This is a genomic window from Okeania sp. SIO2B3 (assembly GCF_010672525.1).
Classification (GTDB): domain Bacteria; phylum Cyanobacteriota; class Cyanobacteriia; order Cyanobacteriales; family Microcoleaceae; genus Okeania.
In genome coordinates, this window is record NZ_JAAHGH010000063.1 from 1 (window position 1) to 42,825 (window position 42,825).

At 36.5% G+C, this 42,825-nt stretch carries 36 protein-coding genes and 1 pseudogene; 18 read left to right on the plus strand and 19 right to left on the minus strand.

Going from position 1 to position 42,825, the window contains the following annotated elements:
* Nucleotides 1-684 precede the first annotated feature (684 nt).
* From F6K15_RS26650 to F6K15_RS26660, 3 genes are all read left to right on the plus strand, one after another.
* Nucleotides 685-813 (plus strand): hypothetical protein, encoded by a 129-nt coding sequence (locus F6K15_RS26650; protein ID WP_293066653.1) that lies wholly within the window; start codon nucleotides 685-687, stop codon nucleotides 811-813.
* 651 nt (nucleotides 814-1,464) lie between these two features.
* Complete coding sequence (locus tag F6K15_RS26655) at nucleotides 1,465-3,471, plus strand: ATP-binding protein (protein ID WP_293066655.1); 2,007 nt, start codon at nucleotides 1,465-1,467, stop codon at nucleotides 3,469-3,471.
* Nucleotides 3,472-3,690: 219 nt separating this feature from the next.
* Complete coding sequence (locus tag F6K15_RS26660) at nucleotides 3,691-4,395, plus strand: CADD family putative folate metabolism protein (RefSeq protein WP_293066658.1); 705 nt, start codon at nucleotides 3,691-3,693, stop codon at nucleotides 4,393-4,395.
* Between the two features lie 113 nt (nucleotides 4,396-4,508).
* Here the strand turns inward: F6K15_RS26660 and F6K15_RS26665 are convergent.
* Nucleotides 4,509-4,623, minus strand: a pseudogene (locus F6K15_RS26665) (IS1 family transposase); the annotation flags it as partial.
* 419 nt (nucleotides 4,624-5,042) lie between these two features.
* Here F6K15_RS26665 and F6K15_RS26670 point away from each other — a divergent pair.
* Both F6K15_RS26670 and F6K15_RS26675 read left to right on the plus strand, forming a co-directional pair.
* A complete protein-coding gene (locus F6K15_RS26670) occupies nucleotides 5,043-5,846 on the plus strand; it encodes an EamA family transporter (protein WP_293066661.1) in 804 nt (267 codons plus the stop codon).
* A 247-nt stretch (nucleotides 5,847-6,093) separates the two neighbouring features.
* Nucleotides 6,094-6,801, plus strand: coding sequence for a hypothetical protein (locus tag F6K15_RS26675; RefSeq protein WP_293066664.1), 708 nt, complete (start codon nucleotides 6,094-6,096; stop codon nucleotides 6,799-6,801).
* Between the two features lie 743 nt (nucleotides 6,802-7,544).
* Here the strand turns inward: F6K15_RS26675 and F6K15_RS26680 are convergent.
* The 3 genes from F6K15_RS26680 to F6K15_RS26690 all read right to left on the minus strand — a co-directional run bounded on the left by F6K15_RS26680 (nucleotide 7,545) and on the right by F6K15_RS26690 (nucleotide 9,776).
* Complete coding sequence (locus F6K15_RS26680; RefSeq protein ID WP_293066667.1) at nucleotides 7,545-8,705, minus strand: radical SAM protein; 1,161 nt, start codon at nucleotides 8,703-8,705, stop codon at nucleotides 7,545-7,547.
* A gap of 325 nt (nucleotides 8,706-9,030) precedes the next feature.
* The gene (locus tag F6K15_RS26685) at nucleotides 9,031-9,468 is read right to left on the minus strand and encodes a transposase family protein (RefSeq protein ID WP_293066669.1); all 438 of its coding nucleotides are present in this window, start codon (nucleotides 9,466-9,468) and stop codon (nucleotides 9,031-9,033) included.
* A gap of 155 nt (nucleotides 9,469-9,623) precedes the next feature.
* Nucleotides 9,624-9,776, minus strand: coding sequence for a hypothetical protein (locus tag F6K15_RS26690; protein WP_293066671.1), 153 nt, complete (start codon nucleotides 9,774-9,776; stop codon nucleotides 9,624-9,626).
* 73 nt (nucleotides 9,777-9,849) lie between these two features.
* On the opposite strand from F6K15_RS26690, the gene F6K15_RS26695 reads away from it, so the two are divergent.
* The 3 genes from F6K15_RS26695 to F6K15_RS26705 all read left to right on the plus strand — a co-directional run bounded on the left by F6K15_RS26695 (nucleotide 9,850) and on the right by F6K15_RS26705 (nucleotide 13,982).
* A complete protein-coding gene (locus F6K15_RS26695; RefSeq protein ID WP_293066674.1) occupies nucleotides 9,850-10,065 on the plus strand; it encodes a hypothetical protein in 216 nt (71 codons plus the stop codon).
* Nucleotides 10,066-11,455: 1,390 nt separating this feature from the next.
* Nucleotides 11,456-13,441: a serine/threonine-protein kinase gene (locus tag F6K15_RS26700; RefSeq protein WP_293066675.1), complete on the plus strand. Its 1,986-nt coding sequence runs from the start codon at nucleotides 11,456-11,458 to the stop codon at nucleotides 13,439-13,441.
* Between the two features lie 196 nt (nucleotides 13,442-13,637).
* A complete protein-coding gene (locus tag F6K15_RS26705) occupies nucleotides 13,638-13,982 on the plus strand; it encodes a helix-turn-helix domain-containing protein (protein WP_293066678.1) in 345 nt (114 codons plus the stop codon).
* A gap of 529 nt (nucleotides 13,983-14,511) precedes the next feature.
* Here the strand turns inward: F6K15_RS26705 and F6K15_RS26710 are convergent.
* Nucleotides 14,512-14,730: a hypothetical protein gene (locus tag F6K15_RS26710; protein WP_293066681.1), complete on the minus strand. Its 219-nt coding sequence runs from the start codon at nucleotides 14,728-14,730 to the stop codon at nucleotides 14,512-14,514.
* Between the two features lie 35 nt (nucleotides 14,731-14,765).
* Between F6K15_RS26710 and F6K15_RS26715 the strand changes: the two genes are divergently transcribed.
* Nucleotides 14,766-14,900: a hypothetical protein gene (locus tag F6K15_RS26715; protein WP_293066684.1), complete on the plus strand. Its 135-nt coding sequence runs from the start codon at nucleotides 14,766-14,768 to the stop codon at nucleotides 14,898-14,900.
* A 650-nt stretch (nucleotides 14,901-15,550) separates the two neighbouring features.
* Here the strand turns inward: F6K15_RS26715 and F6K15_RS26720 are convergent.
* Nucleotides 15,551-15,811, minus strand: a complete 261-nt coding sequence (locus F6K15_RS26720; RefSeq protein WP_293066687.1) for a hypothetical protein — start codon at nucleotides 15,809-15,811, stop codon at nucleotides 15,551-15,553.
* A gap of 716 nt (nucleotides 15,812-16,527) precedes the next feature.
* On the opposite strand from F6K15_RS26720, the gene F6K15_RS26725 reads away from it, so the two are divergent.
* The 5 genes from F6K15_RS26725 (at nucleotide 16,528) to F6K15_RS26745 (ending at nucleotide 20,996) form a co-directional block, all read left to right on the plus strand.
* The gene (locus tag F6K15_RS26725) at nucleotides 16,528-17,940 is read left to right on the plus strand and encodes a NupC/NupG family nucleoside CNT transporter (protein ID WP_293066690.1); all 1,413 of its coding nucleotides are present in this window, start codon (nucleotides 16,528-16,530) and stop codon (nucleotides 17,938-17,940) included.
* Nucleotides 17,941-18,381: 441 nt separating this feature from the next.
* Nucleotides 18,382-18,975, plus strand: a complete 594-nt coding sequence (locus F6K15_RS26730) for a hypothetical protein (RefSeq protein ID WP_293066693.1) — start codon at nucleotides 18,382-18,384, stop codon at nucleotides 18,973-18,975.
* Between the two features lie 215 nt (nucleotides 18,976-19,190).
* Nucleotides 19,191-19,802: a DUF3318 domain-containing protein gene (locus F6K15_RS26735; protein WP_293066696.1), complete on the plus strand. Its 612-nt coding sequence runs from the start codon at nucleotides 19,191-19,193 to the stop codon at nucleotides 19,800-19,802.
* A 109-nt stretch (nucleotides 19,803-19,911) separates the two neighbouring features.
* The gene (locus F6K15_RS26740) at nucleotides 19,912-20,622 is read left to right on the plus strand and encodes a transposase (RefSeq protein ID WP_293066698.1); all 711 of its coding nucleotides are present in this window, start codon (nucleotides 19,912-19,914) and stop codon (nucleotides 20,620-20,622) included.
* Between the two features lie 188 nt (nucleotides 20,623-20,810).
* Nucleotides 20,811-20,996 (plus strand): zinc ribbon domain-containing protein, encoded by a 186-nt coding sequence (locus tag F6K15_RS26745; protein ID WP_293066750.1) that lies wholly within the window; start codon nucleotides 20,811-20,813, stop codon nucleotides 20,994-20,996.
* A 435-nt stretch (nucleotides 20,997-21,431) separates the two neighbouring features.
* Here F6K15_RS26745 and F6K15_RS26750 read toward each other — a convergent pair whose 3' ends face one another.
* The 8 genes from F6K15_RS26750 to F6K15_RS26785 all read right to left on the minus strand — a co-directional run bounded on the left by F6K15_RS26750 (nucleotide 21,432) and on the right by F6K15_RS26785 (nucleotide 26,972).
* A complete protein-coding gene (locus F6K15_RS26750; protein WP_293066701.1) occupies nucleotides 21,432-21,665 on the minus strand; it encodes a hypothetical protein in 234 nt (77 codons plus the stop codon).
* A gap of 154 nt (nucleotides 21,666-21,819) precedes the next feature.
* The gene (locus tag F6K15_RS26755; protein WP_293066704.1) at nucleotides 21,820-22,386 is read right to left on the minus strand and encodes a hypothetical protein; all 567 of its coding nucleotides are present in this window, start codon (nucleotides 22,384-22,386) and stop codon (nucleotides 21,820-21,822) included.
* A 79-nt stretch (nucleotides 22,387-22,465) separates the two neighbouring features.
* Entirely contained in the window at nucleotides 22,466-23,005 is a 540-nt protein-coding gene (locus F6K15_RS26760; RefSeq protein ID WP_293066707.1) for a hypothetical protein, read from the minus strand.
* A 55-nt stretch (nucleotides 23,006-23,060) separates the two neighbouring features.
* Nucleotides 23,061-23,474 carry a hypothetical protein gene (locus F6K15_RS26765; protein ID WP_293066710.1) on the minus strand — a complete coding sequence of 138 codons (414 nt, stop codon included), beginning with the start codon at nucleotides 23,472-23,474 and terminating at the stop codon, nucleotides 23,061-23,063.
* A 26-nt stretch (nucleotides 23,475-23,500) separates the two neighbouring features.
* Nucleotides 23,501-24,904, minus strand: a complete 1,404-nt coding sequence (locus F6K15_RS26770; RefSeq protein WP_293066713.1) for a Mov34/MPN/PAD-1 family protein — start codon at nucleotides 24,902-24,904, stop codon at nucleotides 23,501-23,503.
* A 130-nt stretch (nucleotides 24,905-25,034) separates the two neighbouring features.
* On the minus strand, nucleotides 25,035-25,529 hold the full coding sequence (locus F6K15_RS26775; RefSeq protein ID WP_293066716.1) for a ubiquitin-conjugating enzyme E2: 495 nt from the start codon (nucleotides 25,527-25,529) through the stop codon (nucleotides 25,035-25,037).
* A gap of 2 nt (nucleotides 25,530-25,531) precedes the next feature.
* Nucleotides 25,532-25,786, minus strand: a complete 255-nt coding sequence (locus F6K15_RS26780) for a hypothetical protein (protein ID WP_293066719.1) — start codon at nucleotides 25,784-25,786, stop codon at nucleotides 25,532-25,534.
* 25 nt (nucleotides 25,787-25,811) lie between these two features.
* Entirely contained in the window at nucleotides 25,812-26,972 is a 1,161-nt protein-coding gene (locus tag F6K15_RS26785) for a ThiF family adenylyltransferase (protein WP_293066722.1), read from the minus strand.
* A gap of 496 nt (nucleotides 26,973-27,468) precedes the next feature.
* On the opposite strand from F6K15_RS26785, the gene F6K15_RS26790 reads away from it, so the two are divergent.
* A complete protein-coding gene (locus F6K15_RS26790) occupies nucleotides 27,469-28,896 on the plus strand; it encodes an ATP-binding protein (RefSeq protein WP_293066725.1) in 1,428 nt (475 codons plus the stop codon).
* A gap of 667 nt (nucleotides 28,897-29,563) precedes the next feature.
* Here the strand turns inward: F6K15_RS26790 and F6K15_RS26800 are convergent.
* Nucleotides 29,564-32,557: a glycosyltransferase family 39 protein gene (locus F6K15_RS26800; RefSeq protein WP_293066728.1), complete on the minus strand. Its 2,994-nt coding sequence runs from the start codon at nucleotides 32,555-32,557 to the stop codon at nucleotides 29,564-29,566.
* A gap of 22 nt (nucleotides 32,558-32,579) precedes the next feature.
* Between F6K15_RS26800 and cofH the strand changes: the two genes are divergently transcribed.
* Nucleotides 32,580-33,755: a 7,8-didemethyl-8-hydroxy-5-deazariboflavin synthase subunit CofH gene (cofH, locus tag F6K15_RS26805; protein WP_293066730.1), complete on the plus strand. Its 1,176-nt coding sequence runs from the start codon at nucleotides 32,580-32,582 to the stop codon at nucleotides 33,753-33,755.
* A gap of 641 nt (nucleotides 33,756-34,396) precedes the next feature.
* Complete coding sequence (locus tag F6K15_RS26810; RefSeq protein ID WP_293066732.1) at nucleotides 34,397-34,534, plus strand: hypothetical protein; 138 nt, start codon at nucleotides 34,397-34,399, stop codon at nucleotides 34,532-34,534.
* A gap of 456 nt (nucleotides 34,535-34,990) precedes the next feature.
* Here the strand turns inward: F6K15_RS26810 and groL are convergent, their stop codons facing one another.
* From groL to hisZ, 4 genes are all read right to left on the minus strand, one after another.
* Complete coding sequence (gene groL, locus F6K15_RS26815; protein ID WP_293066735.1) at nucleotides 34,991-36,673, minus strand: chaperonin GroEL; 1,683 nt, start codon at nucleotides 36,671-36,673, stop codon at nucleotides 34,991-34,993.
* A 704-nt stretch (nucleotides 36,674-37,377) separates the two neighbouring features.
* Complete coding sequence (locus tag F6K15_RS26820; RefSeq protein WP_293066738.1) at nucleotides 37,378-37,602, minus strand: ferredoxin family protein; 225 nt, start codon at nucleotides 37,600-37,602, stop codon at nucleotides 37,378-37,380.
* Between the two features lie 118 nt (nucleotides 37,603-37,720).
* Nucleotides 37,721-38,737, minus strand: a complete 1,017-nt coding sequence (gene hisG, locus F6K15_RS26825) for an ATP phosphoribosyltransferase (protein ID WP_293066741.1) — start codon at nucleotides 38,735-38,737, stop codon at nucleotides 37,721-37,723.
* A 352-nt stretch (nucleotides 38,738-39,089) separates the two neighbouring features.
* Entirely contained in the window at nucleotides 39,090-40,622 is a 1,533-nt protein-coding gene (hisZ, locus tag F6K15_RS26830) for an ATP phosphoribosyltransferase regulatory subunit (RefSeq protein ID WP_293066744.1), read from the minus strand.
* A gap of 1,094 nt (nucleotides 40,623-41,716) precedes the next feature.
* On the opposite strand from hisZ, the gene F6K15_RS26835 reads away from it, so the two are divergent.
* On the plus strand, nucleotides 41,717-42,676 hold the full coding sequence (locus F6K15_RS26835; protein WP_293066747.1) for a Rieske 2Fe-2S domain-containing protein: 960 nt from the start codon (nucleotides 41,717-41,719) through the stop codon (nucleotides 42,674-42,676).
* Nucleotides 42,677-42,825 lie beyond the last annotated feature (149 nt).

Here is a 42,825-nt window from a genome sequence, read left to right on the forward strand (position 1 = left end):
ATTGTGGGATTGGGATGACTCAAGCATCCAGAACCTGGATTGATTTTGGCCACTCGTGTCGGCCAACACACTGACCAGTTGATTACAGAATTAATTGCCAACGCCAGGAAGGGAAAACCAACTGACTAGCAGTGGCATACTGATGATTGGGGTGGGTTAGAGCGAATTCTCCCAGAAGAAGTAAACACATTATTGGCAAAGACCAGACACAGCAGTTAGAGCTTTGCTAGATTGTCAGACAGCAGATAGGTAGGTGGCATCGCACCCCAGAATAAATTTGGTAAGGTCTGGGCACAGACAGAGAGCACAGTGAGGTTAGCGTTCGCTCCGCGTGGCGTTACTCTGTATCGCTCCTTGGAGTTGGAAGGACCTAATTACTTATCCCACACTTTGCGCTATGCACTACCGAGTATTTTTCAACCTTTTTCTCTTATAGTTTCCCTCTACCTCTTGATTCGTGACTCCTGGCAAAATACTCCTGGCAAAAAAAACTGAATCACCGACAAAGATATGATCGGGAGTTCTATATGTATTCTTTGGGGATATGCTGTTTTTGGGTTGAATAAAAAGTCATGTGCAGGGGCGAGTAGATCCCAATGATTACATACTATCACGATTTTTTTGAGGATGCAAGAGGAAATACCTTGCCGTTTTTTTTGGAGCTTCACAGGATGATAATTTGATTTGGTTGTGAATATAGCGATCGCTTCTATGATGAGTAAATATTATGGATGTGTTGATGGGGTGAAAATTTTTCCTGTAACCACTTCTTTTTGGAGTGCTGCACAGGATGATAAATTTTCTCTGCTTTGATGGTGTGAGTATCCGTTCTATTATGTATTCTGTGGCGATATACTGTTTTTTGGTTGAATAAAAAGTCATGCTTAGGGGCGAGTAGATACCAATGATTACATACTATCACGATTTTTTTGAGGATGCAAGAGGAAATACCTTGCCGTTTTTTTTGGAGCTTCACAGGATGATAATTTGATTTGGTTGTGAATAATAGCGTTGGCAGAGCAAGTGCGGTAGCTACATCGCTTCTACATGAGTAAATATATGGCGTTGCATAGAGTGCGGGATGAATTTTAGGCTCTCGAACACAGGAAGTATAAAAAACACGCCCATGGGATTTACCTTCTGCCAAAAGTTTCATCCCTTAATTGAGCAACGCCTAAAATTCAGGCAACTCAAAATTTTCCGTTCTTCAATCTTCCTTTGATTGTCAAATTATCAGAACTTACGCATAAGGTAGGAAAAATTAGGATTTGAGATGGCTTTCCTGTGGATCGCTTCGGACAGAAATATTTTGTAATGCGTAAGTTCTATCCCTCTTTCTTCTTACTTTTGACTTCTGCTACATGATATTATTAGAAATCCTGATATTTAGCCCAAAATATTTCTTTTGAGTATCAAAACAAGATATAATAATTTATACTATCAAAACTTTGCTTATAAGTACCTATGATCGAGCTACATTTTCAATCCCAACTGCAAAAAAGAAAAAATCCATTTGGAAGTAGTCGAGTCGATCATCCTTTTCAGACACATAGCGATGCAGATAATGTTTTTAGCCAAGAATTTCATAGAATACAATCTACTCTCAAAGATATTAAACAAGATATTAATCATCAAAGTAAAGGGGTTGTTGTAGTAGGAGAACCAGGGTTTGGCAAAACTCACCTGATGATGCGGCTAGCAAATAGCAGATTAAAAACTAACCGACTCTTATTTATCCGTCAACCTAATAATCCTGATGCTATTATTTATCATATTTATAGTCGTATACTTGAATCGCTCATTAGATGTATACCAAAAATCAACTATACTCAACTAGAATATTTGATTGCTAATAGTTGTGCCAAAATTTTTCAAGAAATTATTATAGACAATCCAGATTTGTACCCAAAAAAAGAAAGTAAAAAAGACCAGGCAATTATAGAGTTAGTCAAAAATGGAAATCTGAAATTACTCTCTTTTTTATCATCAGATACTCAAGCAAAACGAGAGTTTTGGGAACATATAGAAAATCGAGCTTATATGTGGTGGAGTACAAATTATTCAACGGCAGGATACGCACCAGAAATATTCAAAGGAATTATCAAGTTTTGTGGATATAGAGCTATAGATTATCGTCGCATCATTCGAGAATGGTTGGCAATGAATGATGTACCTCAAAAATTATTAGATAAAGTTAAAATAGCATCTTGGAATAAAAGTATAGATCGAGAAGAAGTATCTCTAGAAGTGTTAAAAGTATTAGGTTATTTATCACTTTTAGATGAACCTTTAATTATTGTCTTTGACCAGTTAGAAGGTTTAGGCAGGGAATACAATCAGAATCTTTTACACAGTTTTGGAGAAGCAATTAAAGAAATTTTTACTCATATTCCTAATAGCTTGATTATCCTAAATTTATTCCCCGACCGATGGGAGCAGTTTCAAAAAGAGTTTGATGATTCTATTGTAGATAGAATTTCTCAGTGTCAAGTATTCTTACATAAACCATCTGAAGAACAACTAATAGCAATTCTAAATGAAAAATCTAAGTCTATTAATCTATCGATAGAACAAATTTTTACGCCACAAGAAATTCAGAGGATATTAAGTAAAAATTCTATCCGCTCAATTATTAATTCTGCTGCAGATTTCTATAATTATAAAATTCATAATATTCCCCTGCCCGATTATCTAAAAATTGATACCAATAGTCAAATAACACTACAGAATAATTCCAATTTACCAAATTTAGCCTCAGATATTAAACAAATTAAAGAACTTGTTCTGAAGATAGCTGAAAAACTGAATATTGAATCGAATCTAGAAGTAAAAATTGAGCAAAATAGTGAAACATATATTTATCAGGAGACTCAAGCGGATGTCAATAAAATTATCGGAGATTACCTGAATCAAAAATATCAGCAAATAGAAGAAGAATATAGTGAGTCTCAAATTATTACAAGTAGTGATGACCGGGGAAAATTGGAAAAAATTTTTGAATCGTTGAAAATAATTCAATCATCTCTCAAGTTAGACTTTCTCACATTAGATAGACCGAAAAAAATTCCAGATCACCTGGTGATTCAAACAGAAACTCAAGGTTACGTTATCGGTTTTTTATATGATGGAGGTAACGCCTTTTTTTCTAGGATGACTAACTGGAATCAATTAGCAGCAAAAAATTCTCACCTCAAGTTTTATCTATATAGAGATGCTAGAGGATATCAAGTTAGTGGTGAAAAAAGTATGGCAGAATTAGATAAATTTAAAAATTCAGATAATGGCGAATATATTGTTTTAATCAAAGATGAACGGATTACTTTTGAACTTCTCTATCAAATAATTGTAGATATTCAAAATCTTGATTTTGAAGCTAAGTTGGATGAAGCGTTATCAATTATTTTAAAAAAATACTCCCATCATTCATTATTAAAAATAGCAATAGAAGCGATCGGAAATTTTGAAGTCTAGCTTGATTAAAGAAGGTTTTAGATACCCTGAACAAATTGGTAAGTTTTTAATAATTAAACAATCAGAATAATTTCAAATAAATTCTCAACTCCACAAACTTAAACAGCAATCAAGTTTACTGCTAGATTCAGAATTTATTAAAAAAATCTTTGCTTTTCTTGAAAATAAAAAATATGATGATAGTATTCAGATTTGAAACTATTAATTGACTAAATAAGTATGTTGCTTCAAAATACACAAATGACTGCACAAAATTTCCTTGCACAACTTGATGAGATTATTGAAAAACAACATTTACTTAAGCACTCTTTCTACCAAATGTGGAATGAAGGAAAACTTTCTCTAGAAATGTTGCAAGAGTATGCTCAAGAATATTATCTACAAGTCCATTATTTTCCCACTTATGTTAGTGCTACTCATGCAGCTTGTGATGATTTAGAAACTCGTAAAATGCTCTTAGAAAATCTCATGGAAGAGGAAATGGGAGCAGCAAATCATCCCGAATTATGGTTACGTTTTGCGGAAGGTTTGGGTGTAAAACGAGAAGCAGTTAAAAATAGGCAACATTTAGGAAAAACCAAGGAATCTGTCAGTATTCTCAAAGAGTTATCCCGCAGTAAAAATCCGGCCAAAGGTTTAGCAGCTCTTTATGCTTATGAGTCTCAAATTCCCGAAGTTGCTACTACTAAAATTGCTGGTTTGAAAGAATTTTATGGCATTAATTCTGAAGCAGCTTTGGCATTTTTTCAAGTACATGAAAAAGCTGATGAAATTCACAGCCAAGTTACACGAGAAGCTTTAGTAAAGATGTGTGAAACTGATGTTCAAAAACAGGAAGCATTATCAGCAGCAGCTAAGGCAGTAGATGCTTTAAATTTATTGCTTGATGGTGTTTATGAAGAATATTGTCAAGCTGTGAATTAATTATTAGTTAACATCTTGAATGATTAGTTGAATTAAGTAGGGACTAGGGGTTTTGTATATCTTCTAGTCTCTAGAAGAAGGAAGAAGGAAGAAGGAAAAACGGTGTTGGTGAATCAAGTAGGAAGAGGTATATCACCGAACTGGAGATAATGAATTAAAAGTCTGAGAGAATGCTTGAGCATATCTTAGAAATTTGGAGTAGCATAAAGTTCGACGATGGAGTCTTGCATACTTCAACAATTAATAATTAATAATTAATAATTAATAATTACCTCTCCTAGAAAACGGATAGGATTGACTAATCATGAAAATTTTTATTTATTATCCCCTTAAAAGGGGAGGCTTTAAACCACAATTTTTCGATAATACCTTACAGCGGTTTTCATTTCGGTAGACCACAGTAGTAGCTCGTCATGACTAAAATTGTGGGTAAACACAGACCGATAATATTGAATTTACTGCCTTCTTAGCAATTGCTTTACCCACATTCTAAAGCTAGAAACGCTAGTAGGGACGTTCCATGGAACGTCCCTACTGTGTTTTAATTGGACGTGAGGTCATTAATATGAAAAGCGCTGTAATTACTCTAAAATTACGACTGTATTTTTCTGCTTTCTATTTACTAACACCATTTTTTTTGTTTGAGCATGGCAAATTTAATCTTACTATTTCTGTTAAGTATTACTCAGGTTTTAGGAGATATTTGGTTAAGTAAAGCCATGAAACAATTTGGGAAAGTTAATGTAGTTAATCCCGAAAATTGGATACCGTTAATAGGTTATTTACTGACAAATTTTTGGATTTGGTTAGGGGTAATTTTTCTGATGATTTCTCTGGGATTGTACCTGACTGTTATTTCTAAATTTGACCTGAGTTATGTACTCTCAATGCACTCTTCAACTTATTTGTTAAATGCTTTATTTGCTTGGTTGATTTTAGGCGAAACAATTTCAAATCTGCGGTGGATAGGAACTTTGATTATAACTATTGGTGTATTGATTGTGGGTTTAAGTAAACCTCTTTATGAAGATAGACAAAACCATAATTTTCACATCCTATTAATGGCATTATCTTTTAGTTTTTATCGGTCTAACACTTGGTTAGCGATCGCGATAATTGCTTTGGCAGATTCAACAGGAGATTTATGTCTTGCCAGAGGAATGAAGGAAATTGGAGAAGTGAATTTACAATCAATGAAAAATATCGTTAAACAAGTAGGTAAAATCATCATAAATCCTTTAATTATTGGTGGAGTTTTTTGTCAAACAATTGCTTTTTTATCATTAATTTCAGTCTTAAGTTGGGCAGATGTTAGTTTTGTCCGACCTGCCACAGCCTTGACTTATGTTTGTAGTATTTTAGGAGCGAAAATTTGGCTAAAAGAAAAGGTTTCTCAAGGTAGATTTATCGGCATTATTTTTATTGTTATTGGTCTGATAGTTAATAGATAAGGAAGAAGGAAGAAGGAAGAAATTATATTACCTAAAATTAATAATTAATAATTAATAATTAAATAATTCGCACCTTGAAGCCTCCCCTTGATCGGGAAAAAAAGCGGTCGAGGGATGGCGTTCGCGTAGCGTCCCGGAGGGAACGGTCCCCTCGCCATATCCAATCGACCAAGACAGCGGTCGATCTTCTCCTGCTATCTCTAGTGATGGTAGGTTTGTCGCATTTTCTTCTGTTGCTGATAATTTGGTGTCAGGAGATACCAATGGAGCGTGGGATGTATTCGTCCATGACCGACAAACAGGTGTCACTAGCTTGGTTTCTGTCAACTCCGCAGGAGAACTGGGAAATGATTCCTCCGATGACCCCTCTATTTCTGCAGATGGACGCTTCATCGCCTTTTCTTCTACTGCCGATAATTTGGTGTCAGGAGATACGAACGAGGTACAGGATATATTTGTATACGATCAACAAACAGGTGTCACTAGCTTGGTTTTTGTCAATTCCTCAGGAGAACAGGGAAACAGAGATTCTCAAATTCCTATAATTTCTGCTGATGGAAGTGAAATTTTGTTTAACTCTTTTGCCGACAACCTAGTGCCAGGAGATACTAATGAAAAGCAAAATATTTTTATACGGGAGCTAGAAACAGGTATTACCACCCAATTTAATCCAGACTCTTCAGGAAATCAGGTTAATAGGAACTCCAGGATTTACTCTATGTCTAGCAATGGAAGATTTATCACTTTTTCCTCTTCTGTTGTAGATAACCTAGTACCTGGGGAGGAAAACTGTCAGATGTATATTCACGATCGCGAAACTGGAACCAACTCTTGCATTACAGCAGAATCACACCATGGAAATTATATTGGTCGTAATACAATTTCCAACGATGGACGTTTTATAGCTTTTGAATCTGTTTCCATTCCTATTGAACACATCACATTTTCTCCCTAAATCATTAACTTATGATACTTTGAAACAGCACTGACCAGGAGGGGAGGGGTTAGGGGTGGGTTAACTCCTAAGAAATATCCTAGCTATTTGTAGCAAAAATTTATCAATTTGGTATTAATTATTAATTGTTGAAGGGGCAGGGACACAATCGACTTGTGGCGACCTATCCGCAGTTCGAGTCATAACCTTTAAGTTGTCAGTGGGGTATTCTATTTTCCCTGATATATTGACTCTTTCTTCCTTAATAAAATCCTTACATTCTGCAATATTTCCACTACAGTAGAAGTTACTTTCGCTTAATTTATCAAGACATATTGCTTTTGCCTCTAAAACTTCTTTTTTTGAGATTTAATCAGCAAGCCCTAATTAGTGATAAAAAAATTTTTGTTTGTAGTTTTGCTCTAGCCCATGAAATATCTATCTTCTTGCTCAAGCCCAACTACGAGAGCTTCTAACTTATAACTATTCAACCGGACATGATACAACAGGACTTACGCACAGAACCTACCTGTAGGGGCAATTCATGTTTGCGGAGCATTCCTGAGGAAATTGCGCCTACAAAAAACATTTATAGATGCTTTGCGTAATATCATGTCCGGTTGAATAATTAGACTTTGGTGGAAGGAAGGCAGGAGGCAGGAGGCAGGAGGCAGGAGGTTTTCTCAAGAGTGTCACCTTAATTTTATACACGCTCCGATGCTACCGGACATGATATAAGTCCCGATTACCCCGTTTCCTACTAATTAAAACCGCATAATCCAAGGCAACTCTTCCATCACTGCCCGCAAAGAATCAACATTACCTTTCCTTGTTAAAGCTTTTGCCGTATTTAACAACTTACCTTTCTTGATTGACTGATAAGCATCCTGCATCGACACTGCAATATTTTGCATTAGACTCGAATCTCGATAACAATTAATCATACATTTCGTACAACCATCCCTTACCAACTTTGAACTATCAAACTCATAAATAGAACACATTGGTTCATGCCAAAAATGACAACGCCATAAGTTTAAATCCCAGTCCAGAAAAAAGAAGCGATAACCCGCCAGACAAGGATAATGCTGTTCCTCATCCTGTACAAATCTCTGCATTTCCTCCAGAGAAAGGGTGGGGTTAACTACACGAAATTTCTTTTTCAGTTGCTTCACCTTTTCGTAAGCTTGCCAGAGACTTTCATTGGTGTGAGTTACCAGACCAGCATCAGAAAATCCCAGAAAATTAGAATCAAGCTTAGTTAATGGGTAAGAAAAAACCACTGACTCAAACCCAAGAGATGTCAGAAAATCAGGTAGTGCATCATAATCAACTAAATGACTCATCGTCACAGAAGCAGTCGAATACATCCCAATATATTTCAGGACTTGGTTAGCTTCTTTGATTTTATTGCATACACCAGGCAACCCACGATTTTTCTCGTGAATTTCTTCAGTGGCAGCATCAACTGATATAATTAAACTAGACAAACCTGCATCAGCCAATTCGTGAATTTTGCTCGGCGTTAACAACCCACCGTTTGTCACCACCATCGGTTTTATTCCTAATCCTGCGGCATGGTCAACAAATGTGATGAGATTAGGATTAAGAGTAGGCTCCCCACCTGTAAAAACTAGATATCTAATACCTTCTCGAAACAGGATATTAATGGAGTCTAATCCCTCATCAAGGCCGACAAACTGTGTTTGTTCTTTAGGAAAAGTATCCCGTGCAAAGTTGCAGAAACCACAATTAGCGTTACAAACATTGTTAATAGCAAATTGACAAAATCCTGGCCCCCCTGCCTGAAAAACTAGCTGTAAGGTATCTAGGATGCTAGTTGTAGTTGACATACCGCGATTTTTTTGTTTGGTGGTGAGTTTTGTACTGCTGTTCTCAGATGTTTTGTGGATGTTTGTTTTCATAGTTATTAGTAGTTACTTTACTTTTTAAGGGTGGGAAAATGGGTAGAGGTTTAGTAACCAAGATCCTACAGGAGTCATACTAACTTAAAAATGGCTGGATTTGCACCATGAGCGATCATCCTGTAAACTCAACTAGGAATTTACTATTATTTTCAAGTTGAGCTGGAAATAAATCTATGACCAAAGAATAAGAACGCGATCGCCTATTAATGTCTTGGAACGATACTCATCCAGAATAAGTGTATCCATCAGTTATTTGAAGAACAAGCAGAAAAGAGTTGTTGGGAAATAACTTAGGTTAGTGAAAAATGAAAACTCAAACTGATCAATTTTGGTTAGTGGTCTTATTATTTATGCTGCCATCAGGTACAAGTTCCAGCCATCCAGTCGCTGTTAACATTAATTTGTCATCAAAATCATCCTTGTGATTACGGTAAATATGATTGACAGCTCCATAGCATTTGACTCCCGCGAAGGCGTTTTCACATAACACCCTAGATTGACTCAATGTCCGATTTTCGGTCTTTTGCTGTTGATTTAATTGTCTCCCCTTTGGTTTTTTATGGGGTATGCGGATATTTTTATACTGGTGTTGAATACCTTGAAAGCCACTATCTACTTCAATTGGTATCTTCACGGGTATACTTCCTATCAACTTTTCTTCGTCATGGAATTTCTTGTCATGTAACTTTCCTTCTCTTGCCAGGCTCAAGAATGGCAATCTACAACAAGTACCCATCGGCGAACCAGGAGAATTGCACATTTCCAATTGCCCTTATGTTGAGCAAAGTTTTCTAGGATTGCAGATTTCTCTGCTGGAGTAAAAGCTACACCTCTAGCTTTTTTCTGGTAATTAGGGTTTGCTGATTAAATATAAAAGCATTGACATATAAAGATTTTAGCAGTCGCCTTTTCTAACTATCGCCTGACAGTAGTCTCTAAATAGACTTGAGTACTTTCTTTCCACTTAGGTAGTCCATAGTCATAGAATTTGTCCCATAACTCTAGTAAAGAAATCTGAGATTTGGCCTCTTCAATCTTTTGATAACGTAGCTCCTCCACAGGAAGCATTTGTAGCAGTTTCTTTTGCTGTGGCCTGTAACGCTCTAACGTAAAGTCAAATTGGCCTCAAGCAATATCAGTATTGATAGCCTCAACCTTAACTTCAGTGATCGCCCTATATTTAGGGTTTGCGCTCAAAAGTATGAGTGGTAAGAGTAGGAGTCAGGAGCCAGAATCGGTGAATCCAGGAGGAATGGGAATTTATAGAAGAGGTAGTTGGAAGAATCGTCCCAAAATTGTTCTGCCATCATCTACCCAAAGTACCCTCATTTTTGAACCGGAACTACCTAAAAGCTAGAACTTTTTGATACCTAAAAATCTTCAAACCTTTATGTGTAAGGACTTTGAGATTTAATCAGCAAGCCCTATTTAGGTAAGTCAGGTAGTCCTAAATAAAGGGTCTTGTCTTTACCAAACAATTTTCTGGGAAAACGCACAGGTAAACGGCCTTCACAAGAATCTAGTCGGGCAATACCCCTAGGAAGAAAATGGGCCTTATTTAGACTCATAAAATACCTCAACTCTTCCATAAAAGCTAAGGCAGAAGTGTACAAAAAATTGTACTAAAGTACATCAGTTTAAGAAAGCTTTAATATCATGTCCGGTAGCATCGTTTGTGTATAAAATTAAGGTGACAATGGGAGAAAACCTCCTGCCTTCTGCCTCCAGCTCCCGCTGCCTTCCTTCCACCAAAGTCTAATTATTCAACCGGACATGATATAACTACTGGAAACACCAAATAGCAATAAAGTCAGCAAGTTAGGGTAGAGCCTTCCAAGCTAATCATGGGGGTTCGATTTTCCCTACCCGCTTATCGGGTAAAACAACGAATTATCCACTTTTTAGACTGATCTTAAACAGCAAATGGATAACAAATGGACAAAAAACTATACAAAAGTGAGTACGAAATGAGTATGAAGCTGGACAATCAAAAACTGTCGATAATTTAGCCACAAGAAAACTCTTGAATTCTCTCAAATATTCAAGTTTGTCCAAATATTTAAGTAGAAAATATCAGCGTTCCCAGATTAATGAGTACTTTTCCCCTAAATATTGCTTGAGTCTACATATTTCCGAGAGTGAAAACTCAATTATGTCTTTTGTGCCCCAAATACCCTTCAATTTCTCCTTGGAAATAGCAACTATTTTGATGAAAATCTTGCCACAATCTAGGTCAACAAAGTCTCCCTTCAACAATTAATAATTAATAATTAATAATTAATAATTACCTCTCCTTGAAAAGAAGAGGATTGACTAATCATGAAAAATTTTTTCTTCTCTTGGTCGATTGGATATGGCGAGGAGACCGTTCCCTCCGGGACGCTACGCGTTAACGTAGTTGTGCGTTAGCAAACGCCATCCCATCCTAACTGACTGCTCCGCAAACGACCGCTTTTTTCCCCTTACAAGGGGAGGCGCATACCCACAATTTATCGGTAAAATCCTTTTCCATTTCGGCATGTCTGGATGAGTTTGTAGCCAATTTTCTCAAGTATCCGATTGATATATTGGACATTTTCTATTCGGCCTCTTTAGTTAGTTTCAATGCATTTTTATTGAAGATGTTATCACTGCCACAAACAAACTCAACATCTCTGCTAACAGGAATGTAATTATTCTTGTTACACTCAGTCCAAGGGAAGAATTAATATAGAGATAGTTGCCGAATCTTTTTAATACTTAATAATATGAGCTACTGTTTAAATCCTCAATGCCCAAATCCACAAAATCCTGAAGAAACATTATATTGTCTAGCTTGTGGGTCAAAGTTGTTGCTCAGAGAAAGGTATCGCCCAATTAAACCTATTGGTAGGGGTGGCTTTGGTAGAACTTTTTATGCTGTAGATGAGGATAAACCTTCTCACCCTCCTTGTGTAATTAAACAATTTTTACCTCAAAATACTGGTGACCCAAAAAAAGCTGCCGAGTTATTTCAACAAGAAGCAGTTAGATTAGATGAACTTGGTCAACATCCACAAATTCCAGAATTATTAGCTCACTTTGAACAGGATAATTATCAATATTTAGTACAGGAATTTATTGATGGTTCTAATCTTGCTCAAGAGTTAACAAAAACAGGTCCATTTAAGGATAATCAAATTAAGCAAATATTGAATGAATTATTACCAGTTTTACAGTTTATTCACGAACATAAAGTAATTCATCGGGACATTAAACCAGAAAATATTATTCGTCGTAATTTTCCACCACAAACTACAGGATGGATGACTAATACAAATCGATTAGTATTAGTTGATTTTGGTGCGGCTAAAGTTATTACTGGAACTTCTTTAATGCAACCTGGAACAATTATTGGCAGTCCGGAATATGTGGCTCCAGAACAAGTAAGAGGTCATGCCATTTTTGCTAGTGATATCTATAGTTTGGGAGTTACTTGTATTCATTTATTAACTCAAGTATCTCCTTTCGATCTATTTGATGTAATGAAAGATAAATGGGTGTGGCGAGATTATTTGAATCAGTCTATTAATAGTATGTTAGGGAGAATTCTTGATAAAATGCTGGCAACTAACCCCAAAATGCGTTATCAGTCTGCTGCTGAGGTCATGAAAGAATTAAACCCAGAGCAGAAGTTCCCTACTCTCCCTAATATTTCTCCACCTACACCATCCCCAACTAGAAGACCAATACCATCTCCTACTCCCACTAGAGCGCCAATACCTACATACACACCAATTCGACAAACAACTAATTCCATAACTGCACCGCCTCATGTTATCCAACCAACAATTATTCCTCAACCGCAAAAGTCAACTTGGAAATGTTTATCGACCCTGACCGGACATTTTGACTCGGTAAATTCAGTAGCATTTAGTCCGAATGAAGAAATTTTAGCTAGTGGGAGTCGGGATAAGACTATTGAAATTTGGGATATGAATAAAGGCAGACGTTGGTATACTCTTACTGGTCATGGCGACTCAGTACAAACTGTGGCATTTAGTGAGAATGGAGAAATGTTAGCGAGTGGAAGTCGGGATAAAACTATTGAAATTTGGGATATGAATAAAGGAAAACGCTGGTTTACTCTCATCGGTCATTCTGACTGGGTGGATGTAGTGGCATTTAGTCCAGATGGTCAGGCATTGGCAAGTGGCGGTAGGGATAAGGCAATTGAAATTTGGAATTTGCAGAAGGCAAAGCGGTGGTTTACTTTGGTTGGTCATGAAGACCGGGTTTATAGTGTTGCTTTCAATAGAGATGGTCGGATATTGGCAAGCGGGAGTCGCGATCGAACAATTAAAATGTGGGACTTTGAGAATGCGAAAGAACTATTTACAATTAAGGGTCATTCTGACTGGGTGCGATCGCTTGTTTTCAGTCCAGATGGTGGCACATTAGCGAGTGGTAGTAGGGATGGTACGATTAAGTTATGGCAGGTTTATGGAGGGGAACTTATTTCGACACCTATACACAATTTGAAATATGGTATGAGTGATGTTTTGTCTGTTGCGTTTAGTCCAAATGGAAAAATTGTTGCGGGTGGGTATCGCAATGGGATTATTAATTTATGGGATGTTGTCACCGGAGAATTGTTGGAAACTCTTGAGGGTCATTCAAGTGATGTATTTTCGGTGATGTTTAGTCGGAATGGTAGGAGTTTAGCTAGTGGGAGTAATGATAAGACGATTAAAATATGGCAGGTTCCTGGGTAATATCATGTCCGGTTGAACAGTTATAAATAAATAACGACGGACTCCTGATGACTCCGTCCTCAGGAGTCAGGAGGAAAGAGGGAAGGAAGAAGAAGAACTGGAGTTGAAGGAGAAAGTTTTTGATCACGCTATTATCCGGACATGATATAATATCAAATCTGGTTGCATTGGTGTAATTAGATTCATCGGGTGGGGAGTGTGGGGAGATATAGAAAGATGTGGCAATGGCGCTTATGATGGAACTATACTAAACCCAATGGGCTTAGAAAGTACAGGCAAAAAATCAAAGAAGATTCGGATTTACCTCAGCCGTGAACAAAGGCAATTACTCAGGCAATGGATAGGTGTGGCTAGGTCTACCTACAACCGCACCGTTGAATATCTTCAGCAACCTGAGACCAAAGCTAATTGGAAAGCAGTCAAAGGTGGAATTTTGAATAATACCATTTCTCAAAAACTTTTCTACATTTTCTTGAGTGGGGGAGTGTGGGAGTGGGGGAGTGGGGGAGTTTTAAGCATAAGAATAATTAACATTAACTGAGCTACTAATTAGCAAAAATTGATTTTTTCTGTATTAAATATTTAGGGTTTGCGCTTCACTAGTCTTTTAGTAGGGGTAGGAGACAGGAGACAGGGGAAATGTGTCGGGAGCGAGGAGGTAGGAGTAACAATTGTCCCTCAATTTTTCTGTCCGAAGGTTTGCCTTTTACTCACATCTTGCACCTGACAAGACAAAGTTCCAAACCCTGTTCATAAAACCAAGGATTTAGTAACTTTAATTTTTTGATCAGGCAAAGGAGTAAAATCTGAGTTCTGAGCAAAACTAAGGCAATTTCTGCTCAATCATACCAATCTAAATCATCATGGCCAACCATGATGTAAATAAATCCAATCAGCTAATAAATAAGAAACGAAAGAAAGAATTAACCAACGATCAACACCTAATCAAGTTTTTTGTCCAAAACGATGAAGACTAAATTGATGTTTGGCCGTTTTCCAGAAACCTTCAATCTGCCATCGACGTTTTCCCCAACGGACGATAGTTTTTCCCTTCATAGGTTTAGTTGAAATCACAAATCGCTTGACTCTTTTTCCCGGAACGTTTTAGCCAAACCCATGATCAAAATACAGGAAAATCTCAGCCCTATTCGATCAACTTGTTGTCTGTAAGTTTTTAGTTGAGATACCTTACCTCCATCAGTTAATTTTCTGTTATTAGAGATGCCAAGAATTCCATGATGATTAAAGGAATCGTCACGGAGTTTTTCACTCTCATTTAATTGTCCCAAAAGCTGTATCTCCTAAAACATCAATTTGGAAAGATTTGGTCAAAATAGAAGGCAATGTATTCAGTAATTTTAAAGCCAACACAGAAGGTGATGGAGTATCTTTGCCTAAACGCACTTTTGGGGAATATAAGAATGCTCAAACCTTTACTTGTCAATGGTTTGATAATTAATAAGCAAGCCCTATTTAATAACTGAAGTGTTACTTAAGTATAGCATTAACAGGACTTACGCAAAGACACTATATATAGTATATGCTAAATATAGCGTCCGCTTAAAAATACAGAGCGTACGCCTCAAGACAAGTACCATTGTTAAAACCAGGGTAAAAAATTACCTAATTTATTGACAATTAGCAACATCTACAATGGGTGAAAATAAACTATATTAGCCTGTCTTTATATGAGTTATGATGATTTTGTTATTCAGGCGATCGCTCTGTATTTTTAAGCGTTAGCGGAGCTTTGCGTCAGCAATCGCTATATTTGCCAGACACTATATATAGTGTCTTTGTGTAAGTCCTGATTTCTTCTACATGGTCTATTTTGCTCTTTTTATCACTTTCTGGGTTATAGATACGATAATTTATTATCCAAAATCTAACTAGATTGAGGATTAAAATATAAGCAGTTAACTATCCCTATTCCACGCACTACTCTATGTTCATTACCGTTATACTGACACCGGACAAGTTCAATATGCATGGGAATATTTTTTATTAATAATTGTGTCATCAAAAATTCAATAACCATCTTCAGCAGTCACAATTTCTTCCCTGACATTTTGCCATAAAATTAGTGTCTTTGCGTAAGTCCTGAATCATTCATTCGTCCTCATCTTGATCGCTACCAGCATACTTAGAAGGAGGGCGATCGCTACTCCAGGCCCACCAACTACAGCCACACTCACAATGATAAAATTCTTGCCACTTGCGACGACTATTTTCTCCATAGACAGGGGAACGTCGATTAATCCAAACTGCCTGTGCGTCTATTGTACCTGCCCCACACTTAGGACAGCAGAACTGAAACACATGAATTGAGGATTCTGTCCATTGAGGAGGAGTTGGGCTAAATGCTTCCATGATTTATGATTAATATCATATAAATTTACTTATGTCAATATTATAACTGTAAAGTTAAAAGGCGTTTCCTGACGGAATGCTCCGCAAACAGAAATTTAGCACTCAGCATTGCTGGTTAGATTTATACTGAAACCGAAAGAAAAGCAATTTATAAGGATATTTTAACCCCTCTTAAATTATCTGGCGTACAAGCCGAGTATTTCAGCCCAAGCTAATCACTAAAAGCTGTTAGCCCAGAGTTAGTTAAACTGAAAAGAAAAACTTATTTAGGATATAGCATTGACATTAAATTAAACATTAGCAAAGAATAGGAAAAAATACAGTATATTCCTCCCATAATAAGTACAGAGATTAACAATTAAATGTTTCCAGTTCGGGGATATTGCACACCAGAGGTGTACCTTACTAAAGTAGAATATTCTGTAATTAAGAGATTTTTTTGTAGTCAAAAAATTACAATCTAGTTTCACATTTTAAAACAGTTTTTATCAAAATAATTGGGTCGCGCAACCCCGCCGGGAAGTGGCGAAATGTTTTTGGGGGGTTGCTCAAAATCCCCGACTTCCCCTCCACTGTCGGGGTCCGCGGGTGGGTTAACTTCTGACTTCTGACTTCTAACTTCGTTAAAATTGGTTGTGGTTTGATTCCCAATCCACTTTTTCCTTTTTCTTCCTTCTTCCTTCTTCCTTCTTACTTCTTACTTCAACCCTAATCAAATGAATCTGTTATTAAACTTTATATCTTTAATTGGAATTGTAATTCTGTGCTTTATTGCATGGTTAGGTTCAGAAAATCGCCTAATTATTCCTTGGAAAGTTATATTTTGGGGAATAGGATTACAACTATTTATTGGTTTGCTCATATTTGTATTACCAACCCGCGACCTCATTGCACAAATCAATAATCTCTTAAATACAGTACTAGATGCTTCTGAAGCAGGGGCCAGATTTTTATTTGGTGGCTCTGATTCGGCAATTGTCCCAGACCCTAATCGCATTGTGGGACCAGGCCCCGCAGCCAGATGGATAGTTAGAACCGTCGGTACTCCTTATGTAGAAATTCCAGGCGATCGCCTCACTCCGGATAATCTTAATTTGGGCTTTATTTTTGCCTTTCGTTCTCTCCCACAAATTATCTTTTTTTCTGGGTTAATTAGTCTATTATATCGACTAAATATTATTCAGCCTATCGTTAAATTGTTTGCTAAAATTTTCCAAAAAACAATGAACATTAGTGGAGCAGAATCTTTATCTGGAGCTGCCAATATCTTCGTAGGAATAGAATCAGCAATTGCCGTCAAGCCATATCTAAAGGATATGACACGCAGCGAACTTTGTACTATTTTATCTTGTTGTTTCGGTTCGATCGCCTCTTCAATATTAGGCATATATGCAATTATTCTCAGACCAACATTTCCTGGTATTACTGGGCATTTAGTCTCAGCATCAATAATGACTATTCCTGCTTGTTTTGTACTATCGAAAATCTTGATACCAGAAACCGAGAAACCGAAAACTTTAGGTCATATTCCATCTGAGAAAAAAAAAGAAAATGACCAATTACCAAACCCAATGGATAGTTTAATGAATGGAGGGATAGATGGAGTAAAAATGGCAGTAGGAATTGTGGCAGTAATTATTGTAATTTTAGGATTACTTGCATTAGTTAATGCCATATTTAATGGTTTAGCAAATCTACCAAGTCCTCTAGGAAATATCTTCCAAATAATTACTGTACAAAATATCTTAGGAGCGATATTTTTACCCCTAACTTTTCTCACTGGAGTATCTCTAGAATGGAACGAACTTTGGCAAGTTTCAATATTAATTGGACGTAGATTATTTGAAACAAGTATCCCTCCTTATTTTACTTTGGCACAACTAAAAGCGGCCGGAGAAATTAGCGGTCGTGGCTTACTAATAGTTAGTTATGTTCTTTGTGGTTTTACCCACATAGCATCCTATGGAATTTTTGTCGGTGGAATATCAAATCTCATACCATCGAGGCGATCAGAACTTTCTGCTCTTGGTTGGAAAGCTCTATGGGTTGGTACTCTTGCTACTTTAATGACAGGTTGTGTCGCCGGATTATTTGATTTCGGAGACCCTACTATTTTAGGTCTTAGCTAGTAGGTTTTAGGTTGTAGGTTAGTAGTTAAATATTCTGAGGAATTTAACTAATAATTTACAGAAAAAAATTAATTTGGAAGTTTAAAATAGTCATTCCAAATCATTTGTCAAAAATCTAAGGATATATAAAAAATATGAAACTTTTACTCCTGTTCCTTAAATTCAAAGGTAAGTATTTCCTGCGGAATGCGGAGCTAACAGCCGTCAGCTATTAGCTATCAGCTATTAATTTTGGGAGAGGTAAAAGCAACCTTTGAAATTGAAAAAGAATAAAAAGTTACTGCAAAAGTCTCTAGACAAAATCTTATAAGTAATTATTCATTACTAATTGCTGTTTGCGTAGCATTCCGTAGGAATAGCTGACTGCTGATAGCTGAATGCTTACATTCAAAGATATTTTTACAACTGATAACTGATAACTGAAATAGGATGGCTATATATATGAAAAAACGGCGCTTAATTAGCATAGGATTATTAACAGCTCTAACTTTATTGATTTTCAACTATATTATCGGAAATTGGCATCAAATATCCTTATTTAAACCTGCCCAAGCTGAAGATATTACCAATTCATTAATCACTTTGAGTTCTAGCTCATATAAAGATAGTCAATTTGAGATTGGAATTATAGAAGGTTATCAACAAAAAATCATTGCTGGCGTACCAGTATTTGAATCCCCAGAAGGAAATTTAGCTTATACTGTGGTAGTCAAACCTCAAGTTAATTTACAACAATTAGATAATCAAACTTTAGCGATAATTGCCATAAATGAATTTGCTAGAGGCGAAAGTTTTCAACCACAAGAATTTCAAATAATTAAACCAGGAGAAATTACTTTACCTTGGAGTGCTAGTTTAACAATAAATAATAAGACACAACCGATAAATGGAATAATTTTAGCCCGTCAGATCGATAGAAATGTATTTTTATTATTAATTAGTGCCACAGAAGCAAAAGCAGAAAAAATCACACAAGTTTTGCAAGTTTTATCCAATAGTTTAAAAGCAGTAGGGACGGGTTCCGCATTAAATTAATTACTCAACATTAAATTGAGATAAACTCGCCCCAGTCTCTAAAAGTAATTTAATCCCAATTAAAAAAAATAATGCTACAACTCAAGAAAACTAGAAAATTCTGCTTAAAAGTAAATTATCCAATCCTGTAGAATACAGATTTTTATTATTTTTTTCCCTTTTTTATTTACTCCTTCTTATTTCTTACCTCCTTCTTTTTGCTTAATTTAAAAATTATGAATCCAGAACTTTCCGAAACTACCCGCTTATTAGATATTATGCCTGCTTCTGGGCGAATGATGACAAAAATAGTTGGTAAAAATCAACAACCTACCATTATTGAAACAACCTTTCCTTTACCTTGGAAAAACGACCGGGTAATATATCTAAATTTTGACTTATGGATGAATTTACCCAAAGGACAACGGGATTTAATAATGTTACGAACTGTCAATTGGTTATGTGAAATTCAATGGTTTAAGCCTAATTTGAATCAAGGTATTTTTGCAGTTGGTTTAATAGGAGTAATTTCCCAATTGAGCGAAGCAGATGTAGTGGGAATATTAGTTGCTGGTGGTTTAAGTACAATTGGTTTAATCAAAATTTGGCAAAATAATCATAGTACACAAACAGAATTAGCAGCAGATGAAATGGCAATTAGAGTGGCAACCAGACGGGGTTATCAACAAGCTGAAGCAGCAAATTATTTATTACAAGGAATTGAAAATGTAGCCAAAATTGAAGGGCGTAATAATTTCAACTTTACCGAGTTAGTTAGGTGTCAAAATTTAAGAGCGATCGCTGGTTTATCTCCTGTAGCAGTTCCAGAAAAAGTGAAGAAAGAATAATTGTAGTGGGAGCATCTTGCTCCCAGGGGAATAGAGCATTGACTTAATCAAAGAATAACGATATAATAAGTTAAAAAGCATACTATTAGGCAGGCCATGCTCAATCTCTATGAAATCCATCAGAACCAAACTCAAATTAAATAATAAGCAAAAAACTTTAATGGCTCAACACGCTGGCTATTCGAGGTGGTGTTATAACTGGGGTTTAAGTTTATGGAATGTTGCTGCTCGAGATGGTTTAAGGCCAAACTCCCGTAAGCTAAGAGAGGTTTTTACTAATCATACCAAACCACTTTATCCTTGGATGAAAAAACTTTCATCTAGAGTTTACCAATATGCTTTTATTAACTTAGGTGAAGCATTTAAGAGGTTCTTCCAAGGATTGGGTAAACGCCCACGGTTTAAGAAGAAAGGTAAATCTGATTCGTTCACAATAGATAATTGTGGAAAACCCATAGAATTAAATGGATGGAATCATAAAATACCTTTTATTGGTTGGGTTAAGACTTATGAGCCAATTGAAGCAACTACTCAAAAAATAACCATTAGTAGACAAGCGGGGGATTGGTACTTAAGTTTGAGCTATGAATTTAGTACAACTCCCACACCAAAAACTATTGATGTTGTAGGTGTTGATTTAGGTGTGAAAACGCTAGCAACACTAAGTACTGGTCAAGTTTTCCCAAGCATTAAACCTTACCGTACAGCTCAAGATCAACTAGCAAAATTGCAACGGCAACTGAGCAGGAAAGTAAAACATTCAAATAATTGGCACAAAGCTGTAATCAAGCTAGCGATCGCAGCACAGACGAGTAGCTAACATCCGCAAAGATGCACTTGATAAATTGACAACATACGCAAGCCTTGAACCACGGCACTGTTGTCGTTGAAGATTTGAACGTTAGCGTATGGGTAGCCAACCACAAGCTAGCTAAATCAATTAGCAGATAGTGATTTTATGAGTTTCGTAGACAGCTAGAATATAAAACTCAGTGGTACGGTTGTGAGCTGGTAGTAGTTGACAGATTTTTCCCATCTTCTAAGACTTGCAGTAGGTGCGGTCATGTTCAAGATATGCCATTGCATCTGAGAACTTATGATTGCAAGAAGTGTGGGATATCTATAGACCGGGATCTGAATGCCAGTATAAATTTGAGAAATGCGGTCGGCTTGACCGTGAATGCCTGTGGATGAGTAGCCGCCGACGGTCTCACAAGAAGCAGGAAGTAAACATTAAAATGTCACGCTATGTGACGTTTTATATCAGTTTTATGAAGCAGTTGGTTTAGTTTTGCCTGGATACCGCATTTATACTATAGCCCTAGATCGACAAGATGGTATTCTTTAGCTTTATCTCGCCATTCTCAAAACTGCTGTATTATTGGTTTTGTCAACAAGAGAGTTTGCTGAAAAAGTATGAGTGGTTAGGGTAGGAGGTAGGAGGAATAATTGTCCCCTAATCTTTCTATGGTTGTCTGCCCAAAATCATAACTTTTTGGCCACTCAAAAAGAGAGAACAGGGAATAAGGGAGAGTATTAATAATTTAGGCGTTGCTGAATACTGGGATGATTGAGGCCGACACGGGGACAGGGGGACAAGACACGGCGATTATAGTTGATCCTCTGTGATCAAATCATCCCGTAATAACGAATGACTCTACCAAAATAGTCTTTGAGAATACCATCTCCAGAAATACCTATATCTGTTTTCACAGCTTTGATAACTCGGAAAGCTAATGTTAAATATCCCACTTTAGAGTTAATAATTCTCCGGTAGTATATAGTACCCTTGTCAGTTATTTTTTTAGTTCTTTCTTCTTCTGTTGCGTTAGCAAGTATGAGCGTATAATTCTCTTCGCACATAAAATCAGGAGCTACAACTACTAAATAGTCAATCTCTTGATTTCTAATGGCTCAAAAACACCAAACATCTTGATTTATAATAGAAATATCCAAAAGTCACAAAAACATTAATTTAAACCATTGTGGTAGGGCGATCGCTGTTGTTCTGATTAATTCACTCTACCCAATTAATGTTTCCTAGCTCTTCTACTGCTTGAACTTCTTCCCATTGAACTTGTGATAGTGGATCTAGTTTGGCCTCAATACCTACCAACATTTCTGGTTTTAACCAGGAAGTACCAGTAGTCATAAACTCTTCTGTATTTGTAACATCTATATTTAAAACACGACATTTATTAACTATTTCCGATTCCGAAGATAAGGGTAAGAATATTGTCGGACATTCTAGGATTTCGGCTATATTTATTAAACCAAGTACATAGCGGTCTATGGGATTTCTAACATCCAAGTCGCCAATTGGTTTAATGTTAATTTCTTCGTTATGGAAATATATGGTTCCTTCAGAAATTGTCTTAAATATTAGTAGATTTGGTATTTCTTGCCTTTCTAAAGAGTTGAGAATTTTTTCAGCAGCTTGTGTCGCCTGGGTAAAATCTCTTTCTGTTAGATAGATTAGCTGATTGTAAAAATACTTAGGTAAAATTACGTCTTTACTACTCCATACAAGGAGATCAGGGTTGCTAATACATAAATCTGGTTCTATGCCGTACAATGCTTTCATGTTTTCTACCTCTTTGTGCGCAATTTAGTAAATTTAACAGAGACTCTAATTTGTTAAAATATATTTCTCTTGTAGATTTTTATTGCTCTATCCGATTTCTGATAATGTTATTCCACTGAAGAGCGAACGGCAAAGTATGTTGTCTAGTATGGGCATCACTCCCACAATCTCTACATTTACAATCCATTTCTCTCCAGCTATCTTCATGGTACGCTAGTCGGCAGCGACGACAAAAATAAACGGTTTCTCCTGGACTGAAAACTTCCTGACTATAAGGATCATTAGATCCTATTACAGTTGTTAATATGTTATTTAGATCGTCAGGAACATTTTGATTGAAAAAGTTTTCATCTGTAACAGTTTCAGGTTCATTAACATTACTATTACTAGAAGTGTTAACATCAACTTCCACCCATCCAATTTGATTTGTTTGTTCAGGATGATTGACATCTGTCCATTGAATTCCGCTTGCCTCCCTTTGGTAAGAGTGCCTATTTGAATATGAAGTTGATGTTTGGGAGTTTCTGTTTGGTGGTGATGGAGGAAGTCTAGACCTACGGTAAAAAAATGCCCCGATAGAAGCAATTACTCCTAACCCTATTAAAATTAACCATTCCATATTAAGTCTTGCTTGATTTTCAGCTATCTACATACTTGTTATAATCTATATTTCATCATTTCAGGTCATCCCATTGAATTAAATCATTTGTCTTGTTTCTTGTTATTTGTATTGGAGTTGGCAATATGTAATCTCGAGTGTTTCTATTATGTCCGCACACCATACATCTACACCCCATTTCCTGCCAACTATCTTCGTGGTATGCGAGTCGGTGGGTGTGACAGAGATAGACTTTTTGTCCTGACCTAAATGTTTCTTGAGTTACAGGATCTTTAATTTCTCCTTGACTCAGAGATTGAAGGATGTTATCTAGATCGTCAGGTACTATCTCAGGGTTCTTGGAAACAGTCTGGGAGGAAGAGGAAGGTTTAGAAGCTCTACCAATAAACAGAAATAAAACAGCTAATACCCAAAACCCCCAATTTGCAAATCCGAGAAGAAAAAAAATAAAAGATAAAAAACATCCCATGATAGAAATTCAATCCTCTAATGTTTTTATTTAAGTATTTTCCTAACTTTTATTCTATTTTCATTACCTTCACTATCCTCGTAGATAAGACGACGTGGAATATTAACTACGTTGCGTACTACTCTTTGAGAAGAAGCATTTTTAGATGAATAACTAGAGGAAATACGAACTAATACTGCTTTGCCATTACTTAGATATCCCAAATTTTCTGTTATTGGTTCGAGTGTTTTAGAAATCATCCTATCTGGAATCTTGTCTGGAATTTTAACAGAATCAATTAGTTGAATTTCCTTATCCTTGAGAATGATTCTATCAATCTCTAAGGTAACATTTTTAGCTATAGAGTTACCCTCTTGCCCAATAACTAACAAAATTATTTCGTCCCCACCACCAATACCAGTTTGTGGCTCTATAATTGGAGAATGTAAAACATTCTGATTAGCTTCTAACGTTCTGTAGGCGACAATAGGTATTTTTATATACTTAGCATTAAACTCATAATTATCTTTAGTAAAAGTGTTAGAATTGCTCAAGTTTCCAACTGCTTCTGGTTGACTAACTGAGGAGTCAGAACCATTTTGATTAGATTGACTGATAGGATTATTCAATGGAATTTGTAACAATAATTTTAAAATAATTCCTACCATCAAAATTAGTAGAGTTACCAAGACTAAAGGTGTAAAATTATTGCGATTTCTTCCACTTCCGATCGTTTGATTTTTCGGCTCAATCTCCTGATTTGTTTCATCCTTACTGGTTTCCTCTTCTTGTGAATACTTAATCCTTGAATCTAGAGCTTTATCTGCTGGATCGGAGAGAATTTTGTGTGTATGTCCACCGCCAAATTCAACTACATTAACGTGTTCTGCTTTTGCACCCAGGAAGTAAGCAATTTCACGGCGTACAGGATCGCAAACAATTGAGACACACCAAGGGTGGTGAAAAAATGCTCTTTGTGTATTCATATCTGTACCTGACATGAAAACTCCAAGATTTGGATGAGAGTGATACCAACCTACGATGTTCTCTTGGGGGTGGGTAGTTTTAGCATAATCCATAATTCCTTGCCAAGAAGCAGATGTGAACTCTAGATGTGCCCCTGTTCCAATAGTTGATGGAGCTGCCACTGCCGATCTAATTTCTACATATATCCCATACTGGGGGTCTTCATAAGCATTACCAAAAAGAATGCCACCTTGTTCTACTGTTGTGTTTGAACCCAAATGCGCTTTGAGATGTTTGAGAGCAATTTTTGTGATATATACTTTTTCTTTTTTAGTATTGCTAATATCTCGTTCAGATTTAAAATCTTCGATTGATTTTGGTATGGGTTTGTAAACATCTTCACTCTCAACCCATACAATTTTGTTTTGTTCTGAATTTTGATTGAGTGATGAATTATCGCGATCAACAGGAGGTAAATCTGGCATGGCTATTTCCTCAATAGATTTGGTGTATAAACGAAATGCTGAGTTGATGGGAAATCCTTACTTTCCTATTAGTGATAGCTATCAAGTATAGGATTTCCTGAGTCAAATCAGCTATAGACGGAGTTAGTTATTACTTAATGTCACCCCAGATAATCTGAGACTTAAAGGTTTGAGAGTCAACAGGAAAGAGTGACATATTTTTTGCCGCCCAACTTTCTGCCTTAGAATTAGCTGGACTGTTTAAATTAAGTACATCTTTTGAATACTGAATGATCTTGCCAATTCTGATAACCAGTTGAGGTACTGTTTCTGCCATTGTCCAGTAACTACCCAAACAAACATCTTTGTTTGAGTAAACATTAGGGTGGAAAATAGGAGTCAAAAATTTAACACTAGGTTGTTCTCTTGGATATTGATTGCTAAGGGAAATTTCAACGCGATGGTTACTGCGGAACACAGGTTTTTTTTCCTTTAATTTTTCTATGCCTCGACAACGATAGTCAATCACATATTGATAGGGGGGATTTCCAGTAGCTGAAGTAATTATTATAGAACCGCCAGCATTACCAACAAGCTCTAATAATGCTTGATGCTCATTTCGCAATCGTTTTTCTCTTACACTCATTTTTAACCTGCCTCCAGAATAGGATAAACTTCTACTACATCATCTGGCTCTATTCCCACTGAGCTTAAAGTTGCAGAACTATCTAATTGTTCACCTGTACGTTCCAAGCGTGCTGCATAATCAGCATTTGAAGGTAAATTCCACCTTTGTTGTGCGCTTTGCAAAACCTGTCCCACTGTTAGAGTAGGGGGCAAGCTAATAGCTGCTTTTCGAGTACCGTCGGCCATACGGACAACGAGAGATACAGAATCACTCATATTATTTCCTCCTATGTTTAGTTGTTTAGCAAAATTGAATGGCTATTTTACCTTTGCTAGTATCACACTGTAGAATTTCGTTCTGTGTTAAACACAAATCTGCTAATAAAGTTTGGGCAGATTTGTCCTGAAGAGTAAAATTTCTAATCACTTCAAAATCCCTTTCCTCATTTTCACACTTGGGGCAAGGAAGTTTCGATTCTGGGTATTGTCGCAGAAGTTGATTCACCTGTTCCTCATATCCACAATCATTACATTTCATCTTGCCAATAATTTCATTGCGCAGCCACAAAACTGGTTCAGAAAACCCTGATTTTTCTAGATGTTTCAGAATTTCTACAACTGGTTTATTTGCCTCGTACTTAATACTAATAGTTGGTTCTATCGGCAAATCGTGAGCTGGACAATATTCCTGACGCTGAATTTGAACTTTAAAGGATGTCCAAGGATTTAAACTCAGAAAAATTTTTTCACCAGGATTAAGCATTCCTGCTTTGCCATGTAAATACAACAGTGCTTGGTGAACTTCCATCGCTGCTACAATAGAAGCAATAGGAGCTGTTGTCGGCATTGCCCTATCTGGAATATTGCGTTTCACACCCTGACAGGAATATCGCTGATTACGCCTTTCCCACATTTTGTCACTGATACTACAGTCATAGCAAGCTGCTTCGCTTTTCGGATCGAAAAAACTTACTTCTCCTTGAGCAACACCTATACCACCATTAACCCAGGGAATCCCTGCATAGTAAGCTGCTTGATTAATTGCCCACCGTGCATTAACACTATCAAGGCAACCAATAATAATGTCATGTTCTCTAACATTCCCAATCCCCAGGTCAAATTCTAGGTCTCCCTGAATTGCCTCAATAGAAATATCTGGATTAATTTCCAGCAGTTGCTGACGAGCTGCTTCTACTTTTGGTAAGTCTACATCTGACTCTCGAAATAAGACTGAGCGAGTTAGGTTAGTAATTGACACTGTGTCAAAATCAATGACAGTGATTTTACCAACCCCAACAAGTGCTAAATTTTTAAGAACTTCGTTACCTAAAGCACCACATCCTGCTACCAATACTCTGGCATCTCTGAGTTTTTCCTGATTCCACCAGTCAATTAAGTGGTGACGAGCGTAACGAGTTTCTGGCTCTTCGCTAATATCAAAAAAATCTATAGATTCAAGCATTTAGCATTTTCTCCCTACCCTATAATATGATTGCTACAACCTAGAGTTTTTCTTAAAATAAAAGGTACTGATTAAGCGAACAGGGTGACAGTTGTCTCTCCAATCAACTTTCTGCACTTTCAACTTTCACAAAAAAGCCGAGTTTCCCCTGTGTAGATAACTTTTTGTGCATAATTGCTAAAAACACAGTTTTCCCAGATCCACTTGGCCTAAGTATAATAACTGAGTAACTATTCATAAGTTCCGAATTAGTCTATTTGTTAACGTCCTAATGTAGCTTTTCTCATAAGTATGAGGTACATCTACTGATCCCCGACTATCCCTCTCAAAAAGCTATGCTTTTTGTTGGCTTCCTTTTTAAGGGGGCGGGGGGAATCTAAAACTCTACCTCGTAGATTAAAGAACTGCTATAATCCATCTTTCCTCATAAATTCTGGCTTTGTCAGTAGGAATTGTTGGAAATTTTTCCTTAATTTGTTTGTAGGATTTGTAGGAAATGTACGATTTGTTTGCTATAATTCCTCAAAACCCTAACATTTCCGAATATATGGATATTCAAGAAGTTTTGAGGTTAGCTGAAGAGCTAATTTATGACCATACTGGAGAAAATTTAGACTATCTGCAAAAAACTATATTGCAACGTACTTTAGAAAATCAGACTTACAAAAAAATTGCTGAGGAAACTTACGCTAGCGAAACTCATGTTAGGTATATCGGTGCTAAATTATGGAAAATTTTATCGGAAATACTGGGTGAAAATATTACTAAAGCAAATTTTAGAACAATATTAGAAAATGCAAATATTTACAATTTTGCACCTGTTTTTTGTAGAGATAACGTAACAAGTAATATTAATATCTGTCCGTCAAACCCTCGCGCTTCCCCAACAACAACCAACCCTCCACAAACACCAACTCAAAATATTATCGACCTAGACAAAGCACCAGAAATTATCAACTTTTATGGTCGGATAGACGAACTTTCTACCTTATCAAAATGGATAATGAGCGATCGCCTTCGTGTAATCTCACTTTTAGGAATAAGTGGTATTGGCAAAACGACTCTTTCTCTACAATTAATCAAGCAAATCAAAACTAATTTTAATTACATCATTTATCGCACCCTCCGCTTTTCTCCCACCCTCACCACAACTCTCACTAACCTCCTGGAAATTTTCGCACCAGAAACAGAAACTTCAGACAATATCGAAACTCTTATATCGCAACTACAAAAATACCTAGAAAAATATCGTTGCTGCATCATATTTGATGACGTACAAAAATTATTTGCTCCAGGAAAACTTGCAGGTCAATACAAATCTGGTTATGAAGATTATCGAGATTTTTTTCAACTACTTGTCACAGTCTCCCATCAGAGTTGTTTGCTATTAATAAGTAGAGAAAAAATTCCAGAAATTACCAAATTAGAAACAGAAAATTATCCAGTACGAACCTTAATTTTAGGAAGTTTAGGAGCTGCTGCAAATGAAATATGCCAAAAACGCCAATTAGTAGATCGAGAATCTTGGGAAAAATTGATCAATAATTATCAAGGAAATCCCCGATGGTTAGATATAGTAGCAACAACAATTCAAGAATTATTTGGCGGTCAAGTAGCAGAATTTCTGGAATATCAAACCCTAATTTTACCAGAAGCATTACAAGCAGAATTAGAACAACAATTGCAGCATTTATCTCCTGTGGAAATCAGAATTATGGAGCAAATTGCCAATCAAAGCCAACCTATTTCAATAGGAGAAATAATTAGAAAGTCAGAACTATCTATTCAGGAATCTGTAAACGTAATTCAATCCCTGAAAAAACGGTTATTATTAGATGGGCAGTCAGAGAATAATTTGACCGTATTTACTCTTAATCTTGTTTGGAAGCAATATTTAATCTCATCTCTGGTTGAACAGTTATAAATAAATTACAGAGGAGTCAGGAGTCAGGAGTCAGGAGTCAGGAGGGAAGAAAGAAGAATAAAGAGGAGGAAAAAGAGAAAGTTTTTTTATGACTAAATTATCCGGACATGATATAAAAAATAAATTTGAAAAATTTGAAAGTATCAAGGAATTGTAGGAGCGATTAGATAAAGCAGATGAAGAAGTTTCAACTTGAAATATCATGTTTTTTTCTTAACTCTGTTAATGCAACACGAGCAGGTTTTCCATGACGCGGTTTTATATTTGTTAAATTAGTTAATGGAGAACCACCACAATATGCTCTTTCAAAAATGTTTATTACTATTAATCCTGGTAATGAACTTTATGATGTGCTTAGAATTCTCAAACGCTTAACTCAAATTGCGTTAGAAGGAATTGATTGAAAAAGGCAGAAGGCAGAAGGCAAAAAGGAAAATTCCTTATGGATAAGTCTTCAACACGCCACAGGGTATTCAACCCGTAAAAGAAAAGATAAAGTAAATAAAGCAGGAGTTAGGAGACAAAATTAATTAGTGATGGATTGATAGATTAATAATCTAATCTATATTTATCAAAATAATTGGGTCGCGCCACTCCGCCTTTTAAGGGGAAATATTTTTGGAGAGTTGCTCACTCATCCCCGTTACAAAAATAACTTCTGACTTCGTTAACCACCTGAAAAATAGCAATGATAAAGCTGATATTTATACCCATCTATTAATGGAAATTCACCTTTGTCAACCAGGCATTTTTCTACTGCTATATTAAAATCACTCGCAAAATTTACTAACCATAAATCAAAAGGATATTCCAGTCTATTGATAATTTTGTGAAGTGAATTTACAGTATTTTCTCTATCGGTTTTTTGCTCTACTAAAATAAATTTGATAGGCTCTAAATGTTTTTCCTGACAAATACTCTCTTTTCTACATTTTTGCTGAAATTTTTTTCTCATATTCCAAGCTATTCCCATGAATTCTCCAGTTTCAACATGGGTATAATAAGTCGTAGCAATAACTATTGGTTTGTCAGATTTTTTTTCTATGAGAGAAACAAATAAATCTGGTCGATAATATTTTTGATAGCCTAAATTTGAAACAACAGTTAAGCCACTTAATAAAGCCATTAACCAAATTAAAATTACGGCTTTTTTGCCCGTAGTTGTGCAAATATAAACATTCAAAAATTTACTTTTAACAAACTGCTGATTAAAAATTTGTGCGAGTATTGCTGCTACTAAAATAATTACTGCTGGAAAATAAATAAAGCTGTAACGCGCACCTCTAGTTAGGTCAATACCGAAAATATAAGTAAAACTAAAAAATAATAATGTACTAGCTAATATGACTCCGGCAAAAGTAATGAAAGAAATACTAATATCGGAATTTTTTAAACAATTAATAGTGCCACTAATAAATAGAGGAAATAGCCAGATTAAAAATAAAATCATCACCACAACAGAAATAATTGCTATGGGAAAAATCGGAGATTCTATCGGCAATAAAAATAACATAGTAATCCCTGTAGCCAGGAATTGAAAAATCGGACTGAGCAAACTTTTTAAGTTATCATCGCTAATCGAAATCCATTTTGTTAATTCACTGCTATAACCATTTTTCCAAAAAGGCAGCCAAACTAAACCACCAGCTAAAGTTCCCAAAATTACTATGTAGAAATTAGCAAGTGATTTGATGAGAGTATGGAGAGAAAATTTACTTGATTTTTTTACTTTTAAGCTAGAAAAGTTATCTTTTTCTTTTGAGTTTAATACCCCACCGTATACAGGGTTTTGAAAATTGGTAGAAGTTTGAGTCCCCATCAACTTTTTCCTTCTTTCTTCTTCCTTTTTCTCTCTTCCTTCTTTGGTAAAAGTTTGAGTCTCCATTAATTTTTTTCTTCTTACTTCTCCCCTATTTTCTCTTTCTGATTCAACTTTTTCTTTTGAATTTAATACCCCGCCATCTATAGGGTATTTAAAATTGGTAGAAGTTTGAGTATCCATCAAATTTTTCCTTTTTTCTTCTTCCTGATTCCCTCTTCCTTCTTCTGAGTTTAATACCCCGCCGTCTACACTATTCCCTCTTCCTTCTTCTGGGTTTAATACCCCGCAGTTTACAGGGTTTTGAAAATTGCTAGAAGTTTGAGTATCCATTAAATTTTTCCTTATTCCTTCTTCCTTATTCCCTCTTCCTTCTTTGCTAGAATTTTGAGTATCCATCAAATTTTTCCTTCTTTCTTTTTCCTGACTCCCTCTTCCTTCTTTGCTAGAAGTTTGAGTATCCATCAAATTTTTCCTTCTTTCTTTTTCCTGACTCCCTCTTCCTTCTTTGGTAAAAGTTTGATTTCCCATCAATTTCTTCCTTTCTCCTTCTTCCTTATTCCCTCTTCCTTCTTTGCTAGAAGTTTGAGTATCCATTAAATTTTTCCTTCTTTCTTTTTCCTTATTCCCTTTTCCTTCTTTGGTAAAAGTTTGATTTCCCATCAATTTCTTCCTTTCTCCTTCTTCCTGATTCCCTCTTCCTTCTTTGCTAGAAGTTTGAGTATCCATTAAATTTTTCCTTCTTTCTTTTTCCTTATTCCCTCTTCCTTCTTTGGTAAAAGTTTGAGTATCCATCAAATTTTTCCTTCTTTCTTTTTCCTTATTCCCTCTTCCTTCTTTGGTAAAAGTTTGAGTATCCATCAAATTTTTCCTTCTTTCTTCTTCCTGATTCCCTCTTCCTTCTTTGGTAAAAGTTTGATTCCCCATCAATTTCTTCCTTTCTCCTTCTTCCTGATTCCTTCTTCCTTCTTTGGTAAAAGTTTGATTCCCCATCAATTTCTTCCTTTCTCCTTCTTCCTGATTCCCTCTTCCTTCTTTGCTAGAATTTTGAGTATCCATCAATTTCTTCCTTTTTCCTTCTTGCTTCTTGCTTCTTCCTTCTTCAAAAAAAAATAGAGAAATTAATACCATTGCTTCAGCGCAGAGAGTCAAAATAAAAAAATAGTGGGTGGCAATACCTAAACTATTAACTACAACCCAAATAAATGCTGTGAAAATTGGCAAAGATTGACCTTCCTGAAAATGGCGAATACTAATAATTAAACAACAAAAAGAAGCAATAACAAATAAAATAGCTAAAGTATAATGACGAGCCTCTTGAGCAAGATAAATACCATAAGGAGAAACAGCCATTATTGCAGCAGCAAATTGTCCTACTAACCGAGAATGAAAAGCCAACCTAGCCAAACCATAAATAGCAGGAATAGAAACAACACCAAAAATAACACTCAAAGACCGCGCACCCCATAGAGAAACGAACTCCCCTTCAGCAGAAAAAAACTGCATCCACCAATGAGTCAAGATAAAATAGACAGGTGGGTGGTTACTATAAGTTAATAAATTATCAACTACATTATTAATATCAGTATTGACATTAAACTGTAGGGGTTGGAGTAACATCTCCGGAGCGATCGCTCGATCTAGCGGTACATCCTGGAAACTATTACCCAAACTAAAAACCAAAGTAGAAAATTCATCCGTCCAAGGTGGTTTACCATCTAAATTAGTCAGACGTAAACAAGTAGCTATAGCTATCCAAACTAGCAAAAGTAACCATTGACTGTGTAAACTCCTGCGCCAAAAGTTGACTATTTTCTGAATATCTTGATTAAACTTTCTCACTCTTACTTTTAACCTAATAAATATGACCGCTTTCAACTTGACAAACCAAAACCTAGAGACAATTTTAAATCGCGCTTTAGAAGGTTATGACCTATCTACAGCAGAAACACTATTATTGTTATCCCCAACTTCTCAAGCAAATTTCGGAAAACTTCCCTTAACTCAACTTCCCACAGAAATAACCACTATCCAGAAAACGGCAGACAAACTCCGACAACAACAAGTAGGAGATACTGTTACTTACGTTATCAACCGGAATATAAATTTCACCAATATCTGCGAACAACATTGTAGTTTTTGTGCTTTTCGTCGAGATGAGGGAGACGCGGGTGCTTTTTGGTTAGATATTGGTCAAATTCTGGAAAAAGCTAATGATGCGGTGCAACGAGGAGCAACAGAAATTTGTATGCAGGGAGGATTAAATCTTCAAGCTAAAGTTGCAGGTAAATCTTTATCTTATTATTTGCAAATAGTAAAAGGTATTAAAGATGAGTTTCCTCAATTACATTTACACGCTTTTTCTCCCCAAGAAGTACAGTTTATTGCCAGAGAAGATGGCGTGAGTTATGAATATGTAATTGCTGCTTTGCGGGATGAGGGGGTCGGGTCGATGCCAGGTACTGCTGCGGAAGTTTTGGATGATGCAGTCAGAAGAGTTATTTGCCCAGAAAAAATTGATACAGCGACTTGGTTAGAAATAGTCAGCACAGCACATCGCTTGGGAATGCCAACCACAAGCACAATGTTGTGCGGTCATATTGAAACCCCTCAACAACAAATTTTACATTTGGAGAAATTACGATCGCTCCAACAAACTGCCATTGAAAAAAATTATCCGGCGAGAATAACAGAATTTATTTTATTACCCTTTGTCGGTCAAGAAGCACCTGCACCTTTGCGTCGGAGAGTGGGACGTGACCAACCTGTTTTGCTGAATGTTTTGTTATTAACAGCAGTATCGAGAATATTTTTAGGAAATTGGATTATTAATCATCAACCAAGTTGGGTAAAAATTGGTTTGGATGGAGCAAAAGAGGCGTTGAAGTGGGGGTGTAATGATATTGGCGGTACGTTAATGGAGGAACATATTACAACAATGGCAGGTGCTGTTGGGGGTACTTGTATGGAAGTCGAAAATTTGCAAGAAACTATTAGGAGTTTAGGAAGAAGCGATCGGCAAAGGGATACGGTTTATTGAAGTCATAAGTCAGAAGTTTGAAGTTTGAAGTATTTGTAGCTTGGGTTGAGGTGACGTTCGCTCCGCTTATCCGCAGGATAAACCCAACACATTTGTAAAAGCTATGTATAGGTTTTGTTGGGTTAAGCTATAGCGCAACCCAACCTACAACTCCGCGTTAAAATCCGCGAATTGTTATTTAATCTGCCTGTAAAACATTTAGGCGAAAAGTCATTACCTTTGCCGTACTACACTTCCTTGTGCGTCGGAAACGTAGGGAACTGAAGCTAGATAGTATGTGTTCTCTTGCTTTCCAATAATGTTACGCTCTTGAAGTGCCGAATGTGGGTTAAAAGCGTACCTCACTATCCTAAAAAGTGCTGTAATATACAAAGCCTTATCAGCACAGCAATATTTTATAAAAATGGAAAAATATTACAACTGGTTGGCTTTGTTGCATGAAAGTAGCGTTCTTAACATCCATTCCGCAGCTATATCGCTCTCTTTCTATAGATTGATGTTCTATTCATCTATTGGACAATAGTTATTGAACTACCTATAAAACCTCAAAGCCTTTACAGGTAAAAGTTTCAGCCTTTTTCTGTCAAAAATTGATGTTCTATTCATTTATTGTCCAATAGTTACAGCAGTTTCCACAGATTATGAAGTACATATGCGGAGCAAGTGCGGCAGCTATATACTTTCATGCAACAAAGCCTAACTGGTTTATTGCTGTTGACGCAGATAGTGAAGAGTATTCAATCGACTTATCCCTAGAAGGTTTAGTTCAGAAAATCTGATGTCGCTTTTATCTGAAAAAGACTTTTGCAAGAGGTATAAAATAAGGAAACGGGAAAGGTGAACATAATCTCAATTCATCGATCTCGTTTTAGGCAAAATTAATATAAAGCTTTAGTACAGTGTGGCGGAGCAGATACCATAAACCATACAGTCTTCTGCCTTCTAATACTAAATAGGGTTTGCTGATTAAATCTAAAAGCATTGACATATAAAGACAAGTGCCTTTTTGGGGCCTTTAAAAAGTGCGCCTGTTTCAGTCTAAAACGCTCAAAAAGGAGGATATTTTAGGCCCATAGTTGGGCAGAAAAATCATTCTTACAATTCTTACTCCTACCTCCTCGCTCATTCCCTTTTCTCCCCTCCTGGGAGGGGCCTGTGGGTGGGTTGTCTCCTGTCTCCTGTCTCCTGTCTCCTACCCCTACTAAAGAGCGCAAACCCTAAATAGACAGGCGAAATTACATCATACCCATACCAGGCATACCCATGCCGCCCATGCCACCCATGCCGCCCATGCCGCCCATGCCGCCCATGCCGCCATCCATATCTGGCATCGCAGCTTTCTTCTCAGGTTTCTCAACAACCACAGCTTCAGTAGTTAAGACCATACCAGCGATCGAACCCGCATTTTGCAACGCAGAACGTACTACCATTGCAGGGTCAAGAATACCAGCAGCAATCATATCTTCATATTCACCAGTTATGGCATTAAAACCAACACTGAAATCAGTAGAACGTACTTTCTCTACAACTACCGAACCTTCTTCACCAGAATTATCAGCAATCTGACGCAAAGGTCCTTCTAAAGCACGTTTAACAATATCAGCACCAATCTGCTCTTCCTCACTTAAACTACCTTTCAACTCATCAACCTTAGTCGCCAAATGAATTAAAGTAGTACCACCACCAGGCACAATACCTTCCTCTACAGCAGCTTTAGTAGCATTCAAAGCATCTTCTATTCTTAACTTGCGGTCCTTAAGTTCAGTTTCTGTTGCTGCACCAACTTTAATCACTGCTACCCCACCAGCTAACTTAGCGATGCGTTCCTGTAACTTCTCCTTGTCATAATCAGAATCACTCTCTTCAAGCTGTCCGCGAATTTGGGCAATGCGCTTTTTCACTTCCTCTGCTGTATCCCCACCAGCAACAATAGTAGTGTTGTCCTTGTTAATAGTGATTTTCCGACCAACTCCCATCATATCTAAATCTGCCATCTCCAGATTCAGACCTATTTCTTCAGAGATAAGTTGACCACCTGTAAGAATAGCAATATCTTGGAGCATAGCTTTACGGCGATCGCCAAAACCAGGAGCTTTCACAGCAGCAACATTCAATACACCCCGTGCTTTATTCACCACCAAAGTAGCTAAAGCTTCCCCTTCAATATCCTCAGCAATAATTAAAAGAGATTGACCAGCACGAGCAACTTTTTCTAGTACAGGTACTAAATCTTGAATAGAGGAAATTTTCTTATCAGTGATGAGAATGCGAGAGTTTTCAAATTCAACTACTAACCGCTCTTGGTCAGTAATAAAGTAGGGAGAAAGATAACCACGGTCAATTTGCATCCCTTCAACAACTTCTAAATCTGTAGAGAGAGACTTAGATTCTTCTACAGTAATCACCCCATCTTTAGTAACTTTATCCATTGCCTCAGCAATCATTCGTCCTACTTCTGCATCACCACCAGCAGAAACCGTAGCTACTTGAGCGATCGCTCCTCCTTCTACTGGTTTAGCAACTGCTTCTATTTCTTTAACTAGCTGATTAATGGTTTTTTCAATCCCTTTACGCACTGCTACTGGGTTTGCTCCAGCAGTTATGTTTTTGAGACCTTCTCTAATCATAGATTGAGCTAAAACTGTAGCGGTAGTTGTGCCGTCTCCAGCAATATCTTTTGTTTTGGATGCCACTTCCTGAATAAGTCTAGCACCTGTATTTTCGAGAGGGTCTTCTAATTCGATATCCTTAGCTACGGTTATTCCATCATTCACAATATGTGGTGCGCCAAATTTTTTCTCTAATAATACATTTCTACCCTTTGGACCCATAGTGATTCGGACTGCATCCGCTAGGGAATTTATTCCTCGCTCTAGAGCGCGTCTGGATTTATCATTAAATTCTACAATTTTGGCCATTAGTTTTTCTCATATTACTTCACTTCCAAATAAAAATTTAGCACTCGGCGAGGTAGAGTGCTAGTTCGTGGAAACCGTACATAGTTGAGAAAATTTAAGAATTATGGCCATGTAGGTGCTATGTGTTATACCATTTCTCAAAAACTTTTCTACATTTTCTTGAGCAGGGGAGTGGGAGTTTCGACTTAGTTAACAATTTGCGCAATTTATCGACATAATACGATAGTTCTCACAGGCAAGTAGTAACGAGGGTGAAATTTGTATCTTCTGCACTAATCCCTGCTATTCGCATTTCTGGCAGTCTATCTATATAGACGTAGACCTATCCTGAAATCCCGCTTCCTACGCTAAAACGGCGTAGTAAGGGTTTGAGGACTTTTTTAGTTATGTTAATTGACAAAGACTTAAATGTAAGTATACAGTGTAGAGATGCGGTTGGCTTGACCGTTAATGCCTGTGGATGAGTAACCGCCCCCCGGCCTCACAAGAAGCAGGAAGTAAACAGCCTCCTATCGGAGGAGCTACGCTATCAATTTGTCACGTTATGTGACGCTTTGTATCAGTTTTATGAAGCAGTGCGGACATGATATTAGTAATTATTTTTGTCACGGTACAGTCAGTGGGAGCAAAATGCTCCCGTACCAAGAATTTTTTTGTTCCTACCTGTCATTAAACGAGCAGTACCAAACCTTCTTCAAAAGTTACTAAGGTGTCTTCTGTAATTCTGGTCTTTCTTCGGCTACAATTGCTCCTTCTACAGGACAAACACTTAGGCAAATTCCGCAGTCAATACAGGTATCAAAATCTATCCAATACCAATCAGTTCCCTTAGTATTTTTACTTGGTCCTTCGTGAATACAAGCAACGGGACAAGCTCCAACACATTTAGCAACACCTTCGCAAATATCAGTAACAATTGTATGTGGCATTTTAATTATGTTATCAATTCAAAACTAAAAATTTGTAGGGGATATTTCCCTGTTGTCAGAGGAGAGTTAAGTCGATATTTTTTTCTAAAAAATATACACTTTCTCCACCAATAACAGGTTAATTTAACTTTTCCAAAAATGCTTCATAAGTTTGAGATTTGGAGCCAAAAATATAATTAGGAGAAGAAACTGTAATATCTGTACCACCTACTTTTCTGAGATGATTAATTGCTGATAATAACATTTCTTGTTTCACTACAATTGTCACGGCATACCAGTCATTTTTTCCCCCAGAATATACTTTAGCAATAGTCGGTCCTTGTAAACCGGTAATGCCACTTAATCCACTTTTATTCATTAACAAATCACCTATTTCATCGGCCGACTTTCCATGCACATTTGCAGTTATCGACACATATTTTTTTGACTCCATCTGAGCTTCAATTAACTCTAAAAAGACTTTAGTTGTTTCCAACTTAGCTTCACTTTCTTGTAACAAACGTTTATTACCAATTAAACAAGCTTGAGACTTAAGAAGTGTGCCTCCTTCAATTCGTTTTAAACGATTTTCTCTCAGAGTTGTGCCAGTGCTGGTTACATCAGCAATCATATCAGCATATCCCATACTTGGTGCTGCTTCCATTGCACCTTGTACTGCTACTAAGGAAAAATGTACAATTAACTTTTCATACAACCATTTTCGAGTCAGGTTATTATACTTTGTAGCAATTCTGAGATTTTTGCCTTTCTCTTTAAATAATAGAGTTAGTTCTGCTAAATCTTCTATGGAAGAAACATCTACCCAACTCTCAGGAACAGCTAAAACAACTTCACATTTACCATAACCTAATTTATCCCAAATAACTATTACATCATCATCGGATTGACTGTCTTCAGAAACTACGTCATAACCTGTAATTCCTAAGTCAACACTTCCTTCTTCTACTTTTGTAAAGATATCTGCTGCTCTTTGAAATAATACTTTTACTTGTGGCAAGGCAGGAATAGAGCCGAAATATTGTCTTTCACTAGGTCTAGATACAGTTAGACCACAAGCTGATAATAAGTTCATGGCTCCTTTTTCTAATGCACCTTTACTCGGTAAGGCTATTTTTAAAATTTGCTCAGTGGTCATTTGATTTAAGGGTATTAATTTTTCATTCAGCAATTAACAATTAATAATTAATAATTATCTCTTCCTTTTAGGGAGAGAATTGATGCTTAAGGAAAAAAATTTCTTTTTTTCCCTTGAAAGGAGAGGCTTTAAGAAAGTATCTGTCAAATAAATCTTATCTTAAGAGATGCTCAAAAGTATACGTTTTACTGGGTTACGATGAATCACAAAGCTAACTATTAACTTGAACCATGTAATCTGCGCAACCCACCCTACACGCTTGATTTAATATTTTATTTACAGATACCCTTTAAACCTAAATTATTTATTTAATTATTAATTATTAATTATTAATTATTAATTATTTGGTAATTCAACTATTTCTAACTTTTTTTACTACTTCATTTAATTCCAAATTTTGCTTTTCGCCAGATTCCAGGTTCTGCAAAAGCACTTTACTATCTTGTGGTTCTACAGAGTTTAAAATAATTAAAAATGGAATATTATGCTGAATTGCATACTCAATATTATTTTCAATATTTCTCCCAATAATATCAGTTTCTATTCGCAAACCTAGCTTTCTTAATTTTTCGGCAATTGTGACAGTATAAACATAATCATCTGAACTCATACCAACTACCAAAGCTTCGACAAATTGATAATTATTAATATTTAAATGAGATTTTTCAGCTAATACTTGTCTGAGTTCTTCCATTACATAAGAAAAACCAGTTGCAGGAGTTTCTTGTTGACCTCCTAAACTAACAATTAAATCATCATATCTACCACCACCACATAATTTTCTTTCTCCTAAGTTGCTGTCAGAAATTTCAAAGACCATACCTGTATAGTATTGAAGACCCCGACTAATTCCGAGGTCAATATTAATATGATTTTTGTCTACATTAAAAGCATCCAAACTTTTAAGAATATCTTGTAATTGTGTTAAGCCATAATCATCAATACTGTAAGCTGAAAGTAATTTTTCTGTTTCTTTTAAAATAGCATTCGGCTCTCCTTTTAGTTGACTCAATTCCGTCATAAAATCTAACGCTTGATTGAGCTGTTTAGTTTGGTTTTGATGTTTAATCTTCACTAACAAACGGTCAACTATTTCTTCAGGTTCGCGAGTACTTGAAAGTTCGATATTCATACTTTCGAGAAACTCAAAAATGGCTGCCCTAGCCTCCTCTTCTTCTAAATCTTGTAGGAGGTCTGTAATTTTTTTTGTCGTAATATTTTTACCTGGTTGTTGTTGAGCAGAAGTATTTTTTTGAAACGCTGGATAAATTTCAGAGAGTAAATTTTCTACTGTTTGTTTACCTTCTTTTCTCAGGGTTTCCATCTGAGTAAGTAGAAAACTACGAAGACGAGTATCTAACTCAAGATGGTCGAGGAATTTGTTGATAACTCCAACATGACCAATAAACATTTGATATTCAGTTAAACCTAAGCCGTCTAAACCTCGACAAGCCATAGAAATAATTTCCGCATCAGCGATCGCCCCTTTTGCCCCAATTAACTCTATTCCCATCTGGGTAAATTGACGATATCTCTCTTTCTGAGGCTTTTCATAGCGAAATACTGGCCCTGTATAATACAGTCTTACTGGCAGAGGTATTTCTTGGAAATTGTCCAGATAAGCGCGGACCACTGAAGCAGTAAATTCTGGTCTGAGACAAAGGCGACGGTTACGATAAATAAAATCGTAGAGGCGAGAAACTATCTCCTCACCAGATTTTTTCAGATAGAGTTCTGTGTATTCTATCAGTGGTACATCTATGGGTCGATAGCCATAAGATTCAAAACTATCACTTAGTGCATTTTTGATTTGTTTATCAATATGATAGGTGTTTGGCAGAATGTCCCTGACACCTCTGACTCGTTCTACTTTTGTGGTTTGCATAAAAGAACTTGAGAAGGTTATTCTGAGTTTTTATCCCTAATAGGAGTTTATACGCAGTCGTTCCTTGGGCATTGGTATTCTACTACATTTAACAAACCCTGGCAGAAACCTTAAAGTTATTATTAGTTCCTCTGTAAGTAGACTTGGGAGATAATTATTAGACATCTCTAGAAAAGGGGAAATAGGGAGTGGGGGGTAGAGGGAAAGAATTGATGAATAAGAGTACGATAATTGATTTTATTTTTGATTATTGGTGGCACTTAGGAGTTAGGAGCCAGAATTTTAAAGGTTTTCATTTCAAATTAACTATTATAAAAAATGTCACAACCAATGCGGGGATTGCTATATTTATAGGAAACATTTATCAGTTTGGTATAACTAAAATGTCTATAGGTTATTCAATCTTAAAAAATAGACTTCTCCGGAAAAGAGGGAGCAGGAACTAGGGAGTAGGCATTAGGGGTAAATAATTGATGATTTATGAACGATAATTAATTTTATTTTTGATTATCGAATATATCTAATAGACTTAAATATTCTGAAAATGATGGAAATATAACTTATCATTTTCACCTGATAATTCTTAATTACCAAATTTTTATTCAAGTGCTTAATAAATTTTGTTGAAGTCAGAATTGTTCTAATTCAGAATATTTAGAGCTTGCTGATTAACCCCAAAATATTGACAGATATAAAGCTAAAGCCTTTTTTCAAAGAAAAAATTGAGAGACCATTCTAACTCTCGACCCCTACTCTCACCAAAATATATTTTCAGTAATTAATGAATAATATCATCTCCGGATAAGAGCGCGATAGAACTCCCTTCCGCTTACGCGTTAACAAAGTTTTGCGCCAGCAATCAAAAAACTTTCTCCTTTTCCTCCTTTCTTCCCTCCTGACTTCCCCTCCCAGGAGGGGAGGGGTTAGGGGTGGGTTGAATCTTCCGTCGTTTATTTATAAGTATTCAACCAAACATGATATGATTCATATTTTGTCAATCAACTTTTATATTTTTTAATCTTTATCCTTGGCAAGCGATCGCTATCCTAATACACTAATAGCTGATTTTTGTCTACCTTTAACAACAAATAATTATGTATTCAAGCCTGCCCAATAGTTGGTTTCGCGTTGCTAGAAGTGAAGATTTATCTGCCAAAGGAGTCATGCCACTCCATTACTTCGGAAAAGACTTTGTACTATTTCGTACAGAAGATGGCAAACCTCATATTTTTGATGCTCACTGTCCTCACTTAGGCGCTCATCTTGCTCATGGAGGTAGAATACAAGGCCAAAGTCTGAGATGTCCTTACCACGGTTGGCTCTGGGATACAAATGGACAATGTGCTGCTATTCCTTATCCAGATAAACCCAAACCCAAAGCAAAAATACAGAGCTGGCCTGTACTTGAGCTTAATGGTCTCATAATGATGTACCATCACTATCAAGGAAAACTGCCAGACTGGGAAATACCTCAAATACCAGAACTAAATTCGGTCGAATGGACTCCCCTACGTTTAGTCCGTCAGTGGAAAGTACGTACTACCCTTCAAGATTATATGGATAACAGTGTAGATGTCTCTCACTTATATAATCTGCACAGCCGTACTTTTAAAAGCGCTCATAGTCATGGCGTAGAAATTGACGGACCAATTTTAACCCATAGAATGTCTCAGAAATATAATTTATCTTCTCTAGCAGCAGGAAAATTAGTATTAGAAGATGGCTCAGTTACTACTATTTATTACGGACCTGCTTATGATGTGAGTTTTTACTGGACAGAAGGAAAATTAAAGCTAGGTTTGTTGACTATTTTTACAGGAACACCAATAGATAATGAGCATCTTGATATTGCCATATTTTACAGTGTGAAAAAAGTTCTACCTTTTCCTTTAAGTTTGATTTTAAATAAGATGTTAAAACAGGATGTTTTAGAAACTTTTGAACAAGATGTGAGTATTTTAGAGAATAAAAAAGATATTCATAATCCACCTTTATATCAAGATGATGGTCCTGTGCGTCAGTCTCGAAGTTGGGCGAGTCAATTCTACTCTTGAAGAAGGAAGAAGGAAAAGGGAATTACCGAAAAATTGGGTTTAAAGCCTCGCCCTTGTAGGGCGACTTTTTATTTTTATGTTAAGTCAATTGAATATATGCTATAGTGTTATTAGTTGCCGGGGGGCACGCCTCCTCCGGAGGAGCTACG

Excerpts from the sequence above, each read along its gene's own strand:
- F6K15_RS26685 (WP_293066669.1), bottom strand. The coding sequence starts at position 9,468 with ATGTGCAATTCTCCTGGTTCGCCGATGGGTACTTGTTGTAGATTGCCA.
- F6K15_RS26740 (WP_293066698.1), top strand. The coding sequence starts at position 19,912 with ATGAAATCCATCAGAACCAAACTCAAATTAAATAATAAGCAAAAAACT.
- F6K15_RS26700 (WP_293066675.1), top strand. The coding sequence starts at position 11,456 with ATGAGCTACTGTTTAAATCCTCAATGCCCAAATCCACAAAATCCTGAA.
- F6K15_RS26670 (WP_293066661.1), top strand. The coding sequence starts at position 5,043 with ATGGCAAATTTAATCTTACTATTTCTGTTAAGTATTACTCAGGTTTTA.
- F6K15_RS26775 (WP_293066716.1), bottom strand. The coding sequence starts at position 25,529 with ATGAGTGTAAGAGAAAAACGATTGCGAAATGAGCATCAAGCATTATTA.
- F6K15_RS26765 (WP_293066710.1), bottom strand. The coding sequence starts at position 23,474 with ATGGGATGTTTTTTATCTTTTATTTTTTTTCTTCTCGGATTTGCAAAT.
- F6K15_RS26780 (WP_293066719.1), bottom strand. The coding sequence starts at position 25,786 with ATGAGTGATTCTGTATCTCTCGTTGTCCGTATGGCCGACGGTACTCGA.
- F6K15_RS26750 (WP_293066701.1), bottom strand. The coding sequence starts at position 21,665 with ATGTGCGAAGAGAATTATACGCTCATACTTGCTAACGCAACAGAAGAA.
- F6K15_RS26725 (WP_293066690.1), top strand. The coding sequence starts at position 16,528 with ATGAATCTGTTATTAAACTTTATATCTTTAATTGGAATTGTAATTCTG.
- F6K15_RS26655 (WP_293066655.1), top strand. The coding sequence starts at position 1,465 with ATGATCGAGCTACATTTTCAATCCCAACTGCAAAAAAGAAAAAATCCA.
- F6K15_RS26720 (WP_293066687.1), bottom strand. The coding sequence starts at position 15,811 with ATGGAAGCATTTAGCCCAACTCCTCCTCAATGGACAGAATCCTCAATT.
- F6K15_RS26755 (WP_293066704.1), bottom strand. The coding sequence starts at position 22,386 with ATGAAAGCATTGTACGGCATAGAACCAGATTTATGTATTAGCAACCCT.
- F6K15_RS26680 (WP_293066667.1), bottom strand. The coding sequence starts at position 8,705 with ATGAAAACAAACATCCACAAAACATCTGAGAACAGCAGTACAAAACTC.
- F6K15_RS26810 (WP_293066732.1), top strand. The coding sequence starts at position 34,397 with ATGAAGTACATATGCGGAGCAAGTGCGGCAGCTATATACTTTCATGCA.
- F6K15_RS26770 (WP_293066713.1), bottom strand. The coding sequence starts at position 24,904 with ATGCCAGATTTACCTCCTGTTGATCGCGATAATTCATCACTCAATCAA.
- groL (WP_293066735.1), bottom strand. The coding sequence starts at position 36,673 with ATGGCCAAAATTGTAGAATTTAATGATAAATCCAGACGCGCTCTAGAG.
- cofH (WP_293066730.1), top strand. The coding sequence starts at position 32,580 with ATGACCGCTTTCAACTTGACAAACCAAAACCTAGAGACAATTTTAAAT.
- F6K15_RS26660 (WP_293066658.1), top strand. The coding sequence starts at position 3,691 with ATGTTGCTTCAAAATACACAAATGACTGCACAAAATTTCCTTGCACAA.
- F6K15_RS26790 (WP_293066725.1), top strand. The coding sequence starts at position 27,469 with ATGTACGATTTGTTTGCTATAATTCCTCAAAACCCTAACATTTCCGAA.
- F6K15_RS26835 (WP_293066747.1), top strand. The coding sequence starts at position 41,717 with ATGTATTCAAGCCTGCCCAATAGTTGGTTTCGCGTTGCTAGAAGTGAA.
- F6K15_RS26820 (WP_293066738.1), bottom strand. The coding sequence starts at position 37,602 with ATGCCACATACAATTGTTACTGATATTTGCGAAGGTGTTGCTAAATGT.
- F6K15_RS26730 (WP_293066693.1), top strand. The coding sequence starts at position 18,382 with ATGAAAAAACGGCGCTTAATTAGCATAGGATTATTAACAGCTCTAACT.
- F6K15_RS26760 (WP_293066707.1), bottom strand. The coding sequence starts at position 23,005 with ATGGAATGGTTAATTTTAATAGGGTTAGGAGTAATTGCTTCTATCGGG.
- hisG (WP_293066741.1), bottom strand. The coding sequence starts at position 38,737 with ATGACCACTGAGCAAATTTTAAAAATAGCCTTACCGAGTAAAGGTGCA.
- F6K15_RS26690 (WP_293066671.1), bottom strand. The coding sequence starts at position 9,776 with ATGCTTCCTGTGGAGGAGCTACGTTATCAAAAGATTGAAGAGGCCAAA.
- F6K15_RS26785 (WP_293066722.1), bottom strand. The coding sequence starts at position 26,972 with ATGCTTGAATCTATAGATTTTTTTGATATTAGCGAAGAGCCAGAAACT.
- F6K15_RS26735 (WP_293066696.1), top strand. The coding sequence starts at position 19,191 with ATGAATCCAGAACTTTCCGAAACTACCCGCTTATTAGATATTATGCCT.
- hisZ (WP_293066744.1), bottom strand. The coding sequence starts at position 40,622 with ATGCAAACCACAAAAGTAGAACGAGTCAGAGGTGTCAGGGACATTCTG.